Origin of the sequence: Sutcliffiella horikoshii (assembly GCF_019931755.1) — a bacterium.
Taxonomy (GTDB): Bacteria; Bacillota; Bacilli; order Bacillales; family Bacillaceae_I; genus Sutcliffiella_A; species Sutcliffiella_A horikoshii_E.
Genome location: NZ_CP082918.1, coordinates 687009 through 744679 on the forward strand (window position 1 = coordinate 687009; position 57671 = coordinate 744679).

46 protein-coding genes (2 of these 46 cut by a window edge) are annotated in these 57671 nt (G+C 42.9%); 32 read left to right on the forward strand and 14 right to left on the reverse strand.

Features of this window, described 5'->3' with window-relative positions:
• On the forward strand, window positions 1–1318 hold the 3' portion of the coding sequence (locus K7887_RS03695; protein ID WP_223492240.1) for a sensor histidine kinase. It extends 77 nt beyond the left edge of the window; the window shows 1318 of its 1395 coding nt (coding positions 78–1395); its start codon lies off the left edge, out of view; its stop codon occupies window positions 1316–1318.
• Between the two features lie 107 nt (window positions 1319–1425).
• A complete protein-coding gene (locus K7887_RS03700; RefSeq protein ID WP_223492241.1) occupies window positions 1426–2670 on the forward strand; it encodes a helix-turn-helix domain-containing protein in 1245 nt (414 codons plus the stop codon).
• 65 nt (window positions 2671–2735) lie between these two features.
• Here K7887_RS03700 and K7887_RS03705 read toward each other — a convergent pair whose 3' ends face one another.
• Together K7887_RS03705 and K7887_RS03710 are read right to left on the reverse strand one after the other, a co-directional pair.
• Window positions 2736–6452, reverse strand: a complete 3717-nt coding sequence (locus K7887_RS03705; protein ID WP_223492242.1) for a S8 family serine peptidase — start codon at window positions 6450–6452, stop codon at window positions 2736–2738.
• 433 nt (window positions 6453–6885) lie between these two features.
• The gene (locus tag K7887_RS03710) at window positions 6886–7779 is read right to left on the reverse strand and encodes a TetR/AcrR family transcriptional regulator (protein WP_223492243.1); all 894 of its coding nucleotides are present in this window, start codon (window positions 7777–7779) and stop codon (window positions 6886–6888) included.
• Window positions 7780–7961: 182 nt separating this feature from the next.
• Here K7887_RS03710 and K7887_RS03715 point away from each other — a divergent pair, with 182 nt between their 5' ends.
• The 4 genes from K7887_RS03715 to K7887_RS03730 all read left to right on the forward strand — a co-directional run bounded on the left by K7887_RS03715 (window position 7962) and on the right by K7887_RS03730 (window position 11226).
• Window positions 7962–9533: a DHA2 family efflux MFS transporter permease subunit gene (locus tag K7887_RS03715; RefSeq protein ID WP_223492244.1), complete on the forward strand. Its 1572-nt coding sequence runs from the start codon at window positions 7962–7964 to the stop codon at window positions 9531–9533.
• A gap of 274 nt (window positions 9534–9807) precedes the next feature.
• Window positions 9808–10101, forward strand: coding sequence for an antibiotic biosynthesis monooxygenase family protein (locus tag K7887_RS03720; RefSeq protein ID WP_223492245.1), 294 nt, complete (start codon window positions 9808–9810; stop codon window positions 10099–10101).
• 67 nt (window positions 10102–10168) lie between these two features.
• Window positions 10169–10600, forward strand: coding sequence for a hypothetical protein (locus tag K7887_RS03725; protein ID WP_223492246.1), 432 nt, complete (start codon window positions 10169–10171; stop codon window positions 10598–10600).
• Window positions 10601–10614: 14 nt separating this feature from the next.
• Entirely contained in the window at window positions 10615–11226 is a 612-nt protein-coding gene (locus K7887_RS03730; protein WP_223492247.1) for a class I SAM-dependent methyltransferase, read from the forward strand.
• A 221-nt stretch (window positions 11227–11447) separates the two neighbouring features.
• On the opposite strand, the gene K7887_RS03735 is transcribed toward K7887_RS03730, so the two are convergent.
• Window positions 11448–12512: a GIY-YIG nuclease family protein gene (locus K7887_RS03735; RefSeq protein ID WP_223492248.1), complete on the reverse strand. Its 1065-nt coding sequence runs from the start codon at window positions 12510–12512 to the stop codon at window positions 11448–11450.
• Between the two features lie 345 nt (window positions 12513–12857).
• On the opposite strand from K7887_RS03735, the gene K7887_RS03740 reads away from it, so the two are divergent.
• The 3 genes from K7887_RS03740 to K7887_RS03750 are packed head-to-tail and all read left to right on the forward strand — an operon-like array spanning window position 12858 to window position 17699.
• Window positions 12858–13934, forward strand: a complete 1077-nt coding sequence (locus K7887_RS03740; RefSeq protein ID WP_223492249.1) for a hypothetical protein — start codon at window positions 12858–12860, stop codon at window positions 13932–13934.
• Window positions 13935–13939: 5 nt separating this feature from the next.
• The gene (locus K7887_RS03745; protein ID WP_223492250.1) at window positions 13940–15967 is read left to right on the forward strand and encodes an McrB family protein; all 2028 of its coding nucleotides are present in this window, start codon (window positions 13940–13942) and stop codon (window positions 15965–15967) included.
• Window positions 15951–17699 (forward strand): DUF2357 domain-containing protein, encoded by a 1749-nt coding sequence (locus K7887_RS03750; RefSeq protein ID WP_223492251.1) that lies wholly within the window; start codon window positions 15951–15953, stop codon window positions 17697–17699. The genes K7887_RS03745 and K7887_RS03750 overlap by 17 nt, the downstream gene beginning before the upstream one ends.
• A 212-nt stretch (window positions 17700–17911) precedes the next feature.
• On the opposite strand, the gene K7887_RS03755 is transcribed toward K7887_RS03750, so the two are convergent.
• Together K7887_RS03755 and K7887_RS03760 are read right to left on the reverse strand one after the other, a co-directional pair.
• A complete protein-coding gene (locus K7887_RS03755; protein WP_223492252.1) occupies window positions 17912–18886 on the reverse strand; it encodes a sensor histidine kinase in 975 nt (324 codons plus the stop codon).
• 16 nt (window positions 18887–18902) lie between these two features.
• Window positions 18903–19601, reverse strand: coding sequence for a LytR/AlgR family response regulator transcription factor (locus K7887_RS03760; protein ID WP_223492253.1), 699 nt, complete (start codon window positions 19599–19601; stop codon window positions 18903–18905).
• Between the two features lie 188 nt (window positions 19602–19789).
• Here K7887_RS03760 and K7887_RS03765 point away from each other — a divergent pair, with 188 nt between their 5' ends.
• The 14 genes from K7887_RS03765 (at window position 19790) to K7887_RS03830 (ending at window position 38031) form a co-directional block, all read left to right on the forward strand.
• A complete protein-coding gene (locus K7887_RS03765) occupies window positions 19790–20542 on the forward strand; it encodes an ABC transporter ATP-binding protein (protein WP_223492254.1) in 753 nt (250 codons plus the stop codon).
• The gene (locus K7887_RS03770; protein ID WP_223492255.1) at window positions 20532–21689 is read left to right on the forward strand and encodes an ABC transporter permease; all 1158 of its coding nucleotides are present in this window, start codon (window positions 20532–20534) and stop codon (window positions 21687–21689) included. The genes K7887_RS03765 and K7887_RS03770 overlap by 11 nt, the downstream gene beginning before the upstream one ends.
• 228 nt (window positions 21690–21917) lie before the next feature.
• Window positions 21918–23336, forward strand: a complete 1419-nt coding sequence (locus K7887_RS03775) for a PTS mannitol transporter subunit IIBC (protein WP_223492256.1) — start codon at window positions 21918–21920, stop codon at window positions 23334–23336.
• 211 nt (window positions 23337–23547) lie between these two features.
• Entirely contained in the window at window positions 23548–25680 is a 2133-nt protein-coding gene (locus K7887_RS03780) for a BglG family transcription antiterminator (protein WP_223492257.1), read from the forward strand.
• A 3-nt stretch (window positions 25681–25683) separates the two neighbouring features.
• Window positions 25684–26121 carry a PTS mannitol transporter subunit IIA gene (locus K7887_RS03785; protein WP_223492258.1) on the forward strand — a complete coding sequence of 146 codons (438 nt, stop codon included), beginning with the start codon at window positions 25684–25686 and terminating at the stop codon, window positions 26119–26121.
• A 1-nt stretch (window position 26122) separates the two neighbouring features.
• Window positions 26123–27265, forward strand: coding sequence for a mannitol-1-phosphate 5-dehydrogenase (locus K7887_RS03790; RefSeq protein ID WP_223492259.1), 1143 nt, complete (start codon window positions 26123–26125; stop codon window positions 27263–27265).
• Between the two features lie 159 nt (window positions 27266–27424).
• Window positions 27425–28480, forward strand: a complete 1056-nt coding sequence (locus tag K7887_RS03795; RefSeq protein WP_223492260.1) for a PLL family lectin — start codon at window positions 27425–27427, stop codon at window positions 28478–28480.
• A 114-nt stretch (window positions 28481–28594) separates the two neighbouring features.
• Complete coding sequence (locus K7887_RS03800; protein ID WP_223492261.1) at window positions 28595–29272, forward strand: GntR family transcriptional regulator; 678 nt, start codon at window positions 28595–28597, stop codon at window positions 29270–29272.
• 21 nt (window positions 29273–29293) lie between these two features.
• Window positions 29294–29905, forward strand: a complete 612-nt coding sequence (locus tag K7887_RS03805; RefSeq protein ID WP_223492262.1) for a sterol desaturase family protein — start codon at window positions 29294–29296, stop codon at window positions 29903–29905.
• A 237-nt stretch (window positions 29906–30142) separates the two neighbouring features.
• On the forward strand, window positions 30143–31648 hold the full coding sequence (locus K7887_RS03810) for a glycine betaine uptake BCCT transporter (protein WP_223492263.1): 1506 nt from the start codon (window positions 30143–30145) through the stop codon (window positions 31646–31648).
• Window positions 31649–32003: 355 nt separating this feature from the next.
• Entirely contained in the window at window positions 32004–34880 is a 2877-nt protein-coding gene (locus K7887_RS03815; RefSeq protein WP_223492264.1) for a 2-oxoglutarate dehydrogenase E1 component, read from the forward strand.
• Entirely contained in the window at window positions 34877–36148 is a 1272-nt protein-coding gene (gene odhB, locus K7887_RS03820; RefSeq protein WP_223492265.1) for a 2-oxoglutarate dehydrogenase complex dihydrolipoyllysine-residue succinyltransferase, read from the forward strand. Before K7887_RS03815 ends, odhB begins: the two co-directional genes overlap by 4 nt.
• 175 nt (window positions 36149–36323) lie before the next feature.
• Window positions 36324–36950: a hypothetical protein gene (locus tag K7887_RS03825; RefSeq protein ID WP_223492266.1), complete on the forward strand. Its 627-nt coding sequence runs from the start codon at window positions 36324–36326 to the stop codon at window positions 36948–36950.
• Between the two features lie 85 nt (window positions 36951–37035).
• A complete protein-coding gene (locus tag K7887_RS03830; protein WP_223492267.1) occupies window positions 37036–38031 on the forward strand; it encodes a Gfo/Idh/MocA family protein in 996 nt (331 codons plus the stop codon).
• 53 nt (window positions 38032–38084) lie between these two features.
• Here the strand turns inward: K7887_RS03830 and K7887_RS03835 are convergent, their stop codons facing one another.
• The 3 genes from K7887_RS03835 to rpsN all read right to left on the reverse strand — a co-directional run bounded on the left by K7887_RS03835 (window position 38085) and on the right by rpsN (window position 39321).
• Complete coding sequence (locus K7887_RS03835) at window positions 38085–38480, reverse strand: SET domain-containing protein (protein ID WP_223492268.1); 396 nt, start codon at window positions 38478–38480, stop codon at window positions 38085–38087.
• 154 nt (window positions 38481–38634) lie between these two features.
• A complete protein-coding gene (locus K7887_RS03840) occupies window positions 38635–38982 on the reverse strand; it encodes a hypothetical protein (protein WP_223492269.1) in 348 nt (115 codons plus the stop codon).
• Window positions 38983–39051: 69 nt separating this feature from the next.
• On the reverse strand, window positions 39052–39321 hold the full coding sequence (gene rpsN / locus K7887_RS03845) for a 30S ribosomal protein S14 (protein WP_223492270.1): 270 nt from the start codon (window positions 39319–39321) through the stop codon (window positions 39052–39054).
• Window positions 39322–39588: 267 nt separating this feature from the next.
• On the opposite strand from rpsN, the gene pssA reads away from it, so the two are divergent.
• The 3 genes from pssA (at window position 39589) to K7887_RS03860 (ending at window position 42504) form a co-directional block, all read left to right on the forward strand.
• A complete protein-coding gene (gene pssA / locus K7887_RS03850) occupies window positions 39589–40302 on the forward strand; it encodes a CDP-diacylglycerol--serine O-phosphatidyltransferase (protein ID WP_223492271.1) in 714 nt (237 codons plus the stop codon).
• Between the two features lie 125 nt (window positions 40303–40427).
• Window positions 40428–40814 (forward strand): MerR family transcriptional regulator, encoded by a 387-nt coding sequence (locus K7887_RS03855; protein ID WP_223492272.1) that lies wholly within the window; start codon window positions 40428–40430, stop codon window positions 40812–40814.
• A complete protein-coding gene (locus K7887_RS03860; RefSeq protein WP_223492273.1) occupies window positions 40798–42504 on the forward strand; it encodes an acyl-CoA dehydrogenase family protein in 1707 nt (568 codons plus the stop codon). Before K7887_RS03855 ends, K7887_RS03860 begins: the two co-directional genes overlap by 17 nt.
• Window positions 42505–42552: 48 nt before the next feature.
• Here the strand turns inward: K7887_RS03860 and K7887_RS03865 are convergent, their stop codons facing one another.
• A complete protein-coding gene (locus K7887_RS03865; RefSeq protein WP_223492274.1) occupies window positions 42553–43989 on the reverse strand; it encodes a carbon starvation CstA family protein in 1437 nt (478 codons plus the stop codon).
• A gap of 240 nt (window positions 43990–44229) precedes the next feature.
• On the opposite strand from K7887_RS03865, the gene K7887_RS03870 reads away from it, so the two are divergent.
• From K7887_RS03870 to K7887_RS03885, 4 genes are all read left to right on the forward strand, one after another.
• A complete protein-coding gene (locus tag K7887_RS03870; protein WP_223492275.1) occupies window positions 44230–45954 on the forward strand; it encodes a two-component system sensor histidine kinase NtrB in 1725 nt (574 codons plus the stop codon).
• A 15-nt stretch (window positions 45955–45969) separates the two neighbouring features.
• Window positions 45970–46200 (forward strand): excisionase family DNA-binding protein, encoded by a 231-nt coding sequence (locus tag K7887_RS03875; RefSeq protein ID WP_223492276.1) that lies wholly within the window; start codon window positions 45970–45972, stop codon window positions 46198–46200.
• A gap of 189 nt (window positions 46201–46389) precedes the next feature.
• Complete coding sequence (locus K7887_RS03880) at window positions 46390–47766, forward strand: aldehyde dehydrogenase (protein ID WP_223493575.1); 1377 nt, start codon at window positions 46390–46392, stop codon at window positions 47764–47766.
• 190 nt (window positions 47767–47956) lie between these two features.
• Window positions 47957–49165, forward strand: a complete 1209-nt coding sequence (locus tag K7887_RS03885; protein WP_223492277.1) for an MFS transporter — start codon at window positions 47957–47959, stop codon at window positions 49163–49165.
• Window positions 49166–49276: 111 nt separating this feature from the next.
• Here K7887_RS03885 and K7887_RS03890 read toward each other — a convergent pair whose 3' ends face one another.
• From K7887_RS03890 to hpaB, 3 genes are all read right to left on the reverse strand, one after another.
• Window positions 49277–49474 carry a YwbE family protein gene (locus K7887_RS03890; RefSeq protein ID WP_223492278.1) on the reverse strand — a complete coding sequence of 66 codons (198 nt, stop codon included), beginning with the start codon at window positions 49472–49474 and terminating at the stop codon, window positions 49277–49279.
• A 66-nt stretch (window positions 49475–49540) separates the two neighbouring features.
• Window positions 49541–50491: a glycerophosphodiester phosphodiesterase family protein gene (locus K7887_RS03895; protein ID WP_223492279.1), complete on the reverse strand. Its 951-nt coding sequence runs from the start codon at window positions 50489–50491 to the stop codon at window positions 49541–49543.
• Window positions 50492–50595: 104 nt separating this feature from the next.
• Window positions 50596–52041 (reverse strand): 4-hydroxyphenylacetate 3-monooxygenase, oxygenase component, encoded by a 1446-nt coding sequence (hpaB, locus tag K7887_RS03900; RefSeq protein ID WP_223492280.1) that lies wholly within the window; start codon window positions 52039–52041, stop codon window positions 50596–50598.
• Window positions 52042–52179: 138 nt separating this feature from the next.
• Between hpaB and K7887_RS03905 the strand changes: the two genes are divergently transcribed.
• Window positions 52180–53289, forward strand: coding sequence for a D-TA family PLP-dependent enzyme (locus K7887_RS03905; RefSeq protein WP_223492281.1), 1110 nt, complete (start codon window positions 52180–52182; stop codon window positions 53287–53289).
• 28 nt (window positions 53290–53317) lie between these two features.
• Here the strand turns inward: K7887_RS03905 and K7887_RS03910 are convergent, their stop codons facing one another.
• Window positions 53318–54706 (reverse strand): dipeptidase, encoded by a 1389-nt coding sequence (locus tag K7887_RS03910; RefSeq protein WP_223492282.1) that lies wholly within the window; start codon window positions 54704–54706, stop codon window positions 53318–53320.
• Window positions 54703–56193, reverse strand: coding sequence for an amidase family protein (locus K7887_RS03915; RefSeq protein ID WP_223492283.1), 1491 nt, complete (start codon window positions 56191–56193; stop codon window positions 54703–54705). The genes K7887_RS03910 and K7887_RS03915 overlap by 4 nt, the downstream gene beginning before the upstream one ends.
• 396 nt (window positions 56194–56589) lie before the next feature.
• Between K7887_RS03915 and K7887_RS03920 the strand changes: the two genes are divergently transcribed.
• A protein-coding gene (locus tag K7887_RS03920) for an ABC transporter ATP-binding protein (RefSeq protein WP_223492284.1) crosses the window boundary here: on the forward strand, window positions 56590–57671 show its 5' portion. It continues 661 nt past the right edge of the window; only the first 1082 of its 1743 coding nucleotides appear in the window; its start codon is at window positions 56590–56592; its stop codon lies beyond the right edge, outside the window.

Sequence of the window (57671 nt, forward strand, 5' to 3'; positions counted from 1 at the left end):
CTTTTTGTATCTGTTTCATGTTGATCTTTATGAGGATTTTGAAGAAACCTATACCCATCAGCAACAACAGATTACCGAGTTGCTCACAGCAAGCGAAGAGTTTGGGTGGGCGGAAGAAGAGACTATGACCGCTCTTAAACCGATGTTAGTTGAAAAAGCCTTCCATGTCTATCTATTCGGTGAGAATGGGAATAGGCTCTTTAAGGGTGTGTCCTTTGAACGTGAGGAGATAGACAGGGGACTATTGGAAAAAGCGAAGTCAGGAGAGTATGTTGCAAAAGGTGGTTGGACTAATGGTGATTTAAGTTATGTAATTGCTTCGCCAATTAATGGGGAAGTAATCATGGTGATGGTCTTTCATGATTTAAGCCATGCCTACCAGCAGGTTTTATATATGATCCTGCTTACTTTTACCATCACCATTGCCATTGCTGGAATCATCATTTGGTTTCTTTCTGCCAAAATAACTGCCCCCTTAAGGGATATGAACGAAATCGCTTTAAACTATGCAAAAGGAGACTTCTCTCAATCTGTACAGATAGCGTCTAAAGACGAAATTGGTCAACTTGGAGAAACCTTTAATCATATGGCAGCAGAGCTGAATTCTTTGGAGGAAACGAGAAAAGCTTTTATTGCTAACGTTTCCCATGATTTACGGACACCACTCACTTCTATTAAAGGATTTTTGATTGCCCTGTTGGATGATACGATTCCAGCCGATCAACGAAAAGAATTTTACCTATTGATGAAGGATGAAACAGAGCGTGTCATCAAGCTTGTCAATGATACCCTTGATATGTCGCAGTTGGAGGCAGGTCAAGTGCCGTTAAAGCCTACTTCTTATAATTTGACGAAGCAGCTGCAGTTGATTGCTGTGAAACTTGAACCGCATCTTGCCAGTAAAGAAATGGAGATACAGATTATTCCTGACAATCAGGAAATCATGGTGGTTGCTGACAGAGACCGAATCGAACAGGCACTCATCAACCTTTTACAAAACGCTATTCAGGTGTCAGCAAATCATCAGGACATTCAAGTGTTTTTGGAAAAGAAGGCAGAGGAGGTTGATATAAGAGTAATGGATCACGGTGAAGGTATAAGTGAAGAGAATCTCGAGCGCATCTGGGAAAGGTTCTATAAAACCGACAAAGCGAGGGCGGGCAAGACAGGGATCGGGATCGGCCTTTCCATTGTGAAATCTATTATGGATTTACATGGATCGACTATCAAAGTGGAAAGTAAGGTCGGGGAAGGAACGGTGTTTAGTTTTGCATTGCCGTTGATGAAGCAAGAGTCGGACTATGAGAGAGAGGGTTGAAGTAGTCATATGTCCGACTTGTATCAAATGGGAGAAGCTGTCTGTCACCAATAAACGAACTGTGGTAGGATAAAAAAAATTATATGATTTACACAGGGGATGACAACATGCTGGAAGGTAAGATTATTAAATTTTATCGGGAATTTCAGGGATTAAAGCAAAAAGATTTAGGAGATGGAATTTGTTCCAGTACCCATATAAGCAAGATTGAACGGGGATTGACGGAGGTTTCTGGTGAGACCATTGACTTTTTATGCAAGCGTCTAAGAATCGAGATGGAAACGGAGATAAAGAATTATAGGGAGATTGAACAGCTGTTGAAAGAGTGGCAGGATGCTATTGTAAAAAAACTTAAGCCGAGGGTGGAATCCATCAAACGACAACTCCAAGGTTTCAACCTTTTACATATGCAGGATTTCTATCGCCTATACACGCTAATCCTGGCAAGATACTATTTATTTGTTGGAGAAGGAAGAACCGTGGACGGCTTATTAGAAGAAATGTCGGTTTGGACTGATTTGACACCTTATGAAAAGAATTTGCTGCTTCATGTAAAGGGAGTTTACCACTTATCCGTGAAAAACAACTACGTGGAGGCACTTGCATGCTTGAAGGAGATTAATCTCGAAGGCTATCCTAATCAAGAGTACTATTATGATTTGGCCCTTGCCTACCATTCGTTAAATTCTAGAGTCTTGGCATTTTTTCAAGCGAATAAAGCCCTTCAATACTTCACTAAAATAAGAAGTTTTTCCCGCATCATAGAAGCAGAAATGCTCATGGTCATTCAACTTGAACAATCAGAAGACCATCCCACCTTAAGTCAGGAATATCATAGATTGATAGAAATGACGGAAGACTACGGGCTCGAACATCAAAAAGCGATGCTATATCATAATCTTGCCTATCTCTATTTAAGAAATGCTGAATACCAAAAAGCCAGTGAATTTTATAAAAAATCAATGGATGCAAGAGAAAAGAACCATCCGAATTATTTAGGGTCCCTAGAAGGCTATGTAAATGCTTTGACGAAAGAAGGTAACACCTCCAGAGAAAAGCTTCTAGCCTTGGTGGAACAAGGGTTGGATCTATCCAAGTCCTCCAATTCTTCTACATTTGTACACATTTTTATGATGCATCATTATTATCTGTCTAATTCAATGGATAAGTATTACGAATACTTGGAAGAAGAAGCATTCCCATACTTTAAAGAAAAAGGCTATATGCTGTTGGTGGAGCACTATACGGTTGTTCTTTTTGATTATTATATGGAGAAGAATGATATGGAAAAAGCAAACCGCTTTGCTGGGCCGGTGATCAACAAGTTCAGGCGTAACAATCAGTTTGTGTGATTTGCTTTATGAAAATAGTAGTGGAGCATGGAAACCTTTGAAGGTTCCCATGCTCCACTTTTTGTTTAGCGTAGTCCGTATGCTTTAATGATTTCTTGTGTGATCTTGTTGCCTTTGTCATCCCATGCAGACGCTTTTAGGGAAACGGATGTTGCAGATTTAGGGTTTGTAATGGAAGCTGTAAACATGTCCCCATTGCGGTTCAGTTTTACTTTCTTCCATGTTTTTCCCTCATTGAAGGATACCTCAAGGGTTGCTCCATCCACATTTCCGTAGCCGATAGCATCTTTTACTTTTTCAACGGATAAGGAAAGGTTTGTTGGTCTGTTTAACAAGGCATTCCCATTCACATCTGTGTCTACGCCATAATTCAACGTAAGGAATGGAAGCGGAGATTGCCAAGGTTCTATCTCTTCTTTTGCATTGAAAATCCATTCTGTATTCGTGCTGGTGGAAGTATTCCAACGCTCAGCATCACGTTTTGCTTCTGTTACTACTCGGAACTCTTGCAGTTCATCCGTTAGAACACCAAAGCCATTGACAGCTTGGCCTTTTCCTTCACGGATAAGCGTGTCCCCTTTGAATAGTTTGGTTGTTTGATTTTGGACGGAAACATCATAGTCCGTGCCACCAGTATTACCTGAACCTGCATCTGCGTAAGCCGGTACGTTAATTTGTAAAGAGTCCCCTTGGCGTTTAGGAGCCCAGTAGCCTTCTCCTAAAGCTGGACGAACAACTGGTGAGAACCAATTTTCTACAAGTTTCTGTCCTTTTTCATAAACAACACGCGGCTGACGGATCTGCCATGATGCATCTAAGACTGTTGCTTGGTGGTACCAGTACGTATCCTTTGTGGCAGACACATATTCTGTTCTCGTAGTAGGGAAGGAAATTTTGTATTGGAATCCGATTGCTCGTCTTGTGTACGGTCTCATGTCAAATCGGAACTCTCCACCATCTGTTTCCACATGGGAATTGTAATTAGTTTCAATAACTGCAAGATCTTTATTCTTCGGCTCGTAGGCCAATTTTTTCGGAACATTATCTTGATGGACGTAATCCAGGTCATAGGCGTAAGGTGAGTCCTTTGTTCCTTCGATTTGTAACTTCACATTTCCGGAACGAACTGCTTTAATCAGTTTGTCACCTTCTGACTTACTGATAGCCGCAGCAGTAAGAGGCACTTCCCCTACATAAGCATTGAATTCCACATTTTCATAGTTTGCGATAATCAATAGCTTTGCACCTGCTGCAACAGCCGCTGCGGCTTGTTCAGACTCACTAATTGTTTTGCTGCGATCTACCACTACAGCTTTGCCTTTTGCATTCAAGCGCTCATAGTCAGCTTGTGATCCCTCGCCGGCATAGATTGCTTTCAAGTTATGCTTTCCTTCGAGAAGAGTACTGCCTGGCATCACGATATCATCAAGTTCTTTGCCTTTGTAATTCATGGTCAAGTATGGCTTTATCAAGCGCCAGCGTGTTAAAAATTCAAACTCTCCAAGTTCTGTCTTTTTAGTTGGTGCAGCATAAAGTTTATCCACCAATACAGGCATCAGGTAGACACTGTGTACCGAACCAGTTCCCATCGTTTGGTAGTATTCCATACGCTGATACATCGGTTCTGTTTTCTTTGGAACTTTGACTGTGATTTCGTTGGCTTTTCTTGCATCCAACTCCACCGTCTTCGGCCCATCAAGGACTACTTCCGGATCTCCGACAAGGGCAACCCCTTGGTCATCTGTATTCACATCGACGTCCATCATGGACATCACGGAGTAAGTGCCTTTTTTCAAGCGAAGCTCTCTTGTTCCTGGTACTGCGATAGATTCTGGTTGCATGTTTTCGTTGAACATGACGACATATGCAAGGGCAGGTGAGCCATCACGGTCTGTAGCATTTAATGTTAATGTGTATCTTTCATCTTCTTTTATCGTAGCCATGGTCGTGTGGACCACTGCTTCACCATTGGCACTTGCTGTTAAGTGACCTTGGTAGCGTTGACCGCTTTCTCCATGTGCAGGGTCTACTGTTACTTGTACGTCTGCAGTTCCGTTAGCTGGAACAGTAACGGTTGTTTGTGCCAGTGTCAGCATGCCTTCAGGAGCCGCATTGCCATTTGCATCTGCAAAAGTAGCTTCAAGATCAAGGGTGATGTCTTGGTCGCTTTCATTTGTGTACGTTACTGTTTTCTCTACAGATGTCGCTTCATCATGGGGCCATTGGAAGAAACCGAATGAAACGGAGCCTGTTGCTCTTATGTCTGTATTTAACGCTTTTACGATATCGATGCGTCCAGTACCGATATGGTATGGCTGGTAGTTTGGTAGTTTTTTCGCTGTATTCATCAGAGTTTCTTTTAATTCTTGAGGAGTGGCTTCAGGATTTTGTTGTAAAAGAATAGCCACTGCTCCTGCTACGTGAGGTGTAGCCATGGATGTACCGTTCAAACTTTTATAAGAACCTGTACCTGATGAGTATTGAGAGCGCGCGGCCATGATTCCTACTCCAGGTGCGGAAACATCAGGTTTTAATGCCATATCCCCAAGTCTTGGTCCTTTAGAAGAGAAGCTTGCAAGTCTGTCTGACTTATCCACTGCACCGATTGTAAGTGCAGCATCTGCAGCACCAGGAGATCCTACTGTTCCTTCTCCGTAGTTATTACCTGCTGCAATAACGAATAATGTTCCATGTTCTTCTGTCAGTGTGTTAACAGCTTGTGCCATCGGATCCGTTCCGTCACTGCCCGCAGAGCTTCCAAGACTCATGTTAACAACATCCGCATTTTGAGCGGCCCATTCCATTCCTTCGATTATCCAAGAGGCAAGCCCTGACCCGTTATCGGCAAGCACTTTTCCGACTAGTAATCTAGCATCCGGTGCCACACCTTTGTTTTGGCCGTCAGAAGCAGCTCCAGTTCCGAGGATAGTAGAGGCTACGTGTGTGCCGTGTCCGTTTTTATCCTGCACTTCTTCACCAGGCACAAAGCTTACTGATTCATCGAGTTGAGGTGCAATATCCGGGTGTGTCGGGTCAATACCAGTATCAAGTACGGCAACTTTGATGCCTTCACCAGTTAGACCAGATTCCCAAGCAGTGTGCGCCTCAATTTGTGGCACGCTTTGGTGAAGGGTTGCTTCGACTTTAGCGTCCAACCAAATTTTTTCAATTGCATAGTTAAGTTGTACAGATTCAGGTTTAGATTCGTCCGTCTTTTCTGACTGAACATCATTCCAGAAAGTTGTTGCTTCTTCTTTGTTTGTTTCTAAGGCAGCAGCGTTAATGCTTTTTAGTTCACGCTGTTTCTTTGCGCCTTTTGGAGCTGCTTTTGTGGAAGCTGCTTTTGCTTTCGTTTCTTGGTATTCGACGATGACAGGAACAGTGGAACTGTTTGTGTCATCAAATTGGTATTCTACTAGTTTTGTAATGTTGAAAAGGTTGTGGTCAAGCTTTCCCTCTGCTAGGTAAGGCATCGCAGCGTTTGGATACACATATGTGTCGTCACCGACGGTGATGACGCGAATTCCATCACCGTTGTTCTCGGCAGGTTCTACATTAATGACACTTTGTCCAGTTGGCAGGGCGGTTACATGAACGATATCCCCAGTTATTAAGGTGATTGTGGTATCGCCAGTTCCAAGTTGATCGTTGATGATGGCGGGTTCATTGTTTGTTGTCGATTGGGTGTTTGCCCCAAGTGCCTGGCCCTGAAAAAGGGAAGTGGCAAGCATGAAGACAGCGATGATTGCGATAAAGAAAGTTTTAAGTGTTAGCTTTCGCATGTGCATTCTCCTGTTCTAATAGTTGTTTTTGATATGTAATTCTTAGAAGTTGGTCGGTAGGTAGAGTAGAGCGGGAATTCACCTCCTGAAATGAGATCCGATTGTCTGTCGATGTTAAGAAACGTCTTAGCTGTGGGGTGAAAAATGATCGTGAGTAATTCGTGTTGCGAAGTTAATTGAATTGTAAAGGCTGTTTGGCTGTGCTGACAAATGGTGTTTTGGACGGGTCTAAAGAACTATCTGAAAAGGTGGAAAGTGGGGTGTAACACCGAAAATAACCTTTGGAATGTAACAAAAGTACTGAAAGGGAGGAGGGGAGTTGGGGTTTTGAGGGGAAAAGGGGTCTGACCCGCTGTGCGTTAATGTGTTAAAGTTCCTCATAACAAAAAAAGAAGACAAGCGTGAGTGGAGATTTGCACTCGCGCTTGTCTATTTATTTCATATACCTCTCTATAAGCTCTTGAAGATTTGTCCAATCTGCTCCAACTTTAGAAGCGAAATCCTTGTTCCCTCTAAGGCTTTCCATCGCACTCTCCACCAGGAAACGCCTTGGTGCAGTGCCATTTTTCCCGCTTAACTCCTGTTGAATAAAGTCCAACAACTCGGCTAACCGCTCATAATCAGCCCCGCCAGAAAGGTTCTTCTTCAAGTCGCTTACCGCATGAGCGATAGCATGTGGCAACGGCAATTCATTTTCTCCCTCTTGCGGCACCCAGCGTGCCATCGACTCTGCTTCCACCAACACCTCACCGGACTCTGCTACATCCTCGACAATCTTCACCAAACGATTGACGCTATATTGGACAACTTTATGAATATCCAGCTTCTTATCGTGGGTCATGGTGTAGTATCTGATACCGTGATTTAGGATTCCGAGATACATGATGGCACAGTCCCAAAGGTATTCGCGTTTTTCTTCACCGAAGATCTCCAAGAATCGTTGATGCACCCAGCGCAGCATCCTTAGCTGACTCTTTTGAATGAAGTCCTTTAACTCTGAATCATTAATGAAGATGACTTCTTCAAAAAGAGAAATCAATTTATTTGCCCGATTCGTCTCCATTTGAAGTTCAAACTGCTTGATGAAAATGTTTATGTCGGACGGGTCTTGACCGATTAAAAGGTCGTTCCTTTCTTTTTCCATTTTTTTATATAAAGTCTTGAACAGTGCAATTAAAAGTTCGTTTTTGGACGAAAAATAGTTGTATAAAGTTCCTTTGGCAATTCCGCTCTCGTCTAGGATGTCCTGAATGGAAGTCGCTTGAAAGCCTTTTTCTATAAAAAGTTTATGAGCACATGTGAGAACATGCAGTTTTCGATCCTTCATTTTATCACCTAACTAAAATAGACTGGTGGTACAAAAATAATAGTACACGAAAGATGACCTTTATACAAATAGCAAATTGACAAAGTTTTCATGATTGATAATTATGTACTGATGGTATAAAATTGGTGTAGATGTAATAGTAGTATAAAAAATGTACTGTAAGTATAAATGGAGGAGAAAGAATGCAGCAAGCAGCACCAAACACCACTATAAATCGTCCGCCATATGGTATTTTGGCCATTTTGATGATCGGCGCGTTTATTGCTTTTTTAAATAATACATTATTGAATATTGCCCTTCCGTCCATTATGACGGAACTTCAAGTGGGACCTTCTACCGTACAGTGGCTGACAACCGGCTTTATGTTGGTCAACGGGGTATTGATCCCAACCACAGCCTTCCTAATTCAAAAGTATTCTGTCCGGAATTTGTTCATCGTCGCCATGGGTCTCTTTGCGATTGGGACGGTGATGGCCGGTTTTGCACCGGTTTTTGGGGTTCTTTTAGCAGGCAGAATGATGCAGGCATCCGGGTCGGCTATTTTAATGCCACTATTGATGAATGTCATGCTGGTCAGCTTCCCGATTGAAAAGCGCGGGACTGCGATGGGGGTATTCGGTCTTATCATGATGGGGGCACCTGCCATCGGGCCGACGCTTTCCGGTTGGTTAATTGAACATTATGATTGGAGAATGCTTTTCCACTTTGTTTCTCCGATTGCGATTGCCGTCTTGCTATTAGGTGTATTTCTATTGAAGGATAGAAAAGAAAAGCAGGATATCCGCTTGGATCAAATGTCTGTTGTCTTATCAAGTGTAGGTTTCGGTGGATTATTGTACGGATTTAGTTCTGCTGGATCCAAGGGATGGGATAGTCCACTCGTTTACGGAACCATTGCAATTGGGACCTTATCGTTAATTTGGTTCATTTTACGTCAGCTTAGAAAAGAAAAACCGATGCTGAACTTCCGAATCTATCGTTACCCGATGTTTGCTTTATCATCTGCCATCTCCATGGTTATAACGATGGCGATGTTTTCCGGGATGATCTTGCTGCCGATTTATGTACAGACGATCCGAGGAATTTCACCATTGGATGCAGGATTGCTGATGCTTCCTGGTGCGATTGTCATGGCTTTGATGTCACCGATCACAGGGAAGTTGTTTGATAAGTACGGGGGCCGCGCGCTCGCGATTACCGGTTTGACGATTACGGTTGTGACCACGTACTTTTTTAGTCAATTGACATTTGAAACAACTTACACGCAATTGTTGATTTTGTATACTGTTCGGATGTTTGGGATGTCCATGGTGTTCATGCCGGTTTCCACAAACGGGTTGAATCAGCTTCCGACTCACTTCTATCCGCACGGTACCGCGATGAACAACACGCTGCAACAGGTATCCGGAGCAATTGGAACAGCGTTGCTTGTGACATTGATGTCTACACGGGCAGAAAGTGTTGGCCGTGAGCTTTCAGGAGATGCGATGGCAGCGTTGGGTGCGAATCCATCTACTGAGGCCATTGCGGGTGTACAGCAGCAAGTAATGATGCAAGGTATGCTAGAAGGAATCAATTTTGCCTTTTTCGTGTCGACGTTTATTGCGGTGGTTGCGCTTGTATTGTCTTTCTTTATTAAGCGGGCGACACAGGCGGAGGATCCACAGGCAGAAAGTGAGCCGGCGTCAATGGGAAATCTGGCAGGTGCTGGTGGTGAGCGTAAGGTGAAGACGAAATTGGTTGGGAATAATTAAACTGTTTGAGTGAAGTCCGCTTCTGCCTTTAGGGTGGGGGCGGATTTTTTGTGTTTGGGGTGAGGCCGGCGGGCGGAGGTGCGTGTCGATTGATGCGTGTTTGTGTCGAATGGCATTTATATGGGGGAAAGTGGCTTATAAAATGAAAACTTGGCTTATAAATCGCGAAAGTGGCTTATAAAATGAGGAGAAGCTACGTATCTGGTTTTAAATTCTAGTGCTTTTAAAGCATAATGGAAGTATGAGAAATTTTACTAGTGAGAGGAAGATACCTATGATAACAGAAGTAGCATTTTTCTATATAAATGAAGGAATGGAAGCGAGATTTGAAAAAGATTTTGCGGTAGTAGTCGAAGAAACAATCGCTCTTTCCAAAGGCTATATTTCCCACACTTTACATAAATGCATTGAGACAGAAGGGAAGTATATGGTGCAAGTGGAGTGGGAAACCCTTGAGGACCATATGGAAGGCTTTGTGGGTTCTGACTTATTTAAGGAGTGGGTTAAGAACATGGACCATTATTTCAAACCTAATATTTATATGGAGCATTTTAAATTAATAAAGTAATTCAAAAGGGGTGTCGAAACTGAAGGTAGATAAAGAGGTTCGGTATCAAAATGAGGAGTATTATCATGTGTACCTATATGGATTTATGGCCATAGCTTTATTTTTGAATATCGTGTTACATACTTTGTATCCGTTGCTGCCAAGAGAAAGTCATTCTAGTTATTACGATATCGGGGGCTTATCAGGCGCCACTTTTGTTATCTATTATTTTTTCTTCATGGTGTTCGTCCTAATTGTAGGTGGTGCGGTTTATTGGGTGGTGAATATGTTAATAAAGAAATGGAATGTGCGGAATTCATTCCTCTATTTTATATTGTTTTTATTACTGGGTAGTTTTTCAGGTTTTCTGATTCCTATCTTTCCAACGACAGGCATGATATTCTCCTCAGATAATATGAACACAACATTCAATCCCAATTGTATTTTTGGTGTGCTATTAGGTGCCGGGTTGTTTGTATTGAATAGAATCGTCGGTAAAAGAAAAATAAACACAAACTAAAAGGGGAAAGGGATATGTCACGATCTCCAGTAAATTATGATCAGAAACTTAATATCGAAACGACGGATATACAAATGGGTATTCACCGCTCTTTTACCTATCATCGCTATGAGCCGACTCCATATGAAGCACTTGACCGGCTGTTTGAAACATATTTGGTAGATTCCTGTGATCACGTGGTTGACTTTGGTTGTGGAAAAGGCAGGTTGAATTTTTACTTGGCTCATCAGTTTGGGCCAAGGGTAACCGGAATTGAAATGAATGAGACATTTTACGAGGCTTGTTTGAAGAATTTGACCATGTATAAAGGTAAGGGAAGACAGAATATCAAGTTTGAAAAGTGCTTTGCCGAAGAGTATAAAATACCTGAAACGGCCAATGTATTCTATTTTTTTAACCCGTTTACGGTAGATGTTTTCAGGAAAGTGGTGCGTAATATTCTCTTATCTATAGAACAACATTATCGGCCGATAGAGATTGTGCTTTATTATCCGGCTCCTGATTTTGTGTTCTTCTTGGAAAATCATTCGATGTTTACTCTTAAGCTAGAGGTCCAGCTTGATGGGTTTGAGAAAAATGTGAATGAGCGATTTTTGGTGTATGAGTTAGTGGTGAGCGCTAGCTGAAACTGGACTCGTTTGCATGTTTGCTCGTTTGGCACGAACTCGGGGCATTTTGGCATCAACTTGCCCCTTTTTGGCACGAACTTGAGGCAAATCGGCATGAACTCGCCACCTTTTAGCATGAACTCGTAACTTACTCACGAATTCTAAGGTCTAATCCATAATAAACAAATAAAAAACCAGCCACTTCACGTACAAAGCGGCTGGCAAAAGTGAATTTTACCTTATTCCCCTGAAAAAACATCAGAAATCACAGCATCCAACGCATCCAAATCCTCGCGACCGACCATTTTATACTTACATTTCCCGCTGCGCAGATAACTGTAGATAATCTGTGCTTTATCAATTTCAAAGCGGCTTACTTCACGCGCTGCAGCTGGGGCCGCATTAGTAAGTTCACCCGAGAGCCTCGCGGTAATTTTCTGAAGGACTTCCTCATCAATTCCGTTTTCACCGCCATAAACCTCACTAACAAACACATCTGTCCTGCGAATCAAAAAGCATTTCACCCTTTGTTCATCCAACTTCTCGGCCACCAACATTAAATGGTTTCCTTCGGTAAAATCCATTACATCTTCTTTTTGCAAAAGGGCCTGCAAGGATTGAATGCAGTTGCGGTATCTGGCTGCACGCTCGAAATCCAAATCGGCCGCAAGCTGATTCATCTCCCGCTGCATGTCTTCCAGCAACTCTGCACTTTCCCCATTAAGCAAAGCTATGAGCTGTTCCACAATGGCATTGTATTCTCCAACGGCTTTGCCTCCAAGACAGATGCCGCGGCAAAGACCAAGGGAATAGTTTAGGCAGGGAGAACCGTTGATTGCCGGGTTAGAGCAGTCGAGTCGGTACACATCTTTCAAACCTCGTATCGCAAAACTGACCGTTTTCCTGCTTGTATATGGTCCAAAGCTCCAGCCATCGCCACCACGCAAGGGCTGGGTGGATGGGCGGAGACGATAGAGTTTACCGACTTTTCGGATCGTTAGATAGAGGAAGGCTTCTGGTGTTTTCATTTGCCTGTTATATTGCGGGCGGATTTCTTGAATGAGCTGCCATTCAAGCAGGAGGGCTTCGAATTCGGTGTCTGTCTCGATGATTTCTAGATCATGGATGTGTTTGACGAGCTTTCGGACTTTGTTTGAGTGAGAGGACGATTCTCTGAAATAGGATTGAACACGTTGGCGAAGGTGTTTTGATTTTCCGACATAGATGACTTGGCCTAAAGAGTCTTTCATTAGATAAACGCCTGGTGTGGCAGGGATTTCTTTTATTTTTTGCACAAGACTCATGACCAATCACCTCTCTATGTGGGGCTATTTTCGTAGACTTTGTTGTTGTTTCGCATAGTTAAATTAGCCGTTATATTACTTACTGTCGTGCTCTTTTCCCTGTCATATGAAGCATACTACTTGCGATTTCTAGAGTACGTAAGAAGTAAAAAGTCCAATTTCCGACTTTTTACTAGAGAATAGCAACAATTTTTAAGAAAAGAGCTCTCTAGGAAGATAGTTCTATGTTTAAATTTTCGAAACCTTACAAAAACGTGTGTGTTCATGTAGAATTAGAAGTGTCATTACTTAATAGAGTACCAAAGAAAACAAGGAATTCACAAGAAATAAGAGGGGGTAATAAAATTGAGCAGGGAAACATGGAAAAAGGTATTTAGTACGATTCCGGATGTGGAATTGGTGGAGTTAGCGGACTTTTGGTCGATACAGGTAAAAGGCTTTCGCCAAATAAATCAGGAAAATATAAAACACGCAAGGGCGATGGTTATCGCAGAAGCCTTGAAACCGCGAAATCTAAAAATGATTAAAGCTTATTACACAATAAATGATGATGAAGCAGATGAACCGGCAGACAAAGGGGACGAAATTACGCTGGATGCGTTGGTCGAGATATATGAAGAAGGCAAAGAGCTGCATCTGATTCTTGGTGGCTTATATGCGAGCGAAGAGGAGAAGTTTGAAAAGCTAGCGCTGGAGCTGGAAGAGACGTTGCTAGAAAAATATAAGGTGGATGATTTAAGTAGTCTTGTAGATAGACAGGAAAAAAAGGAAGAAGAACCTTCACTTGAAAAAGCAGAGACCGTCTCCACATCGGAGTGGGAGAAAAAATGGAATAAATCAGAAGATAAGAATAAGGATCTGCGTGCGAAAATTGGAGAGTGGGAAAAGAAGTATTCACAGTTAAAACAGCAATCTAAGGAAGAGAAACAATCCGCATTGAGCGAGAAGTTAAAGCTGCAGCAAGAGCTTGGGACGGAACGTGCGCAACACAGGGAGACGGTGGAAAATAACAAGAAAACCGCCGAGGAAAATGAAGTGTTGAAAGAGGAAGTGGCAAAGTTGAAGGGAGAAATTTCTCATCTGAACGCGATGTTGCTTCATCAACAACAAGAAGTGGCCGCAACAACAGCCAAGACGGAAGAAAAACAATCTGTTGCAACGGACCAAAAAGAAATCGTCTTGGTGGGTGATCCCAAAAATAAATTAACAGAAAATTCAGCAAAACATACTTTTCGTGTGTTGGAACTGAAGGACGTTCCAAGCGCATTGGAATCGGATTTACTTGAAAAATGCGATGAGGTTTGGATGATGACGTATCTCGTGCCGCCGCAGATGAGAAGAAAAATAAAACGAACGGTACAGAAAAGTATAAAAGAATTTAGTGATTTTCCGACAATGAAACGTTATATAGAGAAAGGTTGAGAGCGATGAATAAGGTTTGGGAGAATGACTTAGTTGGTGTGTTGGCAGATGTGGATCAGAGTGAGCTGCTTTACAGGGATTCCATTTTAATAAATAAGCAGGATAGTCTCCAGTTTTTTGTCCGAATCATTTCGCAGCCTGCCGAAAGCTTTCCGAATGTCAAAGCGGTGACTGGATTCTATTCAGATTTGGAGAAATGGGGATTTGAAGATGATTATTTGCAGCCGGAATTTATCCGAAAAGAAAAATTGCGGGAATGGCTGGATGACCGGCTGTTAATTTTCAAGGTGGAGAAACGCATCCGTTACAATCATGAAGAAGTATATAACATGTTCGGCGTGCGGGTGATGCCAAAGCTTCCTAGCTATGAAAAGGACTTAAAGCTGATCCCAGTTCCTATTTTCAGCAAAAAAGTAAATGGAATGGAGCAGGGGGAATTTATTTCAAGGCTTGTGGAGAAGAAATTTGTCGGCCGTATTGCAGAAGTGTCACATGAGGCGAACGATACTCCTCCCATTGTGCTTTGGAAAGAAGAAACGGACGAGGACGAACAGTTCTCTGTGTACGGTGTTTTTGAAAAGCACCAGTATGCACATGGTGGTTTCAACTTTGAATTGCGGGATGAGTTGAAGAAGGTTGATTTGGAAGAAGAGTGGCTGGATGAGTGCTACCTTACGGATGAAAGTCCAAACGTTGCATTTGTGCCGATTGGCAACTATCAGGAGTTATTGAATCGTTTAGAAGAACAAGAGGCGGTAGAGGTAGCTAGCGAGTCTGCTCGAGAAAACTACTCTCAAGAGACAGGGAGCGGATCATCTTCCATAGAGCAGCAAACCTCCCCGGAAATTCAAAGCAGCAGGCAAGAGGTTGCCGTTTCGGTTATGGAAAAACCCTCAAGCGAAATTAACGTATCTGTTCCAAAGGAAAACGAAAAGGAACAGGAGTTTTTGGAGCTTCTATACAGTCACACACAGGATGCGGGACTCATTTATCGGAAAGAGAATCTCATCAATTTTCATACTTCCATGAAGTCGTCCTCACTTGTTATCTTGTCTGGGATGAGCGGAACGGGGAAAACGAAGCTGGTGGAGTTATATAGTCAGTCACTTGGTTTAAAAGGAGAGCAGCTTACGGTCATACCGGTAAGTCCGTCCTGGACGTCGGATTCAGATTTGATCGGCTATGCGGACACGCTGAACATGGTGTACCGTCCAGGGGATTCGGGATTGATCAATGCCCTTCGAAAGGCGGAAGATGATAAGGATAAACTATATATGATCTGCTTTGATGAGATGAACTTGGCAAGGGTGGAGCACTATTTTTCTCAGTTCTTATCGATTTTGGAGATGGATCATGGGAAGCGTGTTTTGAGGTTGTATAACGATGATTTGGAGAGCAGGCTGTATAATTCCGCTCAATATCCGCCGACCATCGTTATCAGGGAGAACGTCTTGTTTGTCGGAACCGTCAATATGGATGAGTCGACCTATCATTTTTCCGATAAAGTGTTGGACCGTGCGAATGTGTTGTCTCTAGATGTGATGCCGTTCACGGAGATGAAACAGCTGCCCGAAAAGAAAAAAGGGATGGTCGCGCGGGCAGATGAAGTCGATTATGACACCTTTGAATCTTTTCAGTATAAAAATAGGAGTTTAAGCCTTCAGGATGATGAGCTTGCATTGTTGTGGGAGGTTCACCAAATGATGCAGAATGTGAACAAACAGGTCGGAGTGGGTCCGCGCATTGTGAAGCAGATTGATCAGTATTTAGGCAATCTACCGGTGCAGGAATATATTTTACGTGAGGATGCCTTTGACCTCCAAGTTGTCCAGCGTGTTCTGACGAAGGTGAGAGGGTCCGAAGATCAGCTTAGGGAATTGGTTGGACGCTACAACCGTGAAAAGGATACCGTGGAAGGCAGTTTGATTATTAGGTTATTTGACCGCTATACAAATGTATCGATTTTTAAGGAAAGCAGAAATGTCATCAAACAAAAAGCGAAAGAGCTGAAATATAATGGATACACCATGTAGCACACAGCCTTTTTCGGTCATTTTCACACATGTTTTTCAAAATGGTTCTCGGGAGGATACAGAGGTTCAAAGCTTTGTCGAGCACCTCTCAGACTGGGATGAAACGGTACATGTTTACACGGAGATTCGCGAAAATGTGAATCTTGAACTGCGGTTCCGGTGTGAGGACAGAGGTGCAAGATGTTATATGGACGGATTTGATGGGCTTGGGGATGACAGGTTGCTGGTTGATCAGGAGTCTGAGGAGAATTTTCTTGGCTGCAATGGTCATGTAACGCTTTTCAGGCATTCTACTTCTGATAATTATTATCCTTATATTCCCGGTTTGTATAGCTTAAGGGTGGAAACGTCGGATGGAAGGACGTTTTACACGCTCGTGAAGGTCATTTCGAACAGGCTTTTTGACGACCAGCTTGCTACGATGCGCTCGGATGTGGAAGGAAAACTAAAGGGTGTTGCGCTTGACGTTATCCGCAAGCAGCATAGCCCTAAGAGTTTAGCGGCCTTGAAGATTGATCCGATTTTGTTTCGACAGTACCAGGTGTTGCAGCACTATTTTACCGACATTTACGCAATTGTTTCCGACCTTGCCCAAAAGGTGCGGTCGTCGGTTGCGAAGGAATATCAGATGCAATCAGCTGAAATGCCTGCGCATGTGGACGTTGTGTCCATTCAGCATCGACTGAAACGGCCAGATACAATGAATCTGGTGAAATCGGTGCAAAAGCGGATAAATTATGACCTGCCGGAAAATCAGATGTTAAAGGCGATTTTGGAAAAATGGAACCGATTGTTGCATGAGTTTGTGGCTTGTATGGATACGACCATCAAAGGGCTATCGACCCGAAAAGACTATTCGTTCTCCATTTCCCTTCCATTGGAGAGGAAGCGGCGTCTTGTGGAGGAGTTAAAGGAGTATCGCGGAAAGGCGATGCGAATGAGCGGCGCGTTAAGTCTCGTCAAATCCAGTCACTGGTATCGGGAGGTGTCTTACCGAAAGGCACTTGCCGTTCCGACGGTGATGTTTGTGGATGTAAGGTACCGAAAGCTTTATCAAATCGACCAGGCTCTTCAAGGGGATGAAATCCCTGTCCACACAGGGCTTGGGCAGCAGTGGAAACGGACCGATCAGTTATACGAGATCTGGGGTTGGCTGCAGGTGGTGAATGTGTTTGGTGAGAGCGCCGGTGGGGAGTCCGGAAGAAGTGGCAGTTTTGAAATTACTGCTAAGCCAGTCGCAAAAGATAATATGATTCGATATCAATTTGGGGATATCTCTCTCCATATTACCTATGACGGAACCATCCCGAGCCATCCGGAAGCAACGGATAAATGGACGGTGCCTGTGTATACGACTGGTACGAATAATAATCCGGATGTACGGATGGATCTGTTCTTGCGGGAGTTTTACATTGGCACCATTATGATTGATATGAAGTATCGCAAGCGTCATGCGCTGAGTGATTCGATGAGGCAGCTGACAAGCTATGCCGATAATGTGAGATCTCCCTATATTTATGGGAAAAAGCGTTGGCAAAAGTACCGCCCTGTTCATCAGGTGCTTGTGCTCTATCCGGAAAAGCACGGTGGGATCGAAGTGGAGGAACTGGACGGAAAAAGTATCAGTCTTGTCCCACTGACACCTGCGGAGGATCAAACTGTTTTCCAAGAGACATTAAAGTGGCTGGTTGCGGAAATGCTGTTGGAGGCAGAGGAGGAAGGGATAAAGTAAGTCAAGAATATGGCGGCAAAGCTCCTCGTTTTGGGGAGCTTTTTTTTGTTTAGTGCGGAGAGCCTAAAATGGATATATCGGATTTACAATGGATATATGATTTTTACGATGGATATATCATTTTTACAATTGATATAACCACGCTTACAATGGATATATCCGTTTTACAATGGATAAGTTCAATTGCACCGACCAAAATCCAACCTAATCAGCTACCGTATCGCCGGCACCTTAATTTTCACGGTGAACTCCTCGTCTTTACACACAAAATCCAAGAATCCATGGTGTTCCTCCACCATATCCTTGATTATTTTAGTCCCTAAACCTTCGTGTTCGCCACCCTTAGTTGTCTGTCCATAAGTAGCGAACAGGGAGTCCAGTACATCCACCGGTACAGGCAAGGTGTTATTTTTGCAAATCAGCATATAAAGGCCGCTGCGTTTATAAAATTGTAACGTCAACATGGCTTGCTGACCGCGTTCAAGCTGCCATTCTTCGCACGCATCTAAGCTGTTGCTCAATAGATTTCCAAGTAGTGCAACAATCTTCTGGTCACTAATCGGCAATGTAGACAAGGGGAGATCCAGATCATAAACCATACTGATTCCAGAGGCTTTCCCGCGTCGATACATTTGATGAAGCACACCAGCCACCACCCCGCGCTCTCCTCTAATAGAGTAGTTGGTCTCTTCATAGCTTTCCACTAGATCATCGAGATACAATTTAGCCGCTTCTGCCTTCCCATTTTCCAGCATAAAGTGGACGGCTGACACGTGCTTAAGGAAATCATGACGCTCGCTGCGGATGATCCGGAAGGTTTCATTGATATGAGTTTGTTGCTCTTCGTGTTGAGCGAGGTCGCGATACAATCTAGTAAAATGCTGACCAGTCGAAATCCGTACATATTCGCAGGCAATAAACACGATTATAGGTGCAGCGGCCAGCCAGATTGGCAGGGGTACCCCTAAAGCGATCGTGAACACCACAACTTGCACAATCCACAGACCACTGTTGGCCTTCCATCCTACGCTTTCCATCTCAACTGCTATTTTTCTATAAAAATAAAAAGAAAGTACTGCGGCAACCAATAAACTTACATAAAACGCGATCCACTCGCCTAAAAGGGCATGCATATGTAAAAATAAGAGCGCCCCCAGCGCTCCCCAATAAATAAAGGAAGTGTTCAATGCTAATCAATCCTTTTTAGAAATAGTTCTCTTGCAGAAAGTCCACTTTATCTTTTGTGATCATTGCTTGTTCCTCCAAGCCTTCAAAGGTGACGATGTACGAGTTTTTCGCATAGAGGGAGAAGTTTTTTACGTGATGAATGTTGATGATGAAAGAACGGTGGGAGCGGAGAAAGTCTCGCTCGCGCAGTTCTCCTTCTAGTTCATTTAATGTCTGGTAGGTTTTAATTGGCCCGCCTTTAGTATAGATAGTGGTAGAGCGGCCGGATCTTTCAATAAACACGATGTCCTTTTTTTGAACAATGTGGATGTCGTTTTTTTGTTTCAGATAGAGTCTGCCAGCGATTTCGGCAGACTTGGATTTCTCCATTAATCTTTCAATACTTTTCACCAGACGGTCTTTTGGATAGGGCTTCATGATGTAGTCGTGCACGTTCAACTCGAATGCGTGGACGGCATAGCCGCTGCTGCCTGTAACGAATATAACTGCGATATTTAATGCGTGCGAGTGGATGATGTCTGCTAGTTCATAGCCGGAAAGCCTCGGCATTTCAATGTCTGCAATCAAAAGGTCCACTTCTTCTTTCTTTATATGTTCATAGGCTTCTTCGGCAGATTGAGTAGAGAAGACGATCTCTATATTCGGTATAGCTGCCACGATTCCGTTGAGTTTATCCAAATCTATGTGTCTGTCATCTACAAGACCAACCCTCATTGTTTTCCCTCACCTTGTTGTTATTGTTGCATTCCATATTCATGGTAATTATCTTTATTTTACCATCAAAAGGGTGGAATAGTCATTTTCACGACATCAAACGGAATATTCGCGACATAACTAGAGATTCCTAACAAAATAGTTTGTATGATGAAAACAAGAAATCAAACAGACGAGGTGAAAGAAACATGATCGAAATTAATCAGGTAACAAAGAAGTTTCAAGATAAAAAGACGTTTGTGACGGCACTTAAGCATGTAACATTTACGGTGAACAAAGGGCAGGTAGTGGGACTGCTTGGGGAGAACGGTGCTGGGAAGACGACTTTGTTAAGATCCATCGCAACATTATTAAATCCGACAGACGGGTCCATCAGTGTGGCGGGTTTTGATACGGTGAAGAATTCAGATGCTATCAAAAGGAAAATCGGGGTACTGTTCGGAGGAGAAACGGGCTTGTATGATCGACTGACTGCACGCGAGAATCTGGAGTACTTTGCAGCTCTATACGGAATGAGCAAGCATGAGACGAAGGTGCGTATTGAGGAGCTGGCGAAAATGTTTGGGATGAAAGATTACTTGAATCGTAAGGTCGGCGGTTTTTCGAAGGGGATGCGGCAAAAGGTGGCAATTGCCCGCACGTTGATTCACAATCCTGATATCATTTTGTTCGATGAGCCGACAACTGGTTTGGATATAACATCTTCTAACGTATTTCGCCAGCTAGTACATCAGTTGAAGCGTGAAGGAAAAACAATCATTTTCTCTAGTCACATCATGGAAGAAGTCAGTATGCTATGCGATACGGTGGCGATGATGCATAAAGGAGAACTCGTCCACCATGGCTCTTTGGAAGCTTTATATAAATCAGAAGGTTCTCGTGACCTTAACTATATTTTCATGAGTAAACTTGTAAGGGGGAACGAACACTATGTTTCGTAAAATATACTTTAAAGAAATGAAAGATTCATTCCGAGACAGACGCACACTTTTATTGACCGTTTTATTGCCGATTGTGATGATGACAGGACTTGTGTTGTTTTACGAGAGCATGCTGTCGGATGGGGAAGGGGAAACGTATACCCTTGCTGTGGATGAAGCATTTGGTGAAGAAGAAGAAGCATTGTTTGCTGGGGTAGAAAATATTGAATTTGTAAAAGCGTCAGATCCGGAAGTAGTGTTGGAAGAAGGGGAAGCACAAGCTGCATTGGTTTTGGAAAGCGGGTTTTTAGAGAAAGTGGAAAATGGAGAAGAGGCCGGCGTGACGTTAATAGGGAATTCCTTTAGTCAAAATTCTTCTATGTTAATGAGCCAGGTCACTACTGTTCTTGGAGCTTATGAAAAATTAGTAATTGCAGATCGATTAGAAGCAGAAGGTACCCCTCAGGAGCTTGTTCAACCATTTACGATTGAGCAAAAGGAACTGACAGAGGAGACAGCAGGCGTTAATATGGTTGCCATGCTTGTCCCGTTAATTTTAGCATTGGCGATTGGGATAGGCGCAGGCCCGTCTGCATCTGATTTGTTTGCCGGAGAAAAAGAGAAGAAAACAATGGAAGCGCTATTGATGACGCCAGTAAACCGTATGACTTTGTTACTTGCCAAGTGGCTGACCATTTCAACTATTGGTTCACTGACTGGTATTGTCACATTGATTGTGGTAGCATTGGAAATTACTTTCTTAACGGAACATATGAAGAGTGCCATTTCGTTTGGTGAGAATGTTTACTTAGTTGTCGGATTTGCAATCTTTGTATCGGTTGTTTATGCAATGTTCATTGCTACGTTGCAAATGATCACAAGCATTATGGGCAAAACGGTTAAAGAATCACAGAGCTACAGCACACCAATTATGATGATTGCGGTATTCCCAATCATGATAATCTCAGGAATCGGAATCAATGAATTATCATTCGAACACTTTGCGATTCCAATCATGAACATCTTCACAGTACTTAAAGAACTCAGCTTCGGCATCATCAACTACGAACACCTCGCAATCATGATCGGAAGCAACCTCATCTGCATCATTGTAGCATTTGTGATTGCTAGAATCATGTTCTTGAAGGATAAATGGGTGATGAACTAAGGAGAAGGGGTCTGACCCGCTGTGCGGTGAAGAGGTAAAGAGATAAAGAGGGGTCTGACCCTCAATGCGTTAATATATTAAAGAGGGGCTATCTCCCTCTTTATTTTTGCTTATTTTAATTATGTCAACAATACATTTGCCAAATGGGTCTTTAGTAACAATGGATTGTTTGGTGAAACCGCTTTATCATAAAGTTAAGCAAGAATTATATGATAAGGGGGCAGAAAAATGAGCTCTGAGACAAAATCATCTTCTAACTTCAAAGTGAAAATACAGCGTTTTGGAAGTCATCTTAGTGGAATGATCATGCCTAATATTGGGGCGTTCATCGCATGGGGACTTATCACGGCATTATTTATACCTACTGGCTGGTGGCCAAATGAGGAATTAGCGACACTTGTCGGTCCCATGATTACGTTCCTATTGCCAATTTTGATCGGTTTTACGGGGGGACGCCTAGTTTATGACCTCCGCGGTGGGGTTGTTGGTGCAACTGCGACCATGGGGGTTATCGTCGGAGCGGATATTCCGATGTTCCTTGGTGCGATGGTAATGGGACCGCTTGGTGGATATGCCATCAAGAAGTTTGACCAGGCAATTGATGGAAAGGTAAGACAAGGATTTGAAATGCTTGTAAACAACTTTTCTGCCGGGATTATTGCCGGGATCCTTACGATCATTGGTTTCAAAGGAATCGGCCCGATTGTCTTAACATTGAATAAGACGCTTGCGGCCGGGGTGGAAACACTAGTACAAGCGAACTTGCTTCCACTTGCAAGTGTTATCATCGAGCCTGCGAAGGTTCTATTCTTGAACAATGCGATCAACCATGGAATCTTAGGGCCGATTGGAATTGAGCAGGCCGCTCGTGAAGGTATGTCAATCTTATTCCTTCTTGAAGCGAACCCTGGACCGGGTCTTGGAATCTTGTTGGCATTTGTTTTCTTTGGAAAAGGAATGGCTAAACAATCTGCATCTGGTGCAACCGTTATCCATTTCTTTGGTGGAATTCATGAAATTTACTTCCCGTATATCCTGATGAAGCCTGCACTTATCTTGGCAGCAATCGGTGGGGGAGCGGCTGGTGTGTTCACGCTTCTTCTGTTTAACGGAGGGCTGGTTGCCGCACCATCACCTGGTAGTATTTTTGCAATCGCTGCAATGGCGCCAAGAGGTGGGTTCCTTGCAGTCATGGCTGGTGTCCTTGTAGCTACTACGGTTTCCTTCTTGATTGCATCTGTCATCTTAAAAGGTTCTAAATCGACAGATGACGATTTGGCAAAAGCAACAGAAAAGACGTCTGCACTAAAAGGGAAAGAAAGCAGAGCGAGCTCTCTTGTAGCTAAAGAAGAGGAAGCTCCAGTGGAAGAAAAAGAAGTAAACAAAATAATCTTTGCATGTGATGCAGGAATGGGTTCAAGTGCCATGGGTGCATCCATCATGAAAAATAAAGTGAAAAAAGCTGGGTTGTCGATTAATGTGGCAAACTCCTCCATCAGTAATATTCCAATGGATGCAGACATCGTCATTACGCACAAAGACTTAACAGACCGTGCAAAAGCAAAGCATCCGAAAGCAACTCATATATCTGTTGAGAACTTCCTGAACAGTCCTAAGTATGATGAGCTAATTGAAAAACTAAAATAATCATAAAAAAGAAGGGAAAGAGCAATGACTCTTTCCTTCTTTTTTGCATAAAGGGAGAATGTAGAAGGTGTCGTTATTAATTTTTGTCAACAACGAACATGACGAATTCTTGTTTTCCTTTCATTGAATCAATAAAACAGGTGATTTATGATGAAACTATAAACATAGTATTTAAATTTTGTCACCATCCAAGGGTATTGGAGTGAGAGCTATGTATATTACCGCAAGAGAGCGGCAGATCCTGGAGATCCTATTATCAACAGATAAAGAACTGACTGTCGGTGATCTGGCGAACGAAATAAATGTTAGTACCCGAACTATCCACCGTGATTTAAAGGAAGTTGAAGGAACCTTGGCTCAGTATCAACTGACTTTAATAAAAAAATCAGGTGTGGGTATCCAAATAATCGGGGAACAAGAAAATATAGAACACTTAAAGCTTTTTCTTTTCAATGTGGACCATAATCAGTACACCGCTGAGGAGAGGCAGACAATCATTTTATGTGCACTATTGGAATCGGTCGAACCGGTCAAGTTGATTGCGCTCGCTAATGATTTGAATGTCACCATCGCGACAGTAAGCAATGACCTCAATAAAGTGGAGGAGCGATTAGACCCATTTCACAATCTATCACTTATCCGAAAAAGAGGATATGGTGTACAGATTGAAGGCGACGAGAATGCCAAGCGTAAGGCGATGAGTAAGGTAATCTCTGATAATGTGGATGAATATGAACTGATGAGCCTTATAAAAGAGAGCATCCAAAAGAAAAGTAAGCAGTCTTCAAATCCAATATCTGATAGATTGCTCGGTCTAGTGGAGAAAAAGAATCTGCATATTGTAGAGCGGACAGTGGATGAAATGAATAAAGACCTTCCCTATTCCATTGCAGACAGTGCTTATATGGGACTGGTTGTCCATCTGGCATTGGCGATGGAGCGGATCATGCGTGGGGAGAATATTACAATTGATCAGAGCTACCTTGCAGAACTTGAAGGGACGCCTGAATACATGATTGCTAAAAAAATCATTGAGAAGCTTAAAAAAGTATATCAAACAGAGATTCCAGACGCCGAAATTGGGTACATCACTATGCATCTAAGAGGCGCTAAGTTAAGGCAGGACAAAGAATATTTTGCAGAAGAAGCGGGAATGCAGGATGCGTTAAAAGCAAAGCACCTCATCCGTTATGTAGAAAAAAGGATCCACCAAAAATTATCAGATAATCCTTCTTTATTGCAAGGGCTTGTTGCTCACCTTGGCCCGGCGTTATTTCGCATCAAACAAAACATGGGCATAACGAACCCGCTCTTAGATCGAATCAAAATGGAATATGCAGAATTATTTTCTATTATAAAAGAAGGAGTAGAGGTGACATTTCCTGATTTGTTAATTCCAGATGAAGAGGTCGGTTTTCTGGTCATGCACTTTGGGTCTGTCTTATTGAATATCCACCAAAAAAGACCGTTGCAGGCACTTGTCGTTTGTTCGACAGGTATTGGAACCTCCAAAATGCTGGCAACAAGGCTTCAAAAGGAAATTCCAGAGATAAAGGTTTGCCAGAATGTATCTCTATTTGAATTGAATCAGTTAGATCACGAAAACTATGATTTGATTATCTCTACGATTCGACTAAAGGATTTGAATAGAGATTACTTTATAGTCAATCCAATCTTAACAGAAGAAGAGATAGACAAAATCAAACAGTATATTTATAACCAACATAAAAGCAAATTGATAGAGATAAAGGGAAATCTTGAAATAGAAAAAACACCTTATTTCACAGAGTTTCCAAAAGAAGCAGTCGTGGAAAACCTGGAAAAGGTGTCCCTTTATTCCAAAGCAATTTCTACTATATTAAAGGGCTTTGTTTTTAAAAAGGGAGAAGATGGTGAATTCATTCAAAGCTCTTTACAGATTCTTTGTATGGAACTAAAACAAATGCATCAGCTTTCCGATGCGGAACAAGTACTTCAGGACCTTTTGGAAAGGGAAAAGCTAGGTGGACTTGGCATACCGGGTACCAAACTTGCATTGTTCCACGCCAAAAGTGAAGCCGTTTTAAAACCATCTTTTTCTGTATTCAAACTACCTCATTCCTTTCCTACCACAGGAATGGATCAGCAGCCAATGGAAGTGGACTCGGTCCTCCTTCTTCTTGCTCCATCTAAGGTAGAAAAAGAGACTTTGGAAATCTTGAGTCATATTAGTGCATCCATCATAGAAGATGAGCGAAGTATCGCACGATTTGAATCAATGGACGGGGTTGCAATAGGGAATCATCTCGCTGCCACATTGAACCGCTATTTTAATGAAAAATTAACTGAATTAAGGAGTGTTTAAATCATGACTTTACCAATTTTAGCAAAAGAAAATATCTTATTGAACACATCTATTGGAACAAAAGAGGAAGCGATCAAGAAGACCGGACAATTATTGGTGGATCGCGGGTATGTGGAAGAAGCATATATTGAAAAAATGTTAGAACGTGAGGAATTGACTTCCACTTACATGGGTAACTTTGTTGCAATCCCACATGGTACAGAAGATGCAAAAAAAGCAGTAAAAGAATCCGGAATCGCTATCCTACAAGTTCCAGCCGGTGTGGAATTTGGTGCAGGAAATGAAGTGAAATTATTGATTGGTATTGCAGGGAAAGGCGATGAACACTTGGAAATTCTTTCACAAATTGCAATTGTTTGCTCGGAAGAAGAAAATGTTCAACAGATTGTGAAGGCAACATCTCCTGAAGAAATCCTTGAGTTATTTGAAGGGGTTCAATAAAATGAAGGCATTACATTATGGTGCTGGTAATATCGGTAGAGGCTTTATTGGATCAATACTTTACCAGGCCGGCTATTCCACCACTTTCGTAGATGTTAACAGTGAAATAGTGGATTTGCTAAATAAAAAGAAAGAGTATCGAGTGGTACTGGCAGCTAAAAAACAGGATGAGCTGGTTATACGTAATGTATCTGCCATCAATAGTATGGAAAAACGGGAGGAGTTGGAAGCGGCAATTGTGGAAGCAGATATTATTACTACTGCAGTTGGTCCGTCAATCCTTCCGATCATTGCTAAGTCACTTGTGAGTGGATTGCGTAAACGTGTGGAAATCAACAAAGCGCCGTTAAATATCATAGCATGTGAAAATCTTATTGGCGGAAGTTCCTTGTTGAAACAGCATGTATACGAAAATCTTGCCCCTGAAGAAGTCGTAGTATTCGATGAGCTGTTTGCTTTTCCGGATGCTGCAGTAGACCGGATTGTACCAAATCAAACAAACGCTGATAAATTGATGGTCACAGTGGAGCCATATTATGAGTGGGTAGTGGATGAATCTGCACTTGTTGGAGAAACTCCGGCCATTGAAGGGATCACCTTTGTCCGTGATTTGACACCATATATTGAACGTAAGTTGTTCACGGTCAATACAGGTCATGCCACAGTTGCCTATTTGGGTTATCAGAAGGGCTGCAAAACGATAGACGAAGCACTAAGAAATGAAGAAGTTCGTAAGGTGGCGGAGTCCGCTTTGAAGGAAACAGGGATGGTCCTTGTAGGGAAATATGGCTTCGATAAAAAGGAGCATGAGGCATATATCACCAAGATTCTTTCTCGATTTGAAAACTCCTATATCACGGATGATGTCACAAGGGTAGGACGCGCTCCGCTCAGAAAGCTCGACGGGAACGACCGCCTAGTGGGACCGGCAAAACAATACCTAGAGCTATTCGGTCATCCACCAGCAAATCTTATAAAGGCAATCGCAGCTGCCATTACTTATGATGGACCAGGGGATGACGAAGCCCAGACAATTCAACAAATAATCCGTAGAAATGGATTACAACAGGCCATCACGAAAATAACTGGACTAGAAACCAACAATCCCATTACGGAGCAAATCATGAAAGAAGTAGGGGTCTGACCTGCTGTGCAGTGAAGTGATAAAGAGATAAAGAGGGGTCTGATCCTCAATGCGTTAATGCGATAAAGCAACCATTCAATAATCAAATAGAACATGCACCTCCCCACACTCTTTCTGCATAAGCTATTAGGCAGAAGTCTAGTTAGGGGAGGTTTTTTTATGTATTCACATCAGAATTTCGGGCAGAATCCATATGTTTATCGGCAAACACCAAATGATGAGCGGCTGATTTATGTCTATCCTCGTCCAAGACCATATTATCCATATTACCCGGCGCCATATTATTATCCATATTACTATCCTCGTCCACGCCCGTACCCTTATTACAGAACAGACGACAATGAAATGCGCGCAAGTTGGCGTGAGTGGGAGGACCTTGGATCGCCGTTGCTTGGAATGAAAGGGGCACCTGCCGTATCTTCTTGGTCTGCTAATCGTCTTGACACGTTTGTTCGTGGGGAAGACAATCGAATGTGGCAAAAGTTCTGGAACGGTAGACGCTGGAGTCGTTGGAATGACCTTGGTGCACCACGAGGCGGCTTGAGAAGTTCGCCGGCAGCCGTTTCATGGGGACAAAATCGTATCGATACGTTTGCTCGCGGTGCCAATGAAGCTATGTGGCACAAGTGGTGGGATGGGCAGCGTTGGAGTCAGTGGGAGGATTTAGGTGCCCCGCGTGGAGGATTTAAAGGAACGCCATCTGTAGCTTCTTGGTCAGCCAATCGTTTGGACTGCTTTGTACAAGGCATGGACAATAACATGTGGCACAAGTGGTGGGACGGATCGAGCTGGAGTCAGTGGGAAAACCTTGGCTCACCACGAGGCGGCATGACCGGTTCACCAGGTGTTGTGTCATGGGGGCCAAACCGCATAGATTGCTTTGTCAGAGGATTGAATGAGCGCATGTGGCACAAATGGTGGGACGGAAGAAGTTGGAGCCGTTGGGAGAATCTCGGTACCCCAAGAGGCGGATTTGAAGGAGCACCTGCCGCGTCTTCATGGGCACCAAACCGGATTGATGTCTTTGTAAAAGGCGATGACAACCGCATGTGGCAGAAATATTGGAATGGCCAACGTTGGAGTGAGTGGGGCAATCTTGGTGCACCGCGTGGTGGGGTGCAATCCCATCCAGCCGCCGTTTCATGGGGTAGAGGCAGAATTGATACCTTTGTTAGAGGCAACAACAAGAAATTGTGGCATAAGTGGTATGTTTAATTGACAGAAAATTATTGAAACTAATTAAATGTAAGGATAAACTGGTAATACCACACATAAATTTGGTATTACCAGTTTTTATTTTGCCCTAATAAAAGGAGGACCTTAACTAACATGCGAGCAAGCGATAAAATCGAAAAGTTATTTATTCAAAAAATCCTCAAGGGAGAATTTGCGCCAGGAACACAAATTAAGTCAGAACGTGAACTTGCGATGGTATTTGAAGTGGGCCGGCCTGTCATTCGAGAAGTATTGCAACGTCTGGAACGTGATGGCTGGCTAACCATTCGCCATAATCAACGTGCTACGGTTAATGACTATTGGAAAGAGGGCAACCTCATGACAATCGCTCACATTTTAAATGAAGAGGACAGTATCCCGAATGAATTTATCATCCACCTCCTGGAGCTAAGAAAAAACATTTCTCCTTCTTATATAAAAGGAGCGGTCATACATAAACCAATGGAGGTCATTTCTTTGTTAAAAGAAAGCGAAAGCGTCGCCGACACCCCGGTCTCTTTTGCCGAATACGATTGGCAACTCCAGCGAGGACTTGCCGCCGCTGCTCCGAACCCTATTTATCTCCTGATTTTAAATAGCTTCGGGCAGCTTTATCTTAAACTTGCAACCTATTACTTTACAGAAGCCTCCTACCGGAATGCCTCAAAGAGCTACTACATGAAGCTGATGGAAGCTGCATTAGAAAAAGACGGTGACAAAGCGGAACAGCTTGTGCACAACATGATGGAACAAAGCATCAGGATGTGGCAGGAGCAAACCGCAGTAAAATAAAAAGAACAAGGGGGAAGAGAGATGAAGGGGTATTACAGGGAGTTCTTATTGTTTCCGGACATCACCATTTTATTGATACTGATTGTGGCAAGCATTGGCTTTCAAGTTTGGACCGGGTTGACGTGGGGAGTGCTGGCGGTGTTTGCATTTGGGATGCTGACTTTCATGTTCAGCGAGTATCTCACCCACCGTTTTGTGTTTCACCTGAAGCCGCCCAAAAATCCATTTTTATTAAAAATGTTAAAGCGTCTTCATTATGACCACCATACGGATCCAAATGATTTGCATTTACTATTTTTACCGCTATGGTATAGCCTGCCGAATCTGTCGGTGCTTGCTATTATCTTCTATTTAATTGCGGGCAGCTGGGGATTAACGCTTGCATTTGCTAGTGGGTTGATGATGATGCTCTTTCTTTATGAGTGGAAGCACTATGTTGCGCACCGTCCGATTAAGCCTCGTACGAGATTTGGGAAATGGGTGAAGAAGACACATATTCTTCATCACTTTAAAAACGAGAATTTTTGGTATGGGGTATCCACTCCATTTGTGGATGTACTGTTTGGAACATTAAAAAATGAGAAGGACGTGGAAACAAGCAAGACCGCGAAGGATTTAGAGAAGCGAGTGTGAAGGTGAAACCATCTCTTCACTATAGTAAAGTCCGGAAACAGAAGCATTTTTAACTATTCGGTCGCAATCCTCCCTTTGTGAAAGGTGAATGCGCCATGGAGGAGTATATTGCCGAATATACTGAAATATCATTCCTCATCCCTTTTTCCAATCTGCTAGTATTATGGTTTAATTAATAGGCATTGTAGGGAATAGACTAAAAAACTAAAAAATTGTGAAAAAGGGATGTTGATGCTTATGGACAGGTCAGTTTTTAAAATTTCAGTGGGAATCGCAGCGTTTTTTGTATTAATAGGTGTATTAATTCCAGATCAGCTTGGAAATGCGATGGGAATTGCGCAAGCTTTTGTACTAGAGACGTTTGGTTGGTTTTATCAATTAGTTGCCACGTTCTTCCTCTTATTTGCCGCATTCATGATCTTCAGTAAGTATGGAAAAATTAAACTCGGGAAAAAGGACGATAAACCTGAATACAATCGCCCCACATGGTTTGCGATGCTGTTTTCTGCCGGGATGGGAATAGGGTTGCTTTTCTATGGCGTATCAGAGCCAATTTCTCACTTCGCTGCACCTCCACTCGGTGAAGGAAGCACGGAACAGTCTGCCATTTTAGGAATGAGATATACGTGGTTGCATTGGGGACTTCATGCATGGGCCATTTATGCAATAGTAGCAATGGCGCTTGCCTATCAGAAATTTAAAAACAATGCACCAGGATTGATGAGTGCCACACTTCGTCCTGTACTTGGTGAAAAGGTGAAAGGACCTATTGGGAAAACGGTTGATGTAGTTGCCGTATTTGCTACATTGTTCGGTGTAGCAGCATCACTGGGACTAGGTTCACAACAAATTAATGCCGGACTGGAGTATTTATTTGGGATTCCAAATAATTTCACTGTACAGTTCATCATTATGGCTGTGATCACCGTACTTTTCATTGTTTCAGCAACTACAGGGATTTCAAAGGGAATCAAGTACTTAAGTAATATTAATATGTCACTTGCTGTTATTTTGTTCTTTGCGTTGCTTATTCTAGGGCCTACGCTCTTCCTATTAAATATGTTTACTACTACATTAGGAAGCTATGTGCAAAATGTAGCGTTGATGGGCTTACGCCTGTCGCCTTTTGATGCCACAGAAGCTGCGTGGACACAAGGCTGGACTGTATTCTATTGGGCTTGGTGGATTTCTTGGACACCTTTTGTTGGGATGTTCATTGCACGTGTTTCCAAGGGGAGAACCATCAGGGAGTTTACTATCGCAGTTCTACTTGTTCCTAGTCTCGTTTGTGCTCTTTGGTTTACAGTCTTCGGCGGAACCGGGATTCACTTAGAGTTCGTTCAAGGCCTGAATGTTTCAGATCAAAGTCTTGAGACCGCGTTATTCTATGTATATGAACAACTGCCGTTTGGAGCGCTTTTATCTGTATTGACGGTCGCATTAATTACTACATTCTTTGTTACTTCTGCTGATTCTGCAACTTTTGTCTTAGGAATGCAGACAACTGGTGGAAAATTGAACCCGCCAAACAACGTGAAAGTCATCTGGGGACTCATTTTAGTCGCATCAACGTTAGTGCTGATGGCGTCAGGTGGACTGGCTGGTTTACAAACTGCAATCATTGTCAGTGCCTTGCCTTTAACATTTATCGTTTTAGTGATGTGCTATGGATTGATAAAGGAGCTAAACAAAGAGTTGAATCTTGAAAAAGGTAAAAATAAAGAAGTTAAAAAAGTAAGTTAATATAGAGGCTTGCCTAAGATTTTAGGCAGGCCTTTTACTTATTTTTGTGCCAAGGCGCATAGAATCGACGCTCACCCACTATAATATTTTCATACTCAGCCGAACCCCAAACAAAGCCCTGTTTATTTATAATATTCTGAAAAAACCTTTGTTTCCAATATAAAAGAAAATTTGTCCAAAATATGAAAACGTTTTTATGGTAAATAGAAAGTTTTTTCTGTATAATTTAGGTGTGAAAGAAATAGGTGAGGGTATAGGATTTGTAGATGAGTCAATTAAGTACCTGAACCTTTATATAGTAACTATTTCAGAGGCATTTTAAAAACGTCACAGCCTAAGATGGGGGCATGTAATAATGAGTAAGGTCGAAGTTGAACAAATTTGGGAGCGCTTTTATGGCCCGAATATGGGTTATGTGTATGACATGTATGAAAAGTACCAACAAGATCCGGAATCAGTAGACGGATCTATTCGTGCGCTTTTTGAGGAACTGGGTTCACCGCCTGGAATGGATTCCATTTCCATTTCTAACGTAAGAGGAGCAGAGGGTGGAAGCAATCCTCAAGCTGTACCGCAAATGGCGATCAAAAAAGTAATCTCCGCCAACAAGCTTTTACGCAATATTCGTGAGCTTGGACATCTTGCGGCAAATATTAATCCCCTGCATAAGGAACCACAAGATGATGTTGGATTCCTTGATGTGGAAACATACGGATTAAGTAAACAGGACCTTGTGCAAATCCCGATTGACCTTGTATGGGAAGCTGCACCTGAGGCGATTTCTAACGCGTGGGAGGCCTACGAGCATCTTAAGCGTATTTATACAGGAACGATTGCGTACGAATTTGGTCATATTCATGATGAAGAAGAGCAAACGTGGCTAAACTCTTATATTGAAAATACAAGAATTGAGCGACCGTTCACTAAAGAACAGCGAGTAGAATTACTGGAAAGATTGATTTCAGTTGATGGCTTCGAAAAGTTTTTACATAAAACATTCGTTGGCCAGAAGCGCTTCTCAATCGAAGGATTGGACATGCTTGTACCGATGTTTGACAAGCTGATTCAGTCCGGATGCGAGGACGGAACAAAGAATATTAGCATTGGGATGGCGCACCGTGGTCGTTTGAATGTACTTGCGCATGTTCTTGGCAAGCCATACGAGCTGATTTTCTCTGAATTCCACCACTCTCCAAATAAAGAACTCGTACCTTCTGAAGGTTCCCGTGGCATCAACTTTGGTTGGTCAGGGGATGTAAAGTACCACATGGGTGCAGATCGTCAAGTAACGGGTGAAAAGGAACAAGTGGTACGCATCAATCTTGCTCACAACCCGAGTCACTTGGAATTCGTTAATCCTGTCGTTCAAGGGGTTGCCCGTGCTTCCCAGGAAGACCGTTCGGAAAAAGGTTATCCAAAACAGAACAAGCAGTCCTCCTTCAGTGTCCTTGTACACGGAGATGCGGCGTTCCCTGGTGAAGGTGTGGTTGCAGAAACGTTGAACCTGACAAAGCTAAAAGGTTACGCAACAGGTGGAACGATCCATATCATTGCAAACAACTTGCTTGGATTTACTACAAACTACGGTGATTCCCGTTCCACTAAGTATGCAAGTGACCTTGCAAAAGGCTATGAGATCCCGGTTATCCATGTGAATGCCGACGATCCGGAAAGCTGTTTAGCTGTTATGGTGTTTGCTTATGAATACCGTAAGAAATTCAAAAAAGATATCGTGATTGATCTTATTGGTTACCGTCGTTTCGGTCACAACGAAATGGATGACGCCAATGTAACGCAACCACTCTTATATGAAAAAATCAACAACCATCCGGTAATTGCCGAAAAGTATGGAAAAGAGCTTGTGAACAGAGGCATTCTTTCTGAAGAAGATTTTACTGGTAAGAAAACAGAATTCATGCAGAAGCTGCAAGGCATTTTCGATGAGCTACGCAAAGAGGACGAAGGCAATGTGAAAATTAAGCAGGTGCCAAAGCCAATCAGTGATCAAGTACCTGAGCTTGAAACAGCAGTGCCGGAAGACGTGTTGAAATCCATCAACAGCAACCTGGTGAAGTTCCCGGAAACTTTTACTGTTTATCCGAAACTAGGCCGTATTTTGAAAAAGCGTGAAAGCCTACTTGCCAGTGACAACAAAGTGGATTGGTCCTTAGGGGAGACACTTGCCTTTGCATCGATTCTTGCTGATGGCACGCCGATTCGATTAACAGGTCAGGACAGTGAGCGCGGAACATTCTCGCACAGACATCTTGTACTGCATGATAACAAAACCGGAGAGCGCTTCATTCCGTTGCATGAACTACCGGAAGCTAAAGCTTCTCTTTCCCTTTACAACAGTCCTTTATCTGAGACAGCAGTTCTTGGTTTTGATTATGGATACAGCGTGCAATCGCCAGAATCCCTTGTCATTTGGGAAGCCCAGTTTGGCGATTTCGTAAACGTAGCCCAAGTAATCATTGACCAGTTCATCGCATCCGGAAGAGCGAAGTGGGGCCAGAAATCAAGTCTTGTCATGCTTCTGCCACACGGCTACGAAGGACAAGGACCTGAGCATTCCAGCGGTCGCGTCGAGCGTTTCTTGAACTCTGCTGCGGAAAATAACTGGATTGTTGCGAATGTGACAAGCGCGGCGCAATACTTCCACCTTTTAAGAAGACAGGCAAAGCTGACGACAAAAGAGGATGCAAGACCCCTTATCGTCATGACACCGAAGAGCTTGTTGCGTAACTCGATGACTGTTTCTGATGTGTCCGAGTTGACAGAAGGCAAGTTCAACCTTCTAGTGGAAGAAAAACGTACAGGGCAAAATAAAGATCAAGTGAAACGCCTTGCTTTATGCACAGGTAAAGTGGCGATTGATCTTGCAGCTAAAATTGATGAAATGGGCAGTGACGAGGTGGAGTCCCTTCATATCGCGCGTGTCGAGCAACTATACCCATTCCCGCATAAGGAAGTAGAAGAGCTTGCTGCACAATTCCCTAACCTAGAAGAAATCGTTTGGGTTCAGGAAGAGCCGAAGAACATGGGAGCTTGGCCGGTTGTCAAAGCAAACCTTCATGAAATTGCAACAGACGGCATCTCTGTGGACTATATCGGGCGTCCGAAACGCTCTAGTCCTGCAACAGGTGAGCCGCATATTCATAAACAAGAACAAGCATGGATCGTGGAAGATACAGTGAACGTACACAAAGGGCATGGAGGGGAAAACAAATGATCGAAATTAAAGTGCCAGAACTTGCAGAATCAATCACAGAAGGTACGATAGCAGAATGGACAGTAAAAACAGGTGACGCGATTGAAAAGGGAGAAACAATCGCAGAGCTTGAAACAGATAAGGTAAATGTAGAAATTAAAAGTGACTTCAGCGGGGTAATCCAGGAGCTTTTAGCAGAACCTGGTGACAACGTTGTCGTTGGACAAGTCATTGCGAAGCTTGGGGAAGAAGGAGCAAGCGCTGCGTCTGACGCTGCGCCAAAAGAAGAAGCACCTAAAGCGGAAGAGGCCCCTAAAGCTGAGCCTGCTAAAGAAGCAACACCTGCTCCAGCTGCTGAAGAGAAAAAAGTAAGCAAATCAAGAACAGTAGCTTCTCCGGCAGCACGCAAAAAAGCAAGAGAGCTTGGAATCGATCTTGATGAAGTTTCCTTCCGTGACCCAATGGGACGCGTTCGTGTGGAAGATGTGGAAGCACACAACCAAACTAAAAATGCACCTAAAGCTGCTGAGAAGCCTGCAGCATCACCATCCAAACCTGCAGCTGCTGCTCCAGCTCAGGATGATACACGCGTAGAACGCATCAAAATGAGCAGAAGACGTCAAACCATCGCAAAACGTCTAGTGGAAGCACAACACACAGCAGCCATGCTGACTACATTCAACGAGGTTGATATGACGGCAGTAATGGACGTTCGTAACCGTCGCAAAGATGCTTTCTTCAAAAAGAATGGCGTTAAACTAGGTTTCATGTCCTTCTTCACAAAAGCCGTTATTGGCGCGCTTAAATCTTTCCCATTATTAAATGCGGAAATCCAAGGCGACGAAATTTTATTGAAGAAGTTCTATGACATCGGAGTTGCTGTATCCACAGAAGAAGGTCTAGTCGTTCCAGTTGTACGTGACGCTGACAAACTAAGCTTTGCCGGTATCGAAAAAGAAATCGGTGAGCTTGGTAAAAAGGCTCGTGACAACTCTTTAGGACTAAAAGATCTTCAAGGTGGTACGTTCACCATTACAAACGGTGGAATCTTCGGTTCTCTTTATTCCACTCCAATCTTGAACACACCACAAGTTGGTATTCTTGGAATGCACACAATCCAACGCCGTCCAGTTGTTGTGGATGATAACGATACAGTGGAAGTAAGACCGATGATGTATATCGCATTATCTTATGACCACCGTATTGTCGACGGAAAAGATGCAGTACAGTTCTTGGTAAGAGTAAAGCAATTGCTTGAAGATCCGGAAGACTTATTGTTGGAAGGTTGATAGTTTGGAGAGGGCTTATCACAATGATAGGTCCTCTTTTTAGGTGTGTTCCTGAAAATGGAAATCGGTTTTTGTGAAGAATATTGTCGGAATACTAGCAATTCTGCGAAAATATGCAGTATAATCATCCATATATACAAAAAAGAGATTCAGTTACACAAGGGGGAAACATACTATGAAGAAAGTTCTATCTTTATTTTTAATAGGGCTACTAGTTGTGGTGCTTGCGGCATGCACATCAGATGATAAGAAAACAAATGAAGAAGGATTCGCAGAAGAAACAGAAGAACGAGAAGATGAAGAAAGTTTGATTCCAGTTGGTGAAACTGCTGAGACAGAAGGTGGAAGCTTTACATACCATGCGAGAAACAACCGTCTCAAACCAATTGAAACAGACTCTTTTACCATTAATGTGGACAAAGTATCCGTAATGAGTGGAAAGCTTGCTGGTGGATTTAAAGATTACATGGGCCAGGATGAAATCAAATATATCCAGTTTGATTTAGAAGTCGAAAATAAAACGTCAGACTCTTTAAATTTTGAAGCATACCAAGCTAGCATTGTGACAAATACAGGGGAAGAAGTCGCTGCCCCTGATTCTCGTTTGACAACCAAGAGTGAAGATACGGGCGAACTTAATGAAAAGTTCACTGGCGGAGAAAAGAAGCAAGGCGCTATCTTCTTCCTATTAGAAGAAACGAAAGCAGAAGATGTGGAGTGGGTGCAAATTAATATGAAAGCACCTGTAGATGAGAACGACGAGAAGGTCGGGGAAGATATTAAGATAAAAGTAAAGCTATAATTATGTCGTTAGTATGAAAGGCAGGGGTGACTCTGTCTTTTTTGATTTTACTTTATTAACTGTCGAAAAAAAGGAGGCATCACTCATGATTAGAACTGCACTACTTAGCAAATGGCATGTGCATGCTCAAGAATATGCAGAAGAAGCAATGCAGAACGAGCACATAACCCTCACACACGTATGGGATGAGCAAAAAGAAAGAGGCCAAGCTTGGGCAGATGAGCTTGGACTTTCCTTTGAAGAAGAGATAGACAACATTTTTAGAAATACAGAGATCGATGCTGTCATTGTCGCTTCTCCAACAAGCATGCATACAGAAATTATCACCAAAGCTGCGAAGCACGGCAAGCATGTTTTCACGGAAAAGGTGCTTGCAGAAACGGAAGCAGATGTAGCGGCTATTCTCCAAGAGGTAGAGAGACACGGGGTCAAACTGATGGTTTCGCTGCCACGTTTAACAGCGTACTATTATTTATACACGCAACAAGTTGTGGACAAAGGATTATTGGGGAGGCTCACTACCATTCGCTGCCGTGTTGCACACAATGGATCCGTTCCCACAGAGCAGCACCCTAATGGTTGGTTGCCAAAACACTTTTACAATAAGGAACTATGTGGAGGCGGTGCATTTATTGATCTAGGCGCCCACCCCATCTACCTGTCAAACCGTCTTGGCGGACAAGTAAAAGCAGTAACCGCCCGCTTCACCCAGACATTTGATCATGAAGTGGACGATAACTCGGTTGCGATTGTTGAGTACCAATCAGGCGCACTCGGTATCTTAGAAACAGGGTTTGTTTCTTCCGGTAGTCCTTTTCAATTGGAGGTTTATGGAACAGAGGGAACTTTAATGATCGAAGATGGTATCATCCGGATCACAAGTATAAACCTTCAAGAAGGTTGGCATTCACCATCAGAAGAAGCACTTCCTAAGAACGCACCATCTGCAATGACTCAATGGGTCTCAGAAATCAGGACAGGGAAAAAGCCGGATATAAGCTATCAAGACGCTTACTTGCTCACCTTGATTAACGATGCAGCCCGTCGTTCCAATGAAGAGGGACGTAGAATTGAGATATAAATACTTTTAAAACGAAAACGACCAGATATTTTCTGGTCGTTTTCGTTTCTAGATCATTTACTTTTCTCTTCCTCTTCCATGTTAAACCAAAGCGGATCCATTTCATCAACATCGCCGTTATAGTTGATAAGAATCTCTTCGCCAGCCTTAATGTCCTTATAGGCAAAAAAGTCAAAGACATGTTCGTCAAAGTTGATTTCATATCTTGCATTTGGTTCATATGAATGGTTGAAAAGCATGCCATAGCCAAGCAAAATGGCAGAGTGGTTAATGCCATATTCGAACGCATAGTCCGCTAATAACGTCTTTTCGATATGTTCATGCTGTTCGTTTGGATAGGATATAACTGGTGCAGAATGAAATAGTGTTCCTGCTTTGATATCCTCTGTTGCAAATACGCCTCTATTGAATTCCCCGTCACTTACAGGAGAACTTTTTACTTCGATCATGGTCATCACCTTCACGTTTCCGAAAAATTTCCTGACCTATTAAGGGTGCCATTTTCTCGATAAGAATGCAACTGGTTAGTTTAAACAATAACCAACTCCACTTTAAAAACATGAAAAAAGCTCTCCCACATTAGCATTGTGGAAGAGCTCTTGATTAAATTCCAATAAAGAAGTACTGCTTATTAGAGCGTTCATATACTGAAACTTGTTCTGTATAGTCTTTGAAAAATACCTTTTGCATCCTGTTTTCCGCGGTCCTTTTAATTTCCTGCTCAATCTCCAGCATAAGATCTCGAGCAACTTCAACAGGTAGGTTAAAATGCTTTGCTGCCTCTATATAGGGGTGGCGTTTCACAAGTAAATCGAAATATTGGTCAGGAGTTTCAGCATGCTCTTCATAGGCATATTCCACGTCCAGGATAAAATTGTAGAAGAGCTGCTTTTCAAGAGGAAGCTCCGCCACACTGCATTTTACAAGGTATCTATATAAGCTTTCCTTCATCTTAAGCACCTCATTATCGGTAAAGAGTTTCTAATAGTATATGCATATTAATCGTTGGAAGATGCTATTTTACCAACTTGCCTTCTTCACACCAGGAACCTGTCCCTTGTGAGCAAACTCACGGAATGCAATACGAGACATTTTGAATTTGCGGATATAGCCTCGCGGTCTGCCAGTTACCTCACAACGATTTTTTAAACGGGTAGGGGAAGAGTCACGCGGTAATTTGCGAAGACCTTCGACATCACCTTTTGCTTTTAATTCTCTGCGGATCTCAGCATACTGCTCAACTAGCTGCTGACGCTTTCTTTCTTTTGCTACTTTTGATTTCTTTGCCATAATAGAATTCTCTCCTTTGTTGTAAATAGTAATCGTTACGATTTATTAAAACATATATTGGTCTGGAGTTCAAATGAAAAGTGTCATCCACCAGCAACAAGCGAACACTTCCACAAAATAATTTTTACTCGCCCACATCGAGAATGGTATAATTAAAGAAAGGTGAGCCTAAGCATGTTCCTTTGTTTAGGTTTTTTTATTTTCTATAGGGGTATGACCCTTTACATATGACAAATGACTTATCAACTGACGGAGTGATGATTATTTATGCGAATGAGGACGCGTCTTATTAAAAGCATCCCCAACATGTTCACATTGGGGAATTTATTTTGCGGATTCTTATCGATCGGTTTTGCCGCAAGTGGACAATATAGTAACGCAGCAATTTTAATCCTGATCGGAATGATGCTCGACAGTATGGACGGTCGCCTGGCGAGGATGTTGAATGCAGATGGAGAGCTAGGGAAAGAACTCGATTCTTTAGCTGACGTCGTTACATTCGGTGTGGCACCTTCCTTTTTAGTTTATTACACGTATTTTTATCAGTTCGGCATACTGGGCATGGCCATTGCAGGTTTATTTCCACTGTTTGGTGCTTACAGATTGGCCCGTTTCAATATAAGTACAAGCAAGTCTTCCGGTAAATACTTTACGGGAGTTCCAATCACTGCTGCTGGTGGTATACTGGCTCTGTTGACGCTATTCGGAAATTTGATACCACAGATTGTGACAACAGTCATTTTCACAGCGTTTTGTTTCTTGATGGTCAGCAAAATAAAGATTCCAAGCTTTAAGGATGTCCCGCTACCGAAATACGGAACGATTGTTACCTTGTTTTTAGGAGCGTCTCTATTTATCGTTTATAAAGGAACATATGCACAATATCCTTATCTCATCTATATAGCAATTCCATTGTATATCGCATTTCTTGCGTACAGATTTGTACGTGTGCGTGGGAAGAATAGACGGGAAACGGACTAAGCTTGAATGGACTTACCTTTTATATAGGTGGGTCTTTTTTTTATGCAAAAATCCATTGAACTTCACGTTAACGTCAATGGTAAACTATAACTATCTATATTTTCAGAAAAAGGGATGAGTTCTGCATGTACACGATTTCGCAACTAGCCAATGAATTTCAAATATCCACTAGGACTGTCCGCTACTATGAGGAGTTGGGGTTACTGGAACCTTCCCGTTCTGATGGAAACCAGCGAGTCTTTTCTAAAAGGGAGTATGCCCGCCTAAAACTGATTACAAGGGGGAAGCGGTATGGCTTTCAGCTTGATGAAATTAAAGAAATGGTCACCTTGTTTGATAAAGACCGCACTGGTACTAAGCAACTTCAGAAAACCATTGAATACGGGATAATGAAAGTAGCAGAAGTAGAAGAAAGGATACGAGAGCTCACCGAACTGAAGGATGAAATGAATGAACTTCTCACAGATTTTCAAAAAAGGTTAGGAGGAGAAACGCATGGCGATATCACGTAATTTTTTCACAGAGGATAAGCACCTGCAGCAAGTGCTCAAAAAGCACTTAGAGCCTGAATTCTATGAATGGGCAGAGAAAGAGCTGACAGAATTTGGCGAGAGTTGTGCAAATGAAATAGAGGAGCGTGCGGTCCATACAGATCGGGAGGGGCAGCCTAGGCTTATAAAATACAATAAAATGGGCGAGGACGTTTCAGAGGTTTGGGTCAATGAGGGGTACAAGAAAACCGTCACGGAAACATACAATAGAGGAATTGTCGGATATGTCCATAAGGATATTCCGGAGCTCGGTCAAAAGGGCAACTACTTATACTCGTATGCGCAAGGCTATGTGCTTTCACAGACAGAGCCTGGGTTTTACTGTCCGGTTACGCTTACTATGGCTACTGCTTACCTGCTTGAACATTATGCCGATGACCATGTAAAGGGGAAATTCCTGCCGCATGTCATTTCGACTGGTGAGGTGGAACTTTTTGAAGGAGCGACATTTTTGACGGAAAGGCAAGGCGGGTCAGATGTCGGGGCGAACGAGACGCAAGCGGTGCCACACCCAAATAAGGATACCTATCTATTGACTGGTGAAAAATACTTTGCTTCCAATGCCGGGCAGTGCGGTGTTGCGATGGTGTTGGCAAGGATACCAGGGGCACCTAAAGGAACGAGGGGACTCAGTCTTTTTGCTGTTCCTTGGAAAAAGGAAGATGGGAGTGGCAAGCTGAATGGCATTGAAATTCGACGTTTGAAGGATAAAATCGGTGTCAGGGCGGTTCCTTCCGCAGAGGTTCTGTTCAACGATGCAGAAGGGTATCTTGTAGGGGAGCCTAGCAAGGGCATCCATTATATGATGGAGGCATTGAACTTGTCGCGTGTTTGTAATGCGATTGCGTCTCTTGGAATCATGGAAAGGGCATACTCAGAAGCACGTAATTATGCTAACAGCCGTGTGACTTTTGGCGACAGGCTGATTAATTTTCCGATGATCCGTGAATCCTTGGTCGATATGGCTGTAAAACAAGAGGTGGAGCTGAGTGCTAGTTTTGAGCTTGTGGCACTTTTTGATCGGGTTATGCGAAATGATGGGGCCAAAGTATCAGAAGAAGAAATTGCATTGAATAGATTGCTGATTGCGTTATTGAAAAAAGAAACGGCAGAACAGGCCGTCCATTTTTCCCATGAAGCAATTGAAATGCATGGAGGAAATGGCTTCATTGAAGATTTTGTAACACCGAGGCTGCTTCGGGATGCCCAGGTGTTAACCGTCTGGGAAGGAACCGCAAACATTCTCGGGATGGAAGTGCTCAGGCTGATGAGCCGTTTTAAAGTGGAACGTATTTTCATAGAGTCCATGAGAAAGAGGTTGTCTTCTTTTCACATTGAGACTCCTATAAAAGAACCGGTAGAGGAAGCTTTAGTGAAACTTCAAGAGTTATGCCATTATACGAGCAGCTGTGCGCCTGAGATCCAAACTGTTTATTCCAAAAAGATTGCTAGTCTGATGGTGAAGATCTTTGAAAGTGTGGTTGCATTGGACGGGGCTAATGCAGGTGATCCTCGTGAAAAGGCGAAAGCCGAACTGTTCCTCCAAATGACTTGGAAAGATTCGGACACGTGGTATGATACAGAAAATAAGAGGCTTCAATACTTCGACTTGATTGTAAACTGGGAGGAGAGTTCGGTTGTAGTGGAATAGAGGATATAAAAACAGGCAGCCCGCAAAGGCTGCCTGTTCCAATTTTTCTTATGCTACACGCTTTTCTTCACTGCTAGACTTCATGTTACGATGTTTCCAAATTTGACTTACAAACCATCCAAGTACCGTGAAGGTTAACACAGAACCTATGAGTAAGGAGGTGTTATAATCCATTCCGAAACCTTCTGGTGCGTAGAAGATATACGTGCAGACAACTCCTGACATGAATAATGCCGGAACGCTTGCAATCCAGTGGAATTTATTTTCTTTTAGAAGATACATAGCCGCTGTCCAAAGCATCACAGTGGCAACAAGCTGGTTTGTCCAGCCAACATATCTCCAAAGGAAAGTGTAGTCGATTGTAGCAAGGTAAAGGGCAGGTGCAGCCAGCAACAAGGTTACTAGTAGCACTTTTACCTTCCCTTCCATATTGAAAAACTTTGAAAATACTTCCGTTAATATCATTCTGGAAGATCGCAGTGCGGTATCCCCTGTTGTAATTGGAAGGATGATAACGCCAAGGATGGCAAGAATCCCACCTAGTGTACCTAATAAGGAAATAGAAATTTCGTTAACGACATAAGATGGTCCCCCAAGGGCAAGTGCTTCTTGCAATCCGCCAGTTCCATTAAAGAATGTCATACCAGCTGCTGCCCATACGAGTGCGATCATTCCCTCTGTAATCATCGCTCCGTAGAAAATTTTACGGCCATGTGATTCCTTTTTCATCGTGCAAGCGACAATTGGACTTTGTGTACAATGAAATCCAGAGATCGCTCCACAAGAGATGGTGACCATCAATAGCGGCCAGATTGGCAGTTCCTGAGGGTGCAAGTTTGCAAATGTCAGGTTTGGAATCTGTTTGTCGGTAAATAATAGTGCAACAGCAATGGCAACTGCCATGAAAAGCAGGATTGCCCCAAGTAATGGATATATTTTACCGATTACTCGATTGACCGGTAATAGAGTAGCCAATAAAAAATACCCGAAAATTAATAGTAAGGCCACCATGAAGCTAAGTGGTGTTAATTGAGCGATCAGTTGGGCAGGTCCAGCTGTAAAAGCCGCAGCCACAAGTACCATTAATACAAGAGATACCACATAAATGAGTGACTTCACTACATTGCCAAGATATTTTCCAACAATGGTCGGATATTGAGCCCCGTTATGGCGCAAGGATAACATACCTGAAAAGTAATCATGGACTGCTCCGGCAAATATACTTCCTACCACAATCCAAATGAAAGCCACTGGACCATACAATGCCCCAAGGATGGCCCCGTAGATAGGGCCCAATCCAGCGATATTCAATAGCTGAATTAAATTTCCCTTCCACCAAGGCATAGGAACAAAGTCGAAATCGTCCCTTTTCGTATAAGCAGGAGTAGGGGTCTGATCATTAATAACAAAAACCCGTTCAACGAATTTAGAATAAAACACATAACCTAGAACTAGAAAAATAAGTGCGCCGAAAAATGTGATCATGCTGCTCTCCTCCTGTTGTGTGAAAATTACAATTTCAAACATTTTAACACGTTTAAGCGGAAAAACAACAGATTATTCTGAAAAAATTAAATTTTTTGTATAATAAACCGTTTTCATGTCGGATTTGATTTATTGGGTGAAAGAATAGTGTTAATATTCGCCATATATTGCTTTGCCCATAGATATGGCATACAATGAAAGCTGATTACTAGACAGCTCAGAGATTCGAGAGTGATTTCGGTGGAAACTTACTATCAAAAACATAAATTGATGATAAACTTACTTGTCGTATTCCTATTAGGGTCCGGCCTCTTTTTCGTTCATCTGCAATCTCCGTTTTCCTTTTTAGCAACGAAACCTGCTTTATTTGCTTTACTGGTAGTTTCAATCGTGCTTTTAACGATCAATACTGTACCTCTTCCGCCAAAAGGAAATTCTCTGAGTATGGACTCTGCCATTTTTCTGGCGACTTTGTTCGTATTCGGCTTGAACCTCTCTTTATGGGCCTTGCTTGCTAGTGGAGTAGTATATGGTCTATTAAAGAGGGAAATTGCTTGGTGGAAGCATCTTGTGAATTTTGCCATGTATGCTCTTATGATTACAGGAGCGCATTATATCTTTCTTTGGACAGGTGGAACAATAGGATATATACAAGCTTCAAACCTATTGTCTTATTTGACCACATTGATTAGTTATTTCTTTATTAATATACTAATTATCGGCGTTTTCTTTTACTCTATGAATCATCCGCAGTTAATTAAGGAAATGAAAAGCACACTGAAGAAATCTGTTTCCAATTATTCTATCTCCCTGGCTTCTGCACTATTATTAGCTTTGTTGTTTGAATCGGATGCAGTGCTTGGGCTGATAATTTTTACTGTGATTATTCTTTTGGTATCCAAAGGCTTCAAGGAATACTTTCATCTCAATGAGGAAATAAACAAGGATCGTTCATATCGACAACAAATACTCAATTCCTTGCCTGTGGGGATCATTACTGCAGATGATAAGCAGTCCAATTTTTCATTGAACACCGCTGCATCCTGCTTATTGAACCTGACCGGGGAAGAAATAAGGGATGTTGTCATGATGAAAGAGCCGCCAGTGTCCAACTCTTCCTTCTGGCAAATCATGCTGTCCAAAAGAATCTGTCAGAACGTCAAAGTGGGGTACTCAAGAGGTGAGGATGACTTGCGCTTGCTTGTATCGCAGTCCGTTTTGCATGACGAAGATAATAACATTATCGGAAGGATTTTTTATTTTATTGATATAACTGTTACAGAAGAGATGGAGAAAAGGATGCATCAAACGGAAAAACTTGCCGCATTGGGGGAGCTTGCTGCAGGCGCTGCCCATGAAATTCGGAATCCGTTGGCGGTGTTGCATGGCTTCTTCTCCTTGATGAAACAATCCTTTACTAAAGAAGAACTTGAAAAGTACCAGGTGCCTTTACTAATAAAAGAATTTGACAGAATCAACGCCATTATAGAAGACATGTTGCTCATGGCGAGGCCTGGCGCACCAAGACTACAGGAAACTACGTTCAAGACGATTTTTGAACAGATCCCTATGTTCCCTGACGTGACGGAAAATGAGCCTGAATTGAAGATGATGCTTGACGATACGAAGGTAATGGTGGATCTCAAGCAGATGAAACAGGTCATCTACAATCTCTATCGAAATAGCAGAGAGGCCATTAAAGACAATGGAGTCATTACAATCTCTTCCCAGAAGTTAAATGGGAAGTATCAGTTATTTTTTAAAGACAATGGATCAGGGATTCAAGATGAAGTGAAAAGCTCTCTTTTCCATCCGTTTCATACTTCTAAAGAGACCGGCACCGGGCTTGGACTGACAATCGTTCAGCGCATTATCGAGAACCATCAAGGAAGTATTGAAGTGTATGAGACATCGTCAAAAGGGACGACTTTTCTTATTACATTACCAATATCACCTCAACAATAAAGAAGGAGTGTCAAGATGTACCTATCCGTTAAAGAGACAGCCGAGTATTTATCCTGTTCAGAATCATATGTGAAAACCCTGATACAAGAAAAGAAAATTCGAGCATTGTATGATGGAACCGACTATATGATTAACAAAGAACAATTTACGACGCATATGAAACAGCTGGAAAAGTATAAAGAGTTGATTGAAGAAGTAAGAAGCGAACCGATTCCTGAGGATATTGATATTAAGGATGAGGATTGAGTGGAAAAAGCACCTGGTTAGGGTGCTTTTTCTATTTTACTTGACTGTTTATTATTAAATGTTTAAACTTTTAAACATAATAACAGGTAAAAACTTGTCTAATTCATTCTATTTGTAAGACAATAGTAATAACATAATCTGAAAATGCGAAAACAGGAGGAATCTTGTATGACGATTTCAACGACTGACATAAACGAAAAGGTCGAAACATTACTTGCAAATCATAGAAGTTATTTTGAAAAAGGGGAAACGAAGGATATTGATTTCCGCTTGGAGCAGCTGGCGACCTTGAAGAAGGCAGTTCAGAAATACGAAGCAGAACTGATGGATGCTTTGAAAAAGGACCTCGGAAAATCAATATTCGAAGCATACGGTTCTGAAGTTGGGTATATCCTTGATAGCATCGGCTTTTTCATGAAAAATTTAAAAAGCTGGGCTAAAGTGAAAAAGGTGAAAACACCGCTCGTGCATACTGGTTCCAAAAGCCTGGTCTATTCTCAGCCCTATGGAACAGTATTGATTGTCGGGCCTTTCAATTACCCCGCTCAGTTAGTATTAGAGCCTCTGATTGGTGCGATTTCTGCTGGAAACTGCGCTGTAATCAAGCCTTCGGAATTCACACCGACTGTATCTGGTGTACTTACAAAAATGATACGAGAATTTTTTAATGAAGAGTACATCAGTGTGGTGGAGGGAGCGAAAGAGGAAACATCCGCCCTTATACATGCGCCATTCGATTATATCTTTTTTACGGGAAGCGTAGAGGTAGGAAAAATTGTGATGCAGGCTGCAGCGAAGCGACTTGTGCCGGTAACACTCGAGCTTGGAGGGAAAAGCCCTTGTATCGTCCATAAGGATGCCAATATAGAGGTAGCAGCGCAACGAATCGCTTGGGGGAAATTCATGAATGCGGGCCAAACGTGTGTGGCGCCTGATTACATTCTTGTTCATGAAGATGTTCGAGAGAAACTGGTAAATGCATTGAAAAAAACAATACATGATTTTTACGGAGACAATCCACAAGAAAGCAATGATTTTGGACGTGTGGTGAATGAGCGTCAATTTGACCGCCTTGTATCATTATTGGATATGGAAAAAGTGGTAGTAGGAGGACGCATCGATCGGGAATCGCTTTATATGGAACCGACTGTGATGGATGGTGTAACTTGGGAAGATAACGTGATGCAAGAAGAGATATTTGGCCCCATTTTACCTGTTCTTTCGTTTAACGACTTAAAGGATGCAATAATACAGGTTAATAACTATCCAAAGCCTCTGGCATTATATGTGTTTACAGAAGACAATGAGGTGGAGGAAGAGGTTATCGGAAGCACTTCTTTTGGCGGAGGTTGTGTGAATGATACGGTCACACATTTGACCAATCCATACTTGCCATTTGGTGGCGTAGGGACATCGGGCATCGGTTCCTATCATGGGAAAGACAGCTTTGATACTTTTTCCCATAAGAAAAGTGTGATGAAAAAGAGTACTAAGTTCAATTTAAGTTTTCTTTACCCGCCGTATTCCGATAAAAGCATAAAAATGCTAAGGAAATTTATGAAATAGACAGGTTTTAATTTTAGGGATCAGGAAGTTCTTTACATTTCTTTTATACGTCTTCTGTGTTAATATTTAGATAGACGAAATATATATGTAGCAGACGCAGCCTTTTAGGAAAATGGATCTTCGGTCGTGGAGATTCATTTTCTTATTTATTTTAGGGAAGGGCGTCTTTTTATAGTGGGAGAGTGTAAGAATGGTACCGATTCAGAAAAAAGAACCGTTATGGACAAAATCATTCATTATGTTGATGGTAGGAAACTTGTTTGTGTTTATGTCTTTTCAGATGTTGATTCCGACGTTGCCTCCATATGTTAAGTCGTTGGGAGCAACGGGCTTTGAGATTGGATTAGTTACAGCCTTATTTTCCATCGGTGCTGTGTTAAGCAGGCCGTTTATTGGTTTTATGCTGGAGTACCGGGCGCGTAAACCGCTTGTGTTGATCGGAGCGGTTGCGTTGCTTGCTGTGACGATTATCTATCCATTGTCCCAGATCGTGCTGGTATTCCTATTGTTCCGCCTTATCCATGGTCTTGCATGGGGCTGGTCCACCACGGTAAATGGGACCGCAGCGGTAGATGTTATTCCACGTTCCCGTCTAGGTGAAGGGATGGGGTATTACGGATTATCGATTACAATTGGTATGATTATCGCTCCAAGCTTGGGAATCTATCTTTATCAGGTAACAGAGTTTTCTAATCTAATCATGGTAAGTGCAGTTCTTGGAGTTATTGCGCTTGTGCTGTTAGGTGTGGTTCATTATCAGACGCCTGCAATAGTGGAAAAGACAAAAAAGGAAGACCTTAAGTTTTCCTATTTCGGTTCGCTTGTAGAAAAGAGCAGTTGGTATCCCGCATTTATCACTTTGATTGCTACGTTTGGTTACGGATCGATTGTCACGTTTATCGTAATATTTGGTGAAGAACGCGGGATTGATCAGATCTTTCTTTTTTATCTTGTAAATGCGATCATGGCGTCATTATCTCGTCCAGTTGCCGGGAAATGGTTTGATAATCATGGACCTCGGGGCTTGGTTTTAATGTGTATGTTCTTGTCCTTTGTCGGCATGTGGGTGCTTTCCTTTGCGCACTCAAACCTGTTTATCGTGATAGCTGGTGCGTTGTTTGGAGTAGGTTTCGGTTCCTTGATTCCGACCTTGCAGTCATGGACCTTATCCATGACCCCTGAAAACCGCCGTGGAGTGGCAAACGGCATGTTTTTCTCCTCCATCGACCTGGGGATTGGACTAAGCGGAATCATCTTTGGACTCCTTGCACAATTTGTCCCAACCGCCGCCCTCTTCCAAATCTCCAGTACCTTCATGCTCCTCGCCATGCTCTTCGCCTGGATCGAAGGCAAAAAGAGAAAACGAGCAGTGCTTGAAGAGATGAGGGAAGGGGCTTAAAGAAAAGGGGTCTGACCCGCTGTGCGTTAAAGGGGTAAAGAGATAAAGAGGGGTCTGACCCTCACTCCGTTAAAGCACTAAAGAAAAAGCGTAACCACCAGTCAATGGAGGTTACGCTTTTTCGATTTCTTTGACCCTGCCGACTTGTCCGTCTTGGAGGCGGACTTTGATGCCGTGGGGGTGGTTGGGGGATTTGGTTAGGATGTCTTTGACGGTCCCGCTTGTTAGTTTGCCTGTGCGCTGGTCTTGTTTGAGTACAATCTTTACTGATTGACCGATAGTGATATCAGATCGTTTTTGTCCGTTCATTTTTTAAAGCCTCACGTTTCTATTTATACTAGTATTTTATTATAACATAACCAAGCTCCCTCATTCCTAGTACCCCATTTCTTCTCTCACTTCAAGCAATAGATCAGGACGGTTTGTAAGGATTCCGTCTGCCCCTCTTTCTAACAGATAGCGCATCGTTTCCTTATCATCAATGGTCCAGTAATGCATCTGTACGCCGCTTCTTTGCGCATCTCGAATCAGTCGTTCATTGGTCAAATCGAAAATGCTTTCCTGAAGGGGTACCTGAAAGGCATCTACTTCCGGCTTGTAGAGGTTGCGGACAAACAGTTTGTGAAGGAGGACGAATCTAGTGATCTCCTGTCTGCCACCCACAAGCGCGACCCTGCCTTCAGTGAAACTATTAAATGTCTCGAGAATTTCCTGGTCAAAAGAAGCAACAAGCAGGGTATCCTCCCGGTTATACTCCTTGGTCAATTCCCATAGCTTTCTTGCTATCTCTTCATACTTATCGGGTGGATTGGTGTCTTTAATTTCAATCTCAATCCTTGTATTAGGAAAGGCTTGAAACATTTCTTCTACAGTAGGAATGGTAACTCCCTTGCCGCGGAAACTGTTATTGCCGTCTAAATCAACGAAATGAAAGCCTGCATCCAACTCTTTAATTTCCTCTAGGGTCAGGTCTGCAACGGCACCTTGCCCGTTTGTCGTTCGATCAACAGTCGGGTCATGGATGGCAACGAGGTGCCCGTCTTTTGTAATATGTATATCTGTTTCCAGCACATCCACTCCCATTTCCACGGCTTGCTCAAAAGCTGTCATTGTATTAGAAGGTGCGAGATGCTCTCCGCCTTGGTGGGCAATGACGAGCGGGCTTCCTCCATTTTCAAAAAAAGGTTTTGTTGCTTGTTTGTTAATGGGGAATAAAGTGAAAATTAGGCCTAACGTGCCAAGCGTACCGGCAATCGTGCCAAGGGCTATCCAAACTTTTCTTTTCTTTCGTGGGTTTTTTTGTGAAGGAATGGTAATCTCGGCCATAAATGAATGTCCCCTCTTTCTCTTGTCATCTACTAATACTTAAATTATAGAATAGTTAGAAAATAAAAAAAGAGGGTAGCCGTAATTTTTCGGCTACCTTCCTCTTATTCTAAAAACCCTAACTCCCGCGCAACGTCGTCTACCAGTTCTTTTCTGTTGTATTCATGGTAAAGTCCCATCGCCAAGCGCGTCGGACAGCCGAAGAAAAAGCGTTCGTACAAGGTTTGGCGGGATCCGAATGCACTCATGCTGACATCCCATGCTAAGCGGAACAACTGGATGCGGCTTTTAGCATCAGTGGTTGCTGACTGTAGATATTGGTCAATATCTGCTCGAATTGGTGATTCCAGGTCAGCCTCCGTTGGTATAGAAACCAGACCGCTGGCGCCAAGTAATTGCAAAATCTCGATGAATCTTGGATATACTTTCGGAAATTGCACGATTGCAACAGAAAGTGGCGTAACATCTGGAACCATTGTCCCGTGCTTATCCGGTTTGGCGTTCATTTCGGAAGCGAGAAGCAAGGCTTTATGATTCTCAACAGCGATGATGATCTCGCTGATTTTTTCTTTTACATGCCCATATTCACCAATCGCGATAGTATTGACCAAAAGTTGTGCAATTCCTAAAATGAATTCAGCTTTCATGACCTGTCTCGACACCACCTGGTGGGTGACAAGCGGTTTGAAGTTACTAATGGAATACAATTTGTTGGCGACATCGATATTTTCCGCAACAAATACTCTTTCCCATGGCACCAAAACGTTATCGAGCACTACAATCGCGTCCATTTCTTCAAACCTTGAACCAAGCGGATGGTTAAAAGAGGAAGAATCATAGGAAAACGATTCCCGGCAGATGAATTTCAATCCTTCTGTATTACTTGGGATACTGAAGGCGTAGGCGAATGGCTCTTCAAACATTTTCAGTCCAGAAGATGAGATGATGATCTCATCGGTAATCCCGCCTTGTGTAGCTAATAGCCGTGCACCTTTTATGATGATTCCGTCTGAAGTCTTATCTACCATTCGTGCCGCCACAATATTCTCATCGTCCTCGTAATGAAAAGACGAGCGATTTACTTGTGGAGAAATAAATGTATGAGTAAAAGAAAGGTCCTTTTCCCTGGCATACTCGTAAAAATTTTTAAGGTTCTGTGGAAACTGTGGGCCTTGTTCCTCTAGTAGATCTGCAGAGGAGGCAAGTGCCATCAAGGTAGAGTTTTTATAATCAGGGGAGCGCCCCATCATTCCAAACGTCGATTTTGCCCAAACCTGAACCATCTTTCTTCTTTTCTCCAAACCTTCTTTCGTTGTCGGCCGAAGATAAGAAGTTCCTACCAAATTTCCAGTCGTTTCAGATGTGAAAGTCATGATATCTTTGTGCTTTTCGTCGTGTTGCATATCAAATAGCGCAGCTTGACTTCTCATCACACCTGAGAAAGCCGGGTGCTCCGAGATATTCCCTTTGACCTGCTGTCCGTTATACCAAACATTTGCATGAAGCGAGTCGATCCGGTCGAGATACTGTTTTCCGTTGATTATTCCCATGCTTCTCACCCTTTGCCCAGATTACTTCTTTCAATGTATGCATATGAGATTGTCTGATTTACTATCGGGCTTCATCAAATTTTGAACGGCTCCCTAGGCGTGGTATAGTGAGGGAAAGATGGTCTGGAGGGAGAAAAAATGAAGCAGGAATGGAAGGACCTTGATACACCAACCTTATTATTGGATAAACGGATTTTACTGGAGAACATTCGTAAAATGAGTGATTTTGCCAAAAAGAATAATGTGAATTTGCGTCCGCATATCAAAACGCATAAATCCGTCGAGATTGCCAAACTTCAGCTAGAGCACGGTGCAATAGGCATCACCACTGCCAAATTGGAAGAGGCAGAAGTGATGGCTGCTGCAGGAATCAAGGATATTTTAGTGGCATATCCTGTTTCAAGCCCGGCAAAAGTAGAGCGGATCATTGCTCTTTTGAATCAAGGGGTGGATTTGAAAGTAACAGTAGACAACTTGGAACAAGTGAAGCTGCTTCAAAAAGCATTGGAAAAAACAAGACACACGTTGGAAGTCTGGATTAAAGTGAATTCTGGTCTGAACCGATGTGGGGTGGAGCCTGGAGCGGGTGCGGTAGATCTAGCAAAAGGCATCATCCTGTTATCCCGGCTTAACATTAGGGGAATCTTCACCCATGCAGGTCACTCCTATGGTGCTAATGGGAAAGAGGAGCTTGAGCGCATAGCTCTGGCTGAAGCAGATGCGGTGGTCAAAAGTGCTGAAGCATGTGAAAAGGAGGGCATCCCGATCCTGGTAAGAAGCGTTGGCTCAACTCCTACTTATCGCATTTCCGGACGAGTGGATGGAATTACAGAAGTACGTCCCGGCAACGCGGTCTTTTTTGACAGCATTCAAGTGGGACTTGGTGTTGCAGACAGGAAAGATTGTGCGTTAACTGTGTTGGCATCTGTTGTGGGTGTGTATGAGGGGAGAATTGTTCTGGATACAGGAAGTAAAACATTGTGTTTGGATAAAGGTGCACATGGCTTGGACTCTGTGAAGGGGTACGGCTATGTGGTGGATCATCCTGAACTGATAATTGAGAGGCTGTCCGAGGAGCATGGAGTGGCAGTCTTTGAAGGTAGCTGCGGCCTGCGATTGAATGATAAAGTGCGCATCATTCCCAATCATGCATGTACAGTGGCCAATATGTTTGATGAGTACATGTTGGTGGAAGGCAAGCATGTTGTGGATAAGTGGAAGGTGGATGCGAGTGGGAAGCGGAAGTAATTCGCCGCCCCCCAACCCGCTAACTCCATCACTCCACAACCAACGCCGCCGCTAACTCCTCCCAATACGCACAAAGCGTCAAAAGACCTTTATCAAAATTCTTCAATTTGAAATTTTCATTCGGTGCATGCACATTGTCAGAAGGCAAGCCAAAGCCCATCAATACGATAGGAGCTTGCAGGACTTCATCCAGTGTCGAAACGATCGGCAAGGAACCTCCGCCGCGGGTAAAGGTGGTCGGTACTTCCCATACCTTCTCAAAAGCACGACTTGCTGCTTGGATAGCAGGGTGATTGAATGGAGTCACAAACGGTGCTCCTTTGTCAAAAAGGGAAACAGTTACTTCTACGCCAACAGGCTTATGCATCGTAACATGCTCCTGCAATAAGGCCAGAATTTCATCTGGGTCCTGATCTGGTACAAGACGGCAGGTGATTTTCGCATGTGCTTCAGATGGAAGGACCGTTTTGATCCCATCTCCTTGAAATCCGCCGTACACGCCATTTATTTCAAGTGTCGGACGAACCCATGTACGCTCATAAAAACTATATCCTTTCTCTCCATAAAACTCTTGAACACCCACTTCCTCTTTAACCACTTTTTCATCAAAACCAATCGCTTCAAAAGCTGCTTTCTCTTCCACAGTCAAAGGGACAACCTTGTCATAGAACCCATCCACTGTCACCACGCCATTACCATCGTGGAAAGAACCTAGCAATTCCACCACTGCATGAATCGGATTTGCCACAGCACCACCATAAAGTCCGGAGTGAAGGTCCCGTTTTGGGCCTTTAACATCCAGCTGAAAACCGCACATTCCGCGCAGGCCATAGCAAATGGTCGGTTTGTCTTCTTCAATCATCGAGGTGTCTGACACAACCACCACATCAGCAGCAAGCATTTCTTTATTTTGCTCGATAAATGCTGGTAAATTAGGACTGCCTACTTCTTCCTCGCCTTCAATACAGAATTTAAAGTTAAAAGGCAATGTTCCAGTCGTCGCAAGAAACGCCTCTAACGCTTTGATGTGCATAAAGGTCTGCCCTTTGTCATCGCTGGCACCGCGTGCGTAAATGCGCTCATCACGGATTGCCGGTTCAAAAGGCGGGGTATCCCATAAATGAAGAGGATCAACTGGCTGAACATCATAATGTCCATAAATCAAAACGGTGGGCTTGTCCTCACCGGCGTGGAGCCAATCACCATAGACAATGGGATGCCCTTTTGTCGGGTGAAGCGACACATTTTCCATGCCAAGCTTTCGCAAAGACTCTGACATCCATTCCGCTGCCCGTAACGTATCTGCATTATGTGCCGGGAGGGCGCTCACACTTGGAACAGCCAATAAGTCTATTAATTCTCCTAAATGCCTTTCCCGATGCTCTGATAAATAAGAAGTGATGGTTGCTGTTGTCATGATTTTACCCCCGTATTTTGAAGTGTTGGTGCTTTCCGAAGCTTTATTGCTTGTTCATATCCATAGGCGATCTGGATAAGGGTGCTTTCTTCAAAGGCCCTGGCGGTAAATGTCACCCCAACTGGTTTACCATGTTCCGTATAGCCCGCGGGAACGGTGATGGATGGATAACCTGCTTTGGCTGGGATGCCGGCACCAAAGTTGTTAGGTGTCAGGATGGCATCAAGATTGTGTTTTTCCATGACGGCATCTAACCCGCCTTCTCTAGAACGATAGAGATCTTTTTCACGACTTGATAGATACTCTTCTTCGGTGAGTGTTCCGCTGTGTTTTTCGCTTTCTTCAAGGACTGTCTGATTATGCTTGAGCATAGTGGAAGAATCCTTTTTGTTAAAAGCAATTAAATCTTGCAAGCTCTTAATCTGTACAGAGGAACCGGTATTCCGTAAGTAGGCGTTCAAACTTGGTTTGAATTCATAAAACAGCGTATGATAATCCCATTCTTCTTTTACAAAAGGAATGTCGATGGATCCGATTACTTCTGCTCCCTGTTCTCTGAGGCTGGCGATAGCTTCTTCCATAAGGAGGGCTTCCCCGTCAGAAAAATAAGTGAAATAAGGGTCACGAGCCACTCCAATCCGCATTCCGTTAAGTCCTTCTTTTAATAGGAAGGAAGTGTAGGATATACCTGGATTCGGGTTTGTCTTGGTGGCAGAATCTTTTTCATCTACTTGAGTCAAGGCACTCAGAAGGATGGCCGCATCTTTGACTGTTTTCGTCATGGGCCCCGCAGTATCCTGGCTAAAGGAAATGGGAATGATGCCCCTGCGACTGATAAGACCAACAGTTGGCTTGATGCCGACAATGGAATTGGAACTTGCAGGACTTAAAATGGAACCGGAAGTCTCCGTACCAATGGCTGCAGCTGCTAGGCCTGCTGCGACCGCTGCGCCGGAACCACTGCTTGATCCACCAACATCAAATTGGCCGGGACCATAAGGATTAAGGACTTGTCCACCTCTGGAGCTGTAACCGTTGGGCATCTTTTCCGTCATGAAATTAGCCCATTCCGTCATGTTGGTTTTCCCAAGGATGACTGCGCCTGCTTTTCTTAATTGGCTTGCGACGGCGGAATCTTCTGCAGCTACGTGATGTTCCAAAGCAAGAGAACCGGCGCTTGTATGCATCATATCGCCTGTATCGATATTATCTTTTAAAAGTATAGGAATGCCATGAAGGGGCCCGCGTGCACCGGACTGTTCTCTTTCCAAATCAAGCGCTTCGGCTATAAATACTGCATCAGGATTAACCTCAAGAACTGCATTCAGCTTTGGTCCGTTTTTATCATACTTACTAATGCGGTGAAGATACATGAGAACTAATTCTTTTGAAGTAACTTTGCCAGTTTCCATCGCCGCTTGCAGTTCCTCAATGGTCGCATCCGGCAACCAATCATCCACAAGCCCAGAGAGTTTCGGGTGGTTCATCAAAAAAACCTCCTTTATAATTTTAGATAAATGCTATTACTTTGATAAATAGTATCCCCTGTAGATTGTAGTGCAAGGTGTGAGACTCCAGCGGGGGAGTAACGGTTGGTTGAGACCCCGCAGGCAAAGCCGAGGAGGCTCAAGCATCGTCCTCTGGATAAGCGAACACCTGGAACGGAAATCTACAGAAGTTAAAACAACAAACTTTTTTCAACATCCTACCAATAATAATAATTCAAACTATTTAAAAAACATAGTAATAAAGGTATGATAATAAGATAATATATAAATTTCAAGATATTCGTTTCGCAAAACGAAATATCATTTGCGTTCAAAATAGATTTACTCGTTTCAACGCAGACTAAACATAGTGAAAGGTTTGGAGGATCACGTATTATGGGGAGAATTTTTTCATACTTAAAACCGTATAAACTTGCCGTCGCAATTGCCTTACTCCTTATGCTGACAGAACTTGTCGTGGAGCTTTTGCATCCATTGCTGATGGCCAAAATAATCGATGAGGGAATTTTGACAGGCGACTTGGATGCGGTACTGAAATGGGGAGGCATCATGGTGCTATTCTCCTTTATCGCATTTGCAGCAGGGGTTACCAACTCCTTTTTTGCTGCTCATGTCAGCCAAAGTTTTGGATTCGATATTAGAAGAGGGTTATTCGGAAAAATACAGTCGTTTTCATTTGCGAATTTCAGCCTGTTTCCGACTTCTTCTCTCATCACAAGAATGACCAATGATGTCACACAAATACAAAATACTGTCTTTATGAGTTTACGAATCATGCTCCGCGCACCGCTTCTTGTATTAGGTGGCGTGATCATGGCGTTGATTGTCAATTGGCAGCTTGCTCTATTTCTTGTTATTGGAGTACCGGTCCTTTTTCTTTTCCTTGTATGGGTGATGAAAAAGGGTGGGGCGCTTTTCAAAGCTGTTCAGGAAAAACTGGATGGTGTGAATAATGTTATGCGGGAAAATCTTGGGGGCATTCGCTTAATTAAAGCTTTTCTACGTAAAAAGCATGAAATCAAACGGTTCGGACATGCAAGCGAGGAGCTGAAGGATCAGACGGTTGCAGCACTTCGGCTAATGGAGGTCACCATGCCAATCCTCCTTTTAATCATGAATGGAAGTATTCTAGCTGTCCTTTGGTTTGGTACGATCGGTGTGTCAAATGGCGGAGCACAGGTCGGGGAAGTGGTCGCAATCGTCAACTATGCGACCAGAATCACAGGCGCACTATCTATCTTTTCTTTTATCATCATGGCATTTGCGCGTGCAAAAGCTTCTGCTCACCGGATAACGGATGTTCTGGACGAAGAAATTGATTTAGTGGATAAGGTGGATGTGGATAAAGAAGCGACGTTCCTTCAAGGAGGAATTGAATTTGACCGGGTATCTTTCCGTTATCCAAACACAGACATCCCGGTTCTTGAGGAGATCAGCTTTCGTGCCGAAGCAGGTTC

What these genes read in the sequence shown, in the direction of transcription:
- K7887_RS03830 (WP_223492267.1), top strand. Translation starts at nt 37,036, where the DNA reads ATGATTAGAACTGCACTACTTAGCAAATGGCATGTGCATGCTCAAGAA.
- K7887_RS03805 (WP_223492262.1), top strand. Translation starts at nt 29,294, where the DNA reads ATGAAGGGGTATTACAGGGAGTTCTTATTGTTTCCGGACATCACCATT.
- K7887_RS03760 (WP_223492253.1), bottom strand. Translation starts at nt 19,601, where the DNA reads ATGAGGGTTGGTCTTGTAGATGACAGACACATAGATTTGGATAAACTC.
- K7887_RS03795 (WP_223492260.1), top strand. Translation starts at nt 27,425, where the DNA reads ATGTATTCACATCAGAATTTCGGGCAGAATCCATATGTTTATCGGCAA.
- K7887_RS03815 (WP_223492264.1), top strand. Translation starts at nt 32,004, where the DNA reads ATGAGTAAGGTCGAAGTTGAACAAATTTGGGAGCGCTTTTATGGCCCG.
- K7887_RS03785 (WP_223492258.1), top strand. Translation starts at nt 25,684, where the DNA reads ATGACTTTACCAATTTTAGCAAAAGAAAATATCTTATTGAACACATCT.
- K7887_RS03825 (WP_223492266.1), top strand. Translation starts at nt 36,324, where the DNA reads ATGAAGAAAGTTCTATCTTTATTTTTAATAGGGCTACTAGTTGTGGTG.
- K7887_RS03705 (WP_223492242.1), bottom strand. Translation starts at nt 6,452, where the DNA reads ATGCGAAAGCTAACACTTAAAACTTTCTTTATCGCAATCATCGCTGTC.
- K7887_RS03835 (WP_223492268.1), bottom strand. Translation starts at nt 38,480, where the DNA reads ATGATCGAAGTAAAAAGTTCTCCTGTAAGTGACGGGGAATTCAATAGA.
- K7887_RS03780 (WP_223492257.1), top strand. Translation starts at nt 23,548, where the DNA reads ATGTATATTACCGCAAGAGAGCGGCAGATCCTGGAGATCCTATTATCA.
- K7887_RS03750 (WP_223492251.1), top strand. Translation starts at nt 15,951, where the DNA reads ATGGATACACCATGTAGCACACAGCCTTTTTCGGTCATTTTCACACAT.
- K7887_RS03715 (WP_223492244.1), top strand. Translation starts at nt 7,962, where the DNA reads ATGCAGCAAGCAGCACCAAACACCACTATAAATCGTCCGCCATATGGT.
- K7887_RS03800 (WP_223492261.1), top strand. Translation starts at nt 28,595, where the DNA reads ATGCGAGCAAGCGATAAAATCGAAAAGTTATTTATTCAAAAAATCCTC.
- K7887_RS03810 (WP_223492263.1), top strand. Translation starts at nt 30,143, where the DNA reads ATGGACAGGTCAGTTTTTAAAATTTCAGTGGGAATCGCAGCGTTTTTT.
- K7887_RS03710 (WP_223492243.1), bottom strand. Translation starts at nt 7,779, where the DNA reads ATGAAGGATCGAAAACTGCATGTTCTCACATGTGCTCATAAACTTTTT.
- K7887_RS03910 (WP_223492282.1), bottom strand. Translation starts at nt 54,706, where the DNA reads ATGACAACAGCAACCATCACTTCTTATTTATCAGAGCATCGGGAAAGG.
- K7887_RS03855 (WP_223492272.1), top strand. Translation starts at nt 40,428, where the DNA reads ATGTACACGATTTCGCAACTAGCCAATGAATTTCAAATATCCACTAGG.
- K7887_RS03745 (WP_223492250.1), top strand. Translation starts at nt 13,940, where the DNA reads ATGAATAAGGTTTGGGAGAATGACTTAGTTGGTGTGTTGGCAGATGTG.
- K7887_RS03840 (WP_223492269.1), bottom strand. Translation starts at nt 38,982, where the DNA reads ATGAAGGAAAGCTTATATAGATACCTTGTAAAATGCAGTGTGGCGGAG.
- K7887_RS03775 (WP_223492256.1), top strand. Translation starts at nt 21,918, where the DNA reads ATGAGCTCTGAGACAAAATCATCTTCTAACTTCAAAGTGAAAATACAG.
- pssA (WP_223492271.1), top strand. Translation starts at nt 39,589, where the DNA reads ATGCGAATGAGGACGCGTCTTATTAAAAGCATCCCCAACATGTTCACA.
- K7887_RS03860 (WP_223492273.1), top strand. Translation starts at nt 40,798, where the DNA reads ATGGCGATATCACGTAATTTTTTCACAGAGGATAAGCACCTGCAGCAA.
- K7887_RS03765 (WP_223492254.1), top strand. Translation starts at nt 19,790, where the DNA reads ATGATCGAAATTAATCAGGTAACAAAGAAGTTTCAAGATAAAAAGACG.
- K7887_RS03885 (WP_223492277.1), top strand. Translation starts at nt 47,957, where the DNA reads ATGGTACCGATTCAGAAAAAAGAACCGTTATGGACAAAATCATTCATT.
- K7887_RS03735 (WP_223492248.1), bottom strand. Translation starts at nt 12,512, where the DNA reads ATGAGTCTTGTGCAAAAAATAAAAGAAATCCCTGCCACACCAGGCGTT.
- K7887_RS03890 (WP_223492278.1), bottom strand. Translation starts at nt 49,474, where the DNA reads ATGAACGGACAAAAACGATCTGATATCACTATCGGTCAATCAGTAAAG.
- rpsN (WP_223492270.1), bottom strand. Translation starts at nt 39,321, where the DNA reads ATGGCAAAGAAATCAAAAGTAGCAAAAGAAAGAAAGCGTCAGCAGCTA.
- K7887_RS03720 (WP_223492245.1), top strand. Translation starts at nt 9,808, where the DNA reads ATGATAACAGAAGTAGCATTTTTCTATATAAATGAAGGAATGGAAGCG.
- K7887_RS03905 (WP_223492281.1), top strand. Translation starts at nt 52,180, where the DNA reads ATGAAGCAGGAATGGAAGGACCTTGATACACCAACCTTATTATTGGAT.
- K7887_RS03875 (WP_223492276.1), top strand. Translation starts at nt 45,970, where the DNA reads ATGTACCTATCCGTTAAAGAGACAGCCGAGTATTTATCCTGTTCAGAA.
- odhB (WP_223492265.1), top strand. Translation starts at nt 34,877, where the DNA reads ATGATCGAAATTAAAGTGCCAGAACTTGCAGAATCAATCACAGAAGGT.
- K7887_RS03770 (WP_223492255.1), top strand. Translation starts at nt 20,532, where the DNA reads ATGTTTCGTAAAATATACTTTAAAGAAATGAAAGATTCATTCCGAGAC.
- K7887_RS03730 (WP_223492247.1), top strand. Translation starts at nt 10,615, where the DNA reads ATGTCACGATCTCCAGTAAATTATGATCAGAAACTTAATATCGAAACG.
- K7887_RS03790 (WP_223492259.1), top strand. Translation starts at nt 26,123, where the DNA reads ATGAAGGCATTACATTATGGTGCTGGTAATATCGGTAGAGGCTTTATT.
- hpaB (WP_223492280.1), bottom strand. Translation starts at nt 52,041, where the DNA reads ATGGGAATAATCAACGGAAAACAGTATCTCGACCGGATCGACTCGCTT.
- K7887_RS03700 (WP_223492241.1), top strand. Translation starts at nt 1,426, where the DNA reads ATGCTGGAAGGTAAGATTATTAAATTTTATCGGGAATTTCAGGGATTA.
- K7887_RS03915 (WP_223492283.1), bottom strand. Translation starts at nt 56,193, where the DNA reads ATGAACCACCCGAAACTCTCTGGGCTTGTGGATGATTGGTTGCCGGAT.
- K7887_RS03865 (WP_223492274.1), bottom strand. Translation starts at nt 43,989, where the DNA reads ATGATCACATTTTTCGGCGCACTTATTTTTCTAGTTCTAGGTTATGTG.
- K7887_RS03895 (WP_223492279.1), bottom strand. Translation starts at nt 50,491, where the DNA reads ATGGCCGAGATTACCATTCCTTCACAAAAAAACCCACGAAAGAAAAGA.